Genomic DNA, 55,652 nt, shown 5'->3' with positions numbered 1-55,652 from the left:
TGTTCACTTTCCGCACGCCATTCGCGATGCCGCGCCGAATCTCCTCCACCGGCACGCCATACGTCGATGGAATCTCGCCACCGTACTCACGTATCACGTCGAGCCACTCCTGCGGCACCGATGACGACCCATGCATCACCAGATGCGTATCCGGAATGCGCGCATGTATCTCGGCGATGCGATCGATCGCGAGGATATCGCCCGTCGGCTCGCGGCTGAACTTGTATGCGCCATGCGACGTGCCGATCGCAATGGCAAGCGCATCGATGCCGGTTGCTTCGACGAAATCGCGCGCTTCATCGGGATCAGTCAACAAGCGCTCACGGCCGAGCGCGCCTTCCGCACCCACGCCGTCTTCCTCGCCCGCGCGACCCGTCTCGAGCGATCCCAGACAGCCCAGTTCGCCCTCCACCGATACGCCCACCGAATGCGCCGCATCCACGACGCGGCGGCTGACGTCCACGTTGTAGTCATAGTCGGCGGGCGTCTTCTGATCAGGCATGAGCGAGCCGTCCATCATCACCGACGTGAAGCCCGAGCGGATCGCCTGCTGACAGACGGCCGGGCTCGCGCCGTGATCCTGATGCAGCACGACAGGTATGTCCGGATGCGCCTCCACCGCAGCAAGCACGAGATGCCGCAGATACGGCTCCCCCGCATATTTGCGCGCGCCCGCCGATGCCTGCAGGATCACCGGACTCTTCGTTGCATCCGCGGCCTGCATGATCGCGTGGACCTGTTCCATGTTGTTGACGTTGAACGCGGGTACGCCATAGCCATGCTCCGCCGCGTGATCAAGCAGTTGCCTCATTGCGATGAAAGCCATCATCGTTCTCCCGGTTCACGCCGCGACACGGCGCGCTTGCTCGATGACAGCCGCCGTCGTCACGCCGAAATGCGCATACAGTTCCCCCGCCGGCGCGGATTCGCCGAAACGGTCGATGCCCACCACGCCGCCATGCAATCCGACGTATTGCCGCCAGAACGCCGTCACGCCCGCTTCGACCGCGACGCGCGGCACCCCTTCCGGCAACACGCGTTCGCACCATGCGTGACACTGCCGGTCGAACACGGTCGTGGACGGCATCGACACGACGCGCGCGAGAATGCCCTCGCGCTTCAGTGGTTCGATGGCCGCAAGCGCCAGCGCCACTTCCGATCCCGTCGCGATCAGCACCACGCGCCGCGCATCGCGCTCGCACGCGCCGGGCCAATCCGCGAGCACATAGCCACCGCGTTCGATCCCATCGATCTGCGCTTCATCGCGCGGCACGAAAGGCAGGTTCTGACGTGACAGCAACAAGCACGAAGGCCGGTCGCGCTCCACCGCGCTGACCCACGCCTGCGCGGTCTCGACGGCATCGCATGGACGCCACACGTCCAGCCCCGGAATCAGCCGCAACGTGGCGGCATGCTCGATCGGCTGATGCGTCGGGCCGTCTTCGCCAAGGCCGATCGAATCGTGCGTGAAAACGAACACCGTGCGCGTCTTCATCAAAGCGGCCATGCGCAGCGCGTTGCGCGCGTAGTCGGAGAACGTGAGGAACGTGCCGCCGAACGGCAAATAGCCTCGATGCAGCGCAACGCCGTTCATCATCGCACTCATGCCGAACTCGCGCACGCCGAAGCGGACATAGTTGCCCCGTTCCGGCGCCGCGGTGACGTCGATCGCATCCTTCCATCGCGTGAGATTCGAGCCGGTCAGATCCGCCGATCCGCCGAGCAATTCAGGCAGTGCGCGCGCAAGCTCTTCGATGGCGTTCTGCGACGCCTTGCGCGTCGCGATGGTCTGCCGCGCGCGGTCGGCGTCGCGCACGAGCGCATGCGCGGCATCGCGCCAGTTCGCCGGCAATGCACCACGCGTGCGCCGCTCGAATTCAGCGGCCTGCTCCGGATACACGCGACGATACGCATCCATGCGACGCTTCCAGTCCTGCTGCACAGCCGCGCCTTCGCTACGCGCATTCCATCGTTCGCGGATCGATGCGGGTATCTCGAAGGGCGCATGCGGCCAGTCGAGCGCGAGACGCGTCGCTTCGACTTCGTTGACGCCGAGCGGAGCGCCGTGGACGTCATGTGTGCCGGCCATCGACGGTGCGCCGTGACCGATCGTCGTCTTGCAGCAAATCAACGTGGGACGATCGGATAACCGCCCTTCGTCGAGCGCCGCCGAGACCGCTTGCACATCGTGGCCGTCGACTGGGGCGATCACGTGCCAGCCATAGGCCGCGAAGCGTTGCGGCGTGTCGTCGCTGAACCAGCCTTGCACGTGACCGTCGATGGAGATGCCGTTGTCATCGTAGAGTACGGTGAGCTTATCAAGCCGCAACGTTCCCGCGAGCGACGCGGCCTCGTGCGACACGCCTTCCATTAAACATCCATCGCCTACGAACACATACGTCCGATGATCTACGATCTCGTGCCCCGGCCGATTGAACTCGCGCGCAAGCAGCGTCTCCGCGAGCGCCATGCCGACCGCATTCGCGAAGCCTTGCCCCAGCGGACCGGTCGTTGTTTCGACGCCGGGGGTTACGCCGACTTCGGGATGCCCCGGCGTCTTGCTTCCCATTTGCCGGAAGCGCTGGAGTTCTTCGATCGGCAAGTCATAGCCGGTGAGATGCAGCAACGCGTAGAGCAGCATCGAGCCGTGACCATTCGACAGCACGAAGCGGTCGCGATCGGGCCAGTCCGGATCAGCGGGATTATGTTTCAGGTGGCGGCTCCACAACGCGACGGCAATCTCGGCCATGCCCATCGGCATGCCGGGATGACCCGAGTTCGCCTGCTGTACCGCGTCGACGGCGAGCATGCGCAGTGCGTTCGCCATGTGGCGCGTATCGGGAGATCGAAAAGTTCTGGGCAAAGCCTCGGCGACGGCATTCATGAATGCCTCCATATTTGCAGGGGAAAAGCGGCTCAGGCGCGCGCGCGGCGGTCGCGCAACTGAAGAATCATCGGCGTGAAGATGAGTTGCATCGCGAGTCCCATCTTGCCGCCCGGCACGACGATCACGTTCGGGCGCGACATGAACGAGTCGTGCAGCATCGTGAGCAGATACGGGAAGTCGATGCCTTTCGGCTTCGTGAAGCGGATCACGACGAAGCTCTCGTCGGGTTGCGGAATCTCGCGTGCGGTGAACGGGTTCGATGTATCCACCGTCGGCACGCGCTGAAAGTTCACGTGCGTGCGCGAGAACTGCGGGCAGATGTAGTTCACGTAGTCGGGCATGCGGCGCAGGATTGTATCGACGACCGCTTCGTGCGAATACCCGCGCATGGTCTGATCGCGATGCAGCTTCTGGATCCATTCGAGATTGATGATCGGCACGACGCCGACCAGCAGATCCGCATGGCGCGCAATATCGACCTTGTCGGTGACGGCTGCGCCGTGCAAGCCCTCATAGAACATCATGTCGGTATCGGACGCAATGTCTTCCCACGGCGTGAACGTGCCCGCGTCCTGCTTGAAATGCGCGGCTTCGGCATCGTCGTGTATGTAACGCCGATACTCACCGCGACCGCTTTCGCCATAGGTGCAGAAGAGGCGCTCCAGTTCTTCGAGCAGATTCGCTTCGGGCCCGAAGTGGCTGAAGTTGAGGATGCCATCGCGCTCGCTTTGCTTCATCGCTTCGCGCATGCCGAGGCGATCGTAACGATGAAAGGCATCGCCTTCGACGATCTGCGCATTGATGCGCTCGCGCCTGAATATATGCGTGAAACTCTTCATGACCGTGGTGGTGCCCGCGCCGCTCGAGCCCGTCACCGCGATGATCGGATGCTTGATTGACATGCGCCTGTCTCCCTAAGGTTTTATTCTGTGCACTTCACACCGGCGTCTCGGGAAGGAACAGCGACCGCTCGTTGAACAGCGGCGATGTGAATGGCTTGTCCTCACCACGGTCGTATTCACCGTGATAACGCTGAATGCGCGCCACTTCGTTGCGCGAGCCGAGAATGACCGGCACGCGCTGATGCAAAGCGCGCGGCGTGGTATCGAGAATGCGTTCGCGGCCCGTAATCGAAAGCCCGCCCGCCTGCTCGACGAGGAAGCTCATCGGGTTCGCTTCATACAGCAGCCGCAAGCGCCCTTCCATCTCCGGCGTTTTGAAGTCGCGCGGATACATGAACACGCCGCCACGCATCAGAATGCGATGCACCTCCGCGACCATCGAAGCGATCCATCGCATGTTGAAGTCCTGCGCGCGGCATCCGGTGCGGCCCTCCTTGCACTCCTTCACATAGCGGCGCACGGGCGGCTCCCAGAAGCGTTCGTTCGACACGTTGATGGCGAATTCGCACGAATCGTCGGGTATGCGGATATCGGAATGCGTCAGCACGAAGTTGCCGACATCGCGCTCCAGCGTGAAGCCATGCGTGCCGTTGCCGACCGATATGACGAGCATCGTCGCTGGCCCGTAGATCGCATAGCCGGCTGCGACCTGTTCGCTTCCCGGACGAAGGAAGTCCGCTTCGCTCGGCGCGTCATGCCGCGATGCGCTTCTTCTCGACACGGAAAAAATGGAGCCGACGACGCCGTTGATATCGATGTTCGAAGAGCCGTCCAGCGGATCGAATGCAAGCAGATACTCGCCACGCGGATAAGGCTCCGGGACCGCGTATACGCCCTCCATTTCCTCCGACACCATGCCAGCCAGCAAGCCGTCCCATTCGCAATGCTGCAGGAAGATATCGTTCGTCACGAGGTCGAGCTTCTTCTGTTCCTCGCCATGCGTGTTGACGCTTTGCGCCGAGCCATGCTGTCCGCCGAGCGCACCGCGCGTGAGCGCGGCGGCGATGGTCTTGATGGAAGCGGCCACGTCCACCAGCAAGGCCGAGAGTCCGGTGGCCGCATGCGGGCCAGGCTTGCGATCGAGTGTATCGATCAGGAATTTCGACAGCGTCGTGCGTCCGTCCTGCATGGTGCGCTCCTTTCAGGATGACGGTTCGTCGAACACGCGGCTTGCGCGTATATCGCATGGTTCGAGCTGCATCAGCGCGTCGGCGTCGGCGGGACCGCTGCCTCGTTCCGCCGCCGCAAAGAGACGATTCGCCTGACGCAGCCGCGCGCGGTCCAGCGCATTGCGCACCGAGCGGGCATTGGCGAAGTTCGGTTGACGAATGCGGCGCGCGAGGTACTCTTCGAAGACGCGGCGCGCATCGTCGTCAAATCTATAATGCATTTCGATGAGCATTTGTTCCGCTATCCTGAGCAATTCATGCGGCTCGTAATCCGGGAACACGATGTGATGCGCGATGCGCGAGCGAAAGCCCGGATTGCTCTGGAAGAACGTCTCCATGCGCGACTCGTATCCCGCCAGAATCACAACGAGATCGTCGCGCTGGTTCTCCATCGTCTGCAGCAGGATTTCAATGGCTTCCTGCCCATAATCACGCTCGTTCTCCGGCCGGTACAGGTAATACGCCTCGTCGATGAACAGTACGCCGCCCATCGCGCGCTTGAGCACTTCGCGCGTCTTGGGCGCGGTATGTCCAATGTACTGGCCGACGAGATCGTCGCGCGTCACCGAGACGAGCTGATTGCGGCGAATATAACCGAGCCTGTGCAGCACTTGCGCCATCCGCATTGCAACCGTGGTCTTGCCCGTGCCGGGATTGCCGGAGAAGCACATATGCAGTGTCGGCGCGCCGCTCGCGATGCCTAGCGTTTCCCGCGCCCGCTCCACGAGCAGATGCGCCGCGATCTCGCGAATGCGCGTCTTCACGGGAGCCAGGCCCACGAGATCGCGGTCCAGTTCCGCGAGCACTTCGCCGATGCGCGACTCGCGATACAGCGCCATCAGATCGGCGCGCGTTTGCGGCTCTTCCTCGATGATGTCGTCGGCCTGCATGAGCATTCTCCTTATCGATACCGCTCGCCCGAAGGACGATCCGTCGCGTAGGTGCGAATCGAATAGTGCTGCACGCGGTTACGGCCGTCCGTTCGTTCGAGACGGAAGCCATGTTCTTCGGGTGGCCGGTTGACAATGAACGAGAGCCGCATGGTCTCGAAGCCGCGCACCGAGTCGAAGGCATTCACCTTGATGTAGTGTTGGGGAAACGTCTTGCGGCATGCGTTCACTTCCATCATGACGCCGGCGGCATCGTGCAGATCGAACATCGGCAAGCCCCACATGTCCCAGTACGTATTGCGCGGATGCGGGTCGTCCGTGTATTCGACCGAACACGCCCAGCCCTGACTCAATGCATAGTCGATTTGCGCGGCGATCTCTTCATCGCTCAATGCAGGCAGAAATGAAAACGTTCCTTGTGTGATGTGCATGTCGGCTCCGTTGCTCGTCGTTGATCGTCAGGCCACCGAGGGCGTCACCGCGAAATCCGGCGTGTCCGTGGAGGCATAGTTGAAGGTCACGTCGCGCCAGGTATCGAGTGCGAGCTTGAGCGGCGTGCACCAGCGCGCAGCGGCTTCGAGAATGTCCATCCCTTCATGAACGATGTCGCGCCCTTCATTGCGCGCTTTCACCATCGCTTCGAGCGCGACGCGATTGGCCGTTGCGCCCGCCTGTATCCCTTGCGGATGCCCGATCGTGCCGCCGCCGAATTGCAGGATCGCATCGTCGCCGAAGAGGTCGAGCAACTGATGCATCTGCCCTGCGTGAATGCCGCCCGACGCCACCGGCATCACCTTGCGCAAGCCCGCCCACGGCTGATCGAAGAAGATGCCGCGCTGCAGGTCCACGTCGTTGCGCGGCTCGCGGCATACGTTGTAATAGCCCTGCACGGCAAGCGGATCGCCTTCGAGCTTGCCGACTGCCGTACCGGCGTGCGCGTGATCGACGCCCGCCATGCGCAGCCACTTCGCGATGACGCGAAACGAGATGCCGTGATTACGTTGCCGCGTGTAGGTGCCGTGTCCCGCGCGATGCAGATGCAGGATCATGTCGTTCTTGCGCGCCCAGCGCGACATCGACTGAATCGCCGTCCAGCCGATGACGAGGTCGATCATCACGATGCACGAGCCCAGTTCCCTGGCGAACTCTGCGCGCTCATACATGTCTTCCATCGTGCCGGCGGTCACGTTCAGATAGTGGCCCTTCACTTCGCCGGTTTCCGCTTGCGCGCGATGCACGCCTTCCATCGCGAACAGATAGCGGTCGCGCCAGTGCATGAACGCTTGCGAATTTATATTCTCGTCGTCCTTCAGAAAATCGAGGCCGCCCTTAAGCCCTTCATACACGACGCGGCCATAGTTCTTTCCTGACAGGCCGAGCTTGGGCTTGACTGTCGCGCCGAGCAGCGGCCTGCCGTACTTGTCGAGCCTTTCGCGCTCCACGATGATCCCCGTCGGCGGCCCCTGAAACGTCTTGAGATAGGCAACGGGGATGCGCATGTCTTCGAGCCTCAGCGCCTTGAGCGGCTTGAAGCCGAACACATTGCCGATGATCGATGCCGTGAGATTCGCCACCGATCCCTCCTCGAAGAGATCGAGTTCATAGGCGATATAGGCGAAGTATTGCGGCTCGTCGGCGCGTGCATTCGGCACCGGTTCGACGCGATACGCCTTTGCGCGATACATGTCGCATGCGGTGAGGCGGTCGGTCCATACGACAGTCCACGTCGCAGTCGACGATTCGCCCGCGACCGCCGCCGCCGCTTCCTCCGGCTCGACGCCTGCTTGCGGCGTGATGCGGAAGAGCGCGATGACGTCCGTGTCTTTCGGCGTGTAATCGGGCTGCCAGTAGCCCATCTCGCGATACTTCATCACGCCGGCCGCATAGCGTGATCGGGGATCGGCCGGATTGCGCGCCGCCTCGATGGCGGCCTTGCTGAAGTCGTTCATTCCGTTTCCTTCACGAGGGGAAGATGAGAACGACGTGTCCGAGACATCCGCGACCGTCGCGTTCGTGTTGCGCCTTGCTGTGAATGCAGAGTAGGCGCGCGGTCATCCCTTGTGAATTCACGAATTTCTTGCGCGGGTCTAAACGATCCCTTATCTAACGTCACGCGCACGGACGGGACACTTTGCTGCGTTTCCGTCACAGTGCGAGCGCGCCGGACGTATCGACTTCTTTGGCATGGGCCTTGCGTCGCATGCGTGGAGAATGCCTTCCGTGCGACGGGCGGCGTTGCTCCACTTACCTCGTCAAGGAGAAACAAGCCATGCAATGGACCACACCGAGCTTTACCGATATGCGTTTCGGCTTCGAAATCACGATGTATATCGCCACGCGCTGAAGCGGATAAGCCCGCACGAGGAAGCATCGCTTCAACTCTTCGTGCGGGTGCGAATCGATCATGATCTATGAGACCATCGTCACGACCGCGGACCGCGACGGGCTTCCGCATATCGCGCCGATGGGCGTGCGCTTCGAGGAAGAGCGCGCGATTCTCGCGCCGTTTCGCCCGTCGATTACGCTGGACAACATCATCGCGACGAACAGCGCCGTCATCAATCTGACGACCGACGTACGCATCTTCGCCGGGTGCGTGACGGGCTTTCAGCGCGACTGGCCGACGCTTGCAGCCACCACTGTACCGAGCGTGCGGCTGGCCGATCCACTCGCGCATATCGAGCTGCGTCTCGCCGATTTACACGACGATGACACGCGCCCCCTAGTGCGCATGGAGTGCGTGCATCGTGAAACGCATGCGCCGTTTCCCGGCTTCAATCGGGCGCAGGCGGCCATCGTCGAAGGCGCGATTCTCGTGAGCCGTCTCTTCATGTTGCCGCCCGAGAAAGTGGATAGCGAGATTGCGTATCTGCGCATCGCCATCGACAAGACAGCCGGCGACGCCGAACGCACCGCATGGAACTGGCTCTTGCAGGCGATCGAAGCGCATCGCGCGAACGCGCTTCATTCCTGACGCATCCCTCCGGAGTTTGACGATGACCGCATTGCTCGCAAGCGTCCGCTCGGCGGATGAGGCATTCGACGCGGCCAGCGCCGGCGCCGAACTGATCGATCTGAAGGAACCGCATGCGGGCGCGCTCGGCGGCGTCGCGTTGCAGGACATCGCGAACATCGTGCGTGCATTGCGCGCGCAATATGCGGTACGGCCGATCAGCGCGACGATCGGCGATCTGCCGAACGATGCGCTCGATGAAATGACGCGCCGCGTGCTCGACGTGGCGGCGACAGGCGTCGATTACGTGAAGGTCGGCGTCGTGCCCGGCCCGCGCGCGGCCGATTGCCTGCGTCATCTTGCGGGTCTGCCTGCGGCTGTCGTGCCGGTATTGCTATCCGATGAAGGCGTGGACTGCGAGCTTGCGGCGCTTGCTGCGCAACTCGGCTTCGTCGGCATGGTGTTCGATACCGCGAGCAAGAATGGCCGCACGCTGTTCGATTGCGTCGACGTCGCGGCCCTCGGACGTTGCATCGCAGAGGCGCGTTCGAGCGGCACGATGACGGCGCTCGCCGGTTCGCTCGGCTGGCCCGATCTGGACAGGATTCGCGCGCTTGCCCCGGATATTGCAGGCTTCAGAGGCGCACTATGCGATGAACGCGAGGGGCGCACCGGCCGGCTCGATCCATCGCGCGTGCGGAACTGGGCGCTCGCGCTGCACGGCCAGCCCATTGCCGCTCATGCCTGAAACGCAAGCAGCCTGTCCCTCATGCGCGATGCATCGCCCTTGCTGAACACTTCGACGAGATAATTTGCATCGCGCACATAAGCAGGAAAGCGCCTGTCGACGACGCCGCTCGCCGCGAGCATGTCGAGTGGCGCGTGGGCTTCAACATCGCATGATTTCACGAGCAAGAGGCGCTCGGCGTTGAGCGTCGTTGAGAGCCATGCGGCGAGGCTGTCGGACGTCGTGTCCCAGTTGGTCATCGAATCCGGCGTCGTTCGCATGAGGTCGGTCGGCACCCATACGGCCACGCGGCCATCGCGCAATGCACGGCGAATGCGATCTTCGTTCGATGCGAGCACGAGGTCGGGCACGATGCCTTGCATGAGGATCGCGTATTGGGCCATGGCGAGCAGACACATGTTGTGGGCCGCGAGGTCGTCAAAGCGCCATTCGCGCTGATATCGCCGCACCGCATCCGCGAAATCGCCGCCGCCCGGCACGATCACCACGCGCCCTCCGCCTACTTCCCATAGCCGCATCAGCCACTCGCGCAGCGCCGGATCGTGACTCAGGCTTCCCCCGATCTTGACCACCCACATGGTCTTTATCCTCGTTCGAGATTCGTTGTCGTCGCGATCAAGGGCGCCGATGCGAGCAACGCGACCGCCACGCTCGGCGCACACGTCGAAGCCCATTCCGCGCGCTCATCGTCCGTATCCGATACACCCGCAAGGCGCGCGAATTCGATGTATCCGCGCGCCTCCTGCCGCGCGAGCGCCTCCGCGAGAAAGCGTCCGCACCCGGCGCCGACGATCGGTGCGGAATTCAGTGAAGCATGCTGCGCACTCACGCGTGCAAGGCTCGCTTCCAGCGTGCGCAATTGCTCGTGCCGCCACGCGAATGCGAAGCGGCGCCATTCGTCGGGTTTCGCATCGCTTGCATCACGTCCGATCATTCTCGCGATGCGCGCGCGGCTCGCGGCTTCGGTCTTGGGTCCGTTGTCGGCGCTCGGATGCTGATCGTGCGCGTCCCACAACTCGCCGGTCAGACGATAGACATCCGCCGTCGTCGCGAACCATTCGTTCATCACGCCGGTGCTTTCGCCGCGAAACGCGATGCGATGTGCGACGCCGCACAGTGGCGTTCGCACGACGCCCTGATACACGAGCTCGCTGCTTGCGAGACGCTGCGCATCGTTCGTGCCGCGTGCGGCGACGCGGCCATCGATGATCGGAATGATGTCGGTGGTCGTGCTGCCGATATCGACGAGCACCGCATGAGGCACACGCGTCGCGATCCATTGAGCCGTTGCGAGCCAGTTCGCCGATGCGATCTTGCGCCAGCCATCGGCGCACGCGGATCGCGCGAGCCAGTTCGATTCGCCGCCATAGAACATCGTGCGCTGACCGAGCCGCTGCGCGAGCGTGCGTGCGAGCGTGCGCACGCCTTCGGCGCGATCCGCGAAGAGATCGACCATTTCGCCGGTCATGGTGACGGCGTGGCGCGCGGAGGCATCGGCTGCACTGGGCCAGCGTTCGAACGCATATCCGATGACTCGCTCGAGATGCGCAATGCCTTGCCATAGCGGACACGCCCATTGCGCGACATCGACGAGCGCGCCCTTGCTCGTCATCGAGACTTTGACGTGCGCGCCACCCACGTCCCAGCCGAATACCGGCGCGTCGCCGCTACGCGCGGTCACGACGACGCTCCCACTTCGCGCACGCGCGTGTCATGGTGTGCGAAGCCTGACACACGATGCGCCGCGAGCAATTGCGCCGCGAGATTGCGCTTCTTGCTGATTGCCGCGTAGGCCACGGTGAGGCGCGGATTGACTTCGATCACCACGGGCCCGCGCGCTTCGTTCCATACGACGTCGATGCCGGCGAAACCGCGCAGCCCCGGCAACGCGTGTGCGACACGCATCGCGAGACGTTCGAGGGCGTGGCCCTTCGCGCTATCGAGCGGGATGTAATCGGAATCGACGCCATCGAATTCGACGATGCGTTCATTACGATGCGATGGCGTGTCGCTGCTTATGCCGATGCGTTGCCGATTGATGGACACGAGTTGCGCGCCTGCCTCGTCGCAGATGAGCGAGAGGCTGAGCGGCTCGCCATCGATCCATTCCTGCAGCACGGGATTGCGCCCGGCGGCGGCGCGCGCTTCGTATTCCTTCAGCGCGGCGTCGAGGTCGCGGTAGACATACGTATCGAGACCGCCTGCGCCGTCGTCGGGCTTGACCACCCAGTTAGCTGCTTCGAGCGATGCGGCCTGCTCCGGCTCGAGCGCGGGCGTCGTTGCGATGCAATGAGCTGCGAGGCACGTGGCCGTTGCGCTCTTGCTCGATGCAACGCGTATGGTCTCCTTCGCGCAGCCGAGCCAGCGGGTTGCGCCGACCGCATCGTAGAGACGCAACAGCAGGCCGTCGCATTCGGGCGCGACGACGAGTGCGTAATCGTGCTCCCGCGCCATGCGTGACACGAACTGCGTGATGGATTCTCCTTCTTGCGCGCGTTGGTGCGAATAGCGATCATCGACGTGTTCGAAGCGTGAACTGGCGATGGTCACGTCGATGCCGGGCAATGCGCGCAGATCGGCTGCGATGGCATCGCGCATGACGCGGCCTTCGACGATCAGTGCACTCAGGTCCGCGAGGCTCGCCGGGCTGGCGATATCCGGGTCGATGCCGCCTCCGGTGAGGTACTCGAATACGAATAGTTTGATCAAAGGAAGGCGATCCATGCAGGTGATACCCGTTCTCGATCTGCTCGACGGTCATGTGGTGCATGCGGTGCGCGGCGAGCGTTCGCGCTACCGGCCGATTCGGTCTTCACTGTGTGCGACAAGCGAGCCGGTTGCGGTTGCTCGCGCATTGCTTCGCGCGACGGGGGCGCCGACGTTGTATGTGGCGGATCTCGGCGCGATTCTGGAGCGTGGCGCGCATGTCGATGCGCTCGCTGCGCTTTGCGATGCGCTTGGGCAGGGCGTTTCTATCTGGCTCGATGCGGGGTTCAGCGACTTTGCATCGGTGCGGGCGTTGTTCGGTGCTTGCGGTGCGGGGGCATCGCTCGTGCCGGTGTTCGGGACTGAGAGTCTGCGCGATGCGGGCGCAATTGCCGATGCCGCTGCGGCTGGGTATGAGCCGGTTCTTTCGCTCGATTATCACGGCGGGCGGGCGTTGGGTTCGCTTCATGGCGATAGCGCTTGTTGGCCGATGCGGGTCATCGTCATGACACTCGATCAGGTTGGCGCGCGCGCCGGGCCTGATCTGGATACGTTTGCTGCCGTGCGCGAGATGGCCGGTGAGCGTCTCTTGTTCGGCGCGGGCGGCGTGCGGGATCGCAGTGATCTTGCACGTGCATCTCGCGCTGGCGCGCACGGGTGGCTTGTCGGGTCGGCGGTTCATGAGCTTGCACTTGGGGTTTCGGCTTTGGCCTGACTCAATATCTATGCCATCGAGAGATTGATTCGCATCGCGGGCTCCCTAGGTCGGGTTTGCTGGGTCAGCAGGTGACAGTTTGTGGCGATTTGGGAGCATTTGGGGCTGCACTTGCTTTGCGTTGAGCTTGCTTTGTTTGAGCCTGCTTGCGTTGAACTTGTTTTCGTGTCGGTCTATTAGCTCGCCCCTCCCCGGGGCGGGGGTCACTTTCTTGGCTGTCGACCAGAGTTGGCGCTTCAGCGCCTTACTCTGGTCCCATGCAAAGAAAGTAACCAAAGAAAGCAGCTTTTTTCTGAACCGCACGATGCACAGACTTGTGCTCACTTCGTAGAACAGCAGTGGCACTCAGCTTGAAAGAGCCTTGAATCACCTTCCACGCCCGCTGACAACTAACGTCCTCCGAGCCCCTTGGCTCGTCAAAACCGACTGTATGAACATGCGCCACGCTACGGCTCAAGGCTGACCAAATTTGATTGAATGCCCTTACTGAAGCCTTTCTCGCTCGGGCTTCGCACTCCGTTGTGATTCAACCGATTTGCCGCGCGACGCTTGTGATGAGGCGGACTGCAACGTTGAGCGGCTCTCGATCGTGCAAGACTGTTCCCGCCTTTAGACCGTGTTTGCTGCGTGGCTTTTCGGCTGCGCCCTTTACATGTTCTTGATTTGAACGCTCGACAGCGTTGATAGCACGCAGCGCGTGGTGCCCAATGGTGTTGTCGAGCCAAGGGGCTCGGAGGACGTTAGTAGTCAGCGGGCGCGGAAGGTAATTCAAGGCTCTTTCAAGCTGAGTACCACTGCTGTTCTACGAAGTGACCACACAACTTAGTGCATCGTGCGGTTCAAAAAAGCTGCTTTCTTTGGTTACTTTCTTTGCAGCGGCAAAGAAAGTGACCCCCGCCCCGGGGAGGGGCACACTAATAGACCGCCACGAAAAAAAGAAGAGAAAACAACCAAACCCGAGCGCCAGCGAACCCCCCGTTCGGCATAGACCTTGCTAAAAGCTCGCCCACTATGTCCAGTTCACCTCCCCAAGCGCCAGCAATAAGAGCCTGTCCTTTCTGCCCGCTGCTATGCGAGGACATCGTGCTGACTGCGAGTCTGGAGGCATTGAACACGACCTGTCCGCGTCTAACGCGATCGCTCGCCACCTTCACGAGCAACGACGCAACAAAGAAACCCCAGATAAATGGCCAGGATACGGACCTGACCACAGCACTATCCGAAGCGGCAAAAATTCTGGAACAAGCCCGCCGTCCGCTCTTCAGCGGACTAGCAACCGACATCGCCGGCGCACGCGCGCTATACGACCTCGCGGCACACAGCGGCGCCATCCTCGATCATCTGCACGGCGACGTGCTCGCCGCCAGCACACTTGCGCTACAGGATCGCGGCGCATTCTTCACCACGCTCTCGGAGATACGCTCGCGCGCCGATCTGATCGTTGTCATCGCGTGCGAACCATCGCGGCACTATCCGCGCTTCTACGAGCGTGTGCTCAACCCCCAGACCGATATCGTCTTCGTCGGATGCAACACAGATCCAGCCGCAAGCACGAACGCCAAAGCGATACTGCTAAACACCGACCCCTTCGACATCCTCGCGCTCTGGTCCGCGCTGACGGAAGGCCGCAACGCCAATGCGCTCGGCGACGCGAGAACCGCGCAACAACTCGAAGCATTGCTCGAACGCATCCACACCGCGCACTACACCGCATTCGTCTACGAACCCGGCACGCTGCCCGCTCCACACGCAGCCCTCGCCATCGAAGCGATCAACCGCATCGTCAAGACGATCAATCGCACCACACGCGCAGGCGCGCTCGCGCTGACCGGCGACGACGGCGCACTCTCAGTCAATCAAACCGTCACGTGGCTATCGGGCTTTCCGCTGCGCACGCGCGTCGCGTATGGCGTGCCGCTCGAACATGATTCGCACCGCTACCGCACCGACGACCTATTGCGCCGCAAGGAGATCGACGCATTGCTATGGATATCGAGCTTCGGCCCCGAGCCACTGCCTTCGTCGCTACCCGACGACGTGCCCGCCATCATCCTCGGCCATCCCGCGACGACGCACGCCGCGCGCAACGCAACCACGGTCTTCATCCCGGTCGCGACACCCGGCATCGATAGCAACGGCCACCTTTTTCGCGTCGATGCCTCGGTCGTCGTGCCGCTCGTCCCTGCACGTGATACGGCTTTGCCAACCGTAGCCGCGATCGCCAGCGAACTAGTCCGCGCAAGGAGGCCGCAATGAGCCTCACGCGCATCAGAGGCGCCGCCGTCTACGATCCGGCGAACGGCATCGACGGCGTCCGGCGCGACATCATCATTCGCGATGGCCGCATCGTCGATCAGGCGCAGAGCGAAAGCATTCCGCCCGAACGCGACTTCGACGCGAGCGGCATGATCGTAATGGCCGGCGGCATCGACCTGCATTCGCATATCGGCGGCGGCAAGACCAATCTGTCGCGCCTGCTCCTGCCGGAAGATCATCGCAACGATGCACGCGCCGTCCCCGACAAGCCCGGCGAAGGCCGCTATATGCGTCTGCCCTCGTGCGGAACATGCGCGCCCGGAACGCTTGCCACCGGCTATCGTTATGCGGAAATGGGCTACACCGCCGCGTTCGAACCGGCGATGGTCGCATCCAACGCACGTCACACGCACCTCGAAATGGGCGATACGCCGATCATCGATCACGGCGCCTACGTGATGATGGGCAACGACGAACTCTTCCTGCAGATGCTTGCTGCAAAGGAAGACTTCGAGCGCATGCGCGATTACGTCGGCTGGACCATCGACGCGAACAAGGCGCTCGGCGTCAAGGTCGTGAATCCCGGCGGCATCTCCGCCTTCAAGTTCAATCAGCGTTCGCTCGATCTCGACGAAGCACACGTGCATTACGGCATCACGCCGCGCGACGTGCTAAGGACGTTGACGCGCGCATTGAGCGAACTGCGCGTGCCGCATCCGCTGCATGTGCACGCGAGCAATCTCGGTGTGCCGGGCAATGTGCAATCGACGATCGCGACAATGGACGCATCCGATGGCCTGCCCATCCATCTTACGCATATCCAGTTTCATAGCTATGGGACCGAAGGGCCGCTCAAGTTTTCATCGGGCGCACGCGCAATCGCGGAAGCGGTCAACGCACGCCCCAACGTAACGATCGATGTCGGCCAGATCATCTTCGGTCAGACGGTCTCCGCATCCGGCGACACGATGATGCAGTTCCGCAATGCACCGCTTGCGCGTCCTCGCAAATGGATACTGGGCGATATCGAATGCGACGGCGGATGCGGCGTCGTGCCATTTCGGTATCGCGAGCAGAGCTTCGTCAATGCGCTGCAGTGGATCATCGGGCTGGAGATCTTTCTGCTCGTCGATGATCCGTGGCGCGTATCGATGACCACCGATCATCCCAATGGCGGACCGTTCACGAGCTATCCGCATCTGATCCGCCTGTTGATGGACAAGCCGTTTCGCGACGAACAACTCGACAAGCTGAACGCCGATGCAAAAGCCGCGAGCGTGCTCAGTGAAATCACACGCGAACTCTCTCTTTATGAAATAGCGATCATCACCCGTGCCGGCCCCGCGCGTCTGCTTGGCCTCGCCGATCGCGGGCATCTGGGCGCGGGCGCGGCGGCGGATATCGCGGTGTATCGAGAAAACGCGGATCGCGAGCGCATGTTCACGTCGCCCGCATTCGTGTTCAAGGACGGCGAACTCATTGCGCGCGACGGAACCTTGCTGCAAACGCCGGCGGGCGGGATTCACTTCGTGACGCCCGACTATGACCGCGCAATCGAACAGCGCGTGCGCGACTACACGGACGCGAATCTGGCGGGAAGGTTCGAAAACATCGCGATCGGCGACGACGAAATGTGTACGGTCTGCAACGGCGGCAAGCTCTTGCCGGTCGCATGCGAACGGCGATGACCACCATGCGCATCAACGACACCGAGATCGACGACACCTTCGCAGAAGCCTTTCCGATGAAGGCGACGCGTCTGATCATTACCGCGCATACAGCGACGTGGGCGCGTCATGCGGCCAATTCGCTGACGGGCTTCGCCACGTCCGTCATCGATTGCGGATGCGAGGCGGGCATCGAACGCGACCTTGCTGGCAATGAAACGCCCGACGGAAGGCCAGGCATATCGGTGCTGATCTTCGCGGTGTCGTCGAAGGACTTGGCTAAGCAGGTTGCGCGTCGCGTCGGGCAATGCGTATTGACGTGCCCGACGACGGCCGTCTATGGCGGAATCGATCCGTCCACCAGCCGTGCGCCGCTCTCCGACAATGCACCGCTTGGCGCCGGCCTGCGCTTCTTCGGCGATGGCTTTCAGATATCGAAAGTGCTTGGCACGACGCGCTATTGGCGCGTGCCCGTCATGGACGGCGAATTCGTTTGCGAAGAATTCACTGCAACCGTCAAGGCAGTGGGCGGCGGCAACCTGTTGTTTCTTGCGCGCGACATCGACAGTGCATTGCATGCCGCAGAAGCCGCCGTTGCCGCAATGCACAAGCTGCCCAATGTCATTACGCCTTTTCCGGGCGGCGTCGTGCGTTCGGGGTCGAAGATCGGCTCGAAGTACAAAGGCGCGACGGCATCCACGAACGATGCGTTTTGTCCCACGCTCGTCGGCTTGTCGAAGCAAAGCGAACTCACTCCGGAAGTGGCGTGCGTGCTCGAAATCGTGATCGACGGTCTCACCGATGCCGACGTCGGCGCGGCAATGACAGCCGGAATCACCGCAGCGACGTCTATCGGACGCACAGGGGGAGTCTTGCGCATTTCAGCCGGAAACTATGGCGGCAAACTCGGGCCTTATCACTTCAAGTTGCATGAGTTATCCGCTGGCGTCACTGGAGCACGCGCATGAACGCCGTCACCCTGCGCGTAAAAAGTGCGCCTGGCTTTCGCGTGGATGGGTCCAAATTACTTCCTATAACGCTGGCACAGATGTCGTCTACGGAACGGGCAAGACTGCCGCTGCACGCAGACGGTGAAACGTGCGCGATCGGCGATCTCTTCGGCATCGCCGAGGCCGATGCAGCCGATGCCTCGCTTCGTATAGAAGGCGATGTGGCCTGGCTCGATCGCATCGGCGCGTCGCTTACAGAAGGCAAGCTCACAATTCACGGGAATGCGGGCGACTACGTCGGCATCGGCATGGCAGGCGGCGAATTGTCGATCGAAGGCAATGCGGGCCGGTTCACCGCATGCGAGATGCAAGGGGGACGCATGACCGTCCACGGCAACGTCGGCGACTTCGCGGCGGCCGCGCTGCCAGGCAACATGGAAGGCATGAGCGGCGGAACGCTCGTCGTCCACGGCGATGCTGGCGCGCGCCTTGCGGACCGCATGCGGCGCGGCACCGTGCTCATCGGCGGAAATGCCGGGGATTTCGCTGCTTCGCGCATCGTTGCAGGGACGGTCTGTGTCGCAGGACAAACGGGCGCACACCTGGGCTATGGTATGCGGCGCGGCACGGTCGTATTATTGAAGAATCCCTCATGCGTTCCACCCACCTTCACGGAAGGCGGACGCGGCTTCGATGTCTTCTGGCGACTGCTTGCGCGCATGCTCGCCAGAGAGATCGCGCCTTTCTCGACGCTCGCGCAAAACGCATTGCCGAAGCGCTATACCGGTGATCTTGCCGTAGACGGACGGGGGGAATTGCTGATCGCCAATTCATGAAACGACGATAACAATGGACCCTCTATCCGCCGCACCAATGCCCTTTCGCGAAGGAGGCATGCCATGACCGCAGTCGGCACCCGGCCCGCGACGCCCGGCCGGTCGACGGTGGCGAACGAGCGCTTCGCCCGGCCGCTGATTGCGCTGCACTGGATCATCGCCATCGCCATCATTGCGATGCTGTGCATCGGCTTCTATATGGTGGGCCTGCCACGCGGACTGGCGTTCAAGTCGACCGTCATCAACTTCCATAAGTCGCTCGGTTTGACGATTTTCCTGCTGGTGCTGATCCGCATCCTGGTACGCCTGGCCTATGGCCGGCCGCCTCTGCCGCCGATGGGAGCGTGGCAACGCGCCGCCGCGAGCACCACGCAGGGTCTTTTATACGCAGGCATGGTCGCGATGCCGCTGACCGGCTATCTCGGCTCGTCGTTCAACAAATACGGCACGCGCTTCTGGGGCGTGCTTCTGCCACAATGGGGATCGGACGATAAAGCAATGCGCGAATTGTTCTTCGGCATACATGGTTTCATTGCATGGATGCTGGCCGCGTTGATCGTCCTTCATTTTCTGGGCGCAATGAAGCATCAGGTCATCGATAAAGACGGGCTGTTAAGGAGAATGTGGCCATGACGTATTCGCGCAGGACCTGACGATGAAGATTCGCGTTTTGGGCTCATCGGCGGGCGGCGGCTTTCCGCAATGGAACTGCAACTGCCGCAATTGCGACGGCGTGCGCCGCGGCGTCATTGCCGCGCGTGCCAGAACGCAGTCGTCGATTGCGGTCAGTGACAACGGCGAGGACTGGCTGCTCGTCAACGCATCGCCGGACATACTCGCGCAGATCGCGGCGAACCCTGAGTTGCAGCCCGCACGCCGCGTGCGCGATACGGGCATCGCCGCGGTCATCACGATGGACGCGCAGATCGACCACGTCACCGGCCTGTTGATGCTGCGCGAGCGCGGCACGCCGCTGCCGCTCTATACGACCGACGCGGTATGGCAGGACCTGTCGACGGGCTTTCCGGTCACATCCATTCTTTCGCATTACTGCGGCGTCGAGCATCGCCGCATTGCGCTCGATGGCGCCGCGTTCAGCGTGCCCGAACTGCCGCGCGTCAGCATCGATGCGCTGCCGCTGTCGAGTAAGGCGCCGCCGTATTCGCCGCATCGCGAAGCGCCGGAAGTGGGCGACAACATCGGCCTCATGTTCACGAACAACGTCACGGGCAAGCGCGCGTTCTATGCGCCCGGCCTCGGCGCACTCGAACCGCATGTACTCGATGCGATGCGCACCGCTGACCTCTTGCTCGTCGACGGCACCGTGTGGACCGACGACGAAATGATCCGCCTCGGCCTGACGAAGAAAACCGGCGCGGACATGGGACATCTCGCGCAAAGCGGTCCCGGCGGCATGATCGAAGTGCTCGATTCGATCGGCCGCGCGGACGTGCGCAAGGTGCTCATTCATATCAACAACACGAACCCTATCCTGATCGAGGACGAACCCGAACGGCGCATGCTGTCGGAGCATGGCATCGAAGTGGCGCATGACGGCATGAGCTTCGAGCTATGACATCGCGGAGAATTATTGAATGACTGGCAACGCTTTCACGCCGATGCTGAACCCCACGACCGGCCCGCACTTCACCGCACTGAATGAAGCCGGCCCCGCGTGGACGCGCGAGCAGTTCGAAGAGCAACTGCGCGCGAAGGGCACGTCGTACCACATTCATCATCCGTTCAACGTGAAGATGAATAGCGGAGGATGCTCGCGTGAGCAGATACGCGGCTGGGTCGCGAACCGCTTCTACTATCAGATCAACATTCCGCTCAAAGACGCGGCGGTCATGTCCAACTGCCCGGATCGCGAGACGCGCCGCCGCTGGGTGCTCCGTATTCTCGATCACGACGGTTATGAAGAACAACCCGGCGGCATCGAAGCATGGGCGCGTCTCGGCGATGCAGTCGGGCTCTCGCGCGACGATCTCTGGTCGCTTCGTCTCGTGACGCCGGGCGTGCGCTTCGCCGTCGATGCCTACGTGAACTTCGCACGTCGCGCGCCGTGGCAGGAATCAGTGTGCTCGTCGCTGACGGAGATGTTCGCACCACAGATTCATAAGGACCGGCTTGCCACGTGGCCAGAGCATTACACATGGATCGAACAGGAAGGGCTCGCTTATTTTCGCTCGCGCGTGTCGCTTGCGCAGCGTGACGTCGAACATGGTCTCGAAGTGACGCTCTCGCATTTCACCACGCGCGAGCAACAGCAACGCGCACTCGATATCCTGCAATTCAAGCTGGATATTCTTTGGACCATGCTCGATTCAATCGAAAAGGCATTCCCGGCATGAGCGACATGAATCCGACTCAGCGCATAAACGAAGCCGTCGACGCTCCGGACGATGCCTTGCGTCCGAAGCTCAAGCGGCTCTTTCGCCTGCAATGGGAGCCTGCGCAAGACGCGCACGTGCTGCTTTACCCCGAAGGCATGGTGAAGCTCAATCAGAGCGCTGCGCAAATCCTGCTTCGCTGCGATGGCACGCGCGATATTCCCGCGCTCGTCGCCGATCTGGAACAGGCGTTCAACGCAGCCGATCTCGGCGACGATGTGCGCGCGTTCATCGCCGGCGCGCGTGCGCGTGGCTGGCTGGAGTGAAAAGGTGCAAGCATGACCGATCTTTCCGAACCCATCGCCAAGCCCGAACACGAAGGGACGCCCATTGCGCCGCCCTTGTGGCTGCTTGCTGAATTGACGTATCGCTGTCCGCTGCACTGCGTCTTCTGCTACAACCCGGTGAATTACACGGACCATTCGCGCGAACTGGATACGGCGCAATGGCTCGACGTGTTGCGTCAGGCGCGTGCATTAGGCGCAGCGCAACTGGGCTTTTCCGGTGGCGAACCGCTCTTGCGCGATGACCTCGAAACGCTCGTCGGTGAAGCCCGCAAGCTCGGCTTCTATACGAACCTCATCACGTCGGGCATCGGCCTGACGGACAAGCGCCTTGCCGCGCTCAAGGACGCGGGCCTCGATCACATTCAGCTTTCGTTTCAGGACTCCACGCAGGAGCTGAACGACTTTTTATCGAGCACGAAGACATTCGATTTGAAGAAACGCGTCGCCGGTCTCATCAAGGCGCATGACTTTCCGATGGTGCTCAATTGCGTGCTGCATCGCTATAACCTGCCGCATATCGGGCGCATCATCGACATGGCACTCACCATGGGCGCAGAGTATCTGGAACTCGCCAATACGCAGTACTACGGCTGGGCGCATGCGAACCGTGCGCAACTCATGCCGACCGCCGAGCAGTTGCAGGAAGCGGAAGCCGTGGTCGAACGGTATCGCAAGGAAATCGGCGACAAGTGCAAGATATTCTTCGTGGTGCCCGACTATTACGAGCGTCGCCCGAAGCGCTGCATGAACGGCTGGGGCTCGGTGTTTCTCGGCATCGCGCCGGACGGTGCCGCGCTGCCATGTCATACGGCGCGCTCGCTTCCGGGTCTCACGTTTCCCAACGTGATCGACACGCCACTCAAGGACATCTGGTACGAGAGCGATGCATTCAACCGCTTTCGCGGCTTTGGGTGGATGAAAGAGCCGTGCCGCAGTTGCGATGAGAAAACAATCGATCTCGGTGGATGCCGCTGTCAGGCTTATCTTCTGACGCAAGACCCGGCGAATGCGGACCCCGTTTGCGATAAGTCCGCGCATCATGAGCGAGTAATCGAAGTGGTGCGCGCGGCCTCGATGAGACAAGAGCCGCAGGAACAGCCCATCGTCTTTCGTAACGATGCGAATTCGCGGCGGCTCGCTTCGACGCATCGAACGGATGGATCGGAAGTCGGAGAAAAATAACCATGCATGCCGATATCTCCGTGCTGCTCGTAGACGATCACGCCGTGGTGCGCGAAGGCTACAAGCGTCTGCTCGAACTCAGCCCCGATGTCAGCGTCGCGGGCGAAGCGGCGGATGCCGCGCAGGCTTATCAGAAGTTCTGCGCGTTGCAGCCCGATGTCGTCGTCATGGACCTTGCACTGCCCGGCGCAAGCGGTATCGAAGCGATGCGTCGCATGCTCGCACGCGAGCCAAATGCACGCGTGCTGATCTTCAGCGTTCACGAGGAAGCGATTTTCGTGCGCCGTGCGCTCGATGCCGGCGCGCGCGGTTATGTCACGAAAGCCAGCGCGCCCGATGTGCTCGTCGAAGCGGTGCGCTCGGTTGCACGTCGCGTTTGCTATCTGAGCCCGGATATCTCGCAAGCGATCGCACTGCGCGCGACGATTCAGGAAGGACCGCCGGGACGACAGTTATCGGCGCGTGAGTTCGAAGTGCTCCGTTTGCTCGTGCAAGGTTATACGCTGCCGAGCATCGCGGAGAAACTCGGACTGAGCCAGAAGACCGTGGCCAATCATCAATCGGTGATACGGCAGAAATTCGGCGCCGATAACGGCGTCCAGCTCGCGCAGATCGCCAATCGCCTGGGACTTCATTTTTCCGATCTTACTGGCGCCCCCGACGCGCCTTCGTTCGGCTCGCTAGGCAACGGCCGCCCCGCCTGAACGGGTACGCGTGCGCAGACCAGAAAGCCCTGACCGGGACTGCTCGCAAGATGAAATTCGCCGCCCAGCGCCTCCACGCGTTCGCGCATGCCGACGAGCCCCAGGCCCTTGCGCGGCACTGACAGATCGACGCCCGGACCATCGTCCGCGATAGTCACGACGACCTCTCCTGAGCCTTTCTCCGTTTCCGGTGTGCGTACCAGATAGAGTTCGACCCGTGATGCACGCGCGAACTTGGACACGTTCGTCAGCCCTTCCTGCACGAGCCGATAAAGCGCTATGTTGAGCGCATCGCCGAGATGGTCGAAATCGCCCTCTACCGTCAACGTGAATTCCGCTTGCGGCAAGCGTTCGCGCCAGCCTTCGATGCAATGTTCCATGGCGGTCGGCAAGCCGAATTCATCGAGGCCGATGGGCCTTAGCTTGCGAGTCATGCCGCCGATTTCGCGGTACACGTGCGTCGCGCTTTGCATCAACGCTAAAGCAAGCCGATGAATTTCGTCCTCGCGTTCAGCGGACAAATCGCGAATACGTGCCGCATCGAGCGATATCGCGTTGAGGTACTGTCCCAGTTCGTCGTGCAGCTCGCGCGCTAAATGGCGACGTTCGGCTTCCTGCGCGGTAATGGCCTGATTCGCCAGCCGCCGGTTCTCAGCGAGCAGATGTTCCGCCTCCTGTTCGAGCGCATGGCTGCGGCGCACTTCGCGACGCGCGTCCTTGTAGCGCCGCCATGCGAACCACGCAAAGCCGAGCGCAAGCACGAACAAGGTTGCAGGAAGTTCATCGAGCTGAAAGCGCTCGGCGCTGCGCGTCCAGCGATAAGTGAATTCGCTGAAGTCGATCAGCGCGAAGCCTGCGCCCGCGACGATCGTCATCGCGAGCACGCATGCCAGATCGCGCGACGCCGTCGAAGGCTTGGCGCGTCTGGAAGCATCTTCAGCGAGAGAGGACAAGGATTCGGATGGCATCGCGGAATCCATTTTAAGCACGCCAGGCCCGCGCGATGGCGCGTGCAAATGACGTTTGGGAACCCTTCCCTGCACGATCGGGAAAAGCTCCCGGTGCGCGCACGGATTGTTGTGCGACTCTTTCTATCAAAGGCCGATCGTTTCAAGGAAGCGCACAAGAAAGAATAACCGGAGACGACAATGAGGAGCATGCCGCGCCGGTCCGCCATCGCGCATCGGTTCAAACCCCGAGCGGGACTGAAGCTCGTGTTCGGGAGCGCATTCGCGAGCATCACTGTCGGCGCATGGGCGCAAGCGGCCAGCGCGCCGCCGAATATGGAATTGCCGACTATCGTCGTGGTAGGAACCACACCGTTATTGGGCGTGGGCACGCCGCTCGAAAAGGTGCCGGCGAACGTGCAGACCATCAAGGGCAACGAGATCGAAGCGCAGCACTCCGCGACCGTCACCGACTAGCTGCAGCAAAACGTGGTGAGTGTCGACGTCAACGACGCGCAGGGCAATTCGTCTCAAACGGATATCAACTACCGGGGTTTCACTGCGTCGCCCTTGCTCGGCACGCCGCAGGGTCTTTCAGTGTTTCTCGATGGCGTTCGCATCAATGAGCCTTTCGGCGATGTCGTGAACTGGGATCTCATTCCGGAAGCCGCCATCAATACGATGCAACTCATTCCCGGCTCGAACCCGACCTTCGGCCTCAATACGCTCGGCGGCGCAATCGCCATCACGACCAAGAACGGCCGCACGAATCCCGGCGGGAACATCGATATCAGCGGTGGATCATGGGGCAAAAAGACTGCGCAGATCGAACAGGGCGGCGTGATCGGCAGTAACCTCGACTACTACTTCACGGCCAACATCGCGAATGACAACGGCTGGGCGGCACACAATTCGAGCCGCTTGCGTCAGGCGTTCGCGAAGCTACGTTACACGGACGCCGACACGACCATTTCTCTCTCGATGGGCGGCGCGGACAACACGCTCAACGGATCGCAGACCATTCCGCGCTCGTTTCTCGACAACTACAAGCAGGCTTATACGTTTCCCGACACGAATGAAAATCAGGTGGGCTATATCACGCTGTCGGGCGAGCACTACTTTTCGCCCAATGTGGAGTTGAGCGGCAATCTGTATTACCGGCACTATCGCAACCGCAACGTGAGCAGCAACGTCAACGACAATTACGGCGAAGTCGATGAGGACGGCACGATCGATCTCACGCAGGCGACCAACGATCAATCGGTGATCGTGACGGACAGTTATGGCGCGAGCCTGCAACTGACGCTGCTCAATAAGCTGTTCGGCATGGACAACCAGTTGATTCTGGGCGGAGCAGGCGACTTCGCCAATTCGCATTTCACTCAGTCGGCGCAGCCCGCGGAGTTCACCGATAGCCGCGCGACCATCGGCCTCGGCCCTTTCGTGCCGACGACGAACGCCAAGACGCGCAATGAAAACTGGGGCATTTACTTCGAGAATACGCTGTCCTTCACCGAGCAATGGTCGATGACGCTCGCGGGCCGCTATAACTGGGCCAAGGCGACCATCGGCGATGAAAGCGGCGTGCAGCCGCTCCTCGATGGACGGCACACGTTCTCGCGTTTCAATCCGGCAATTGGCTTCAACTGGAACCCGACGCCGTGGTTCACGGCGTATGCGACGTACAACGAAGGCATGCGCTCCCCGACCGCAATCGAGCTTGCATGCGCGGACCCGAACGCCCCGTGCTCGCTTCCGAACGATTTCATTTCGGATCCCGAACTAAAGCCGGTCATCTCGAAGACGTTCGAAATAGGTGCACGCGGACATATCGGCACATCGACGACCTGGAGCGCTGCGTTATACAGCACGACGCTCACGGACGACATCCAGTTCGTCAGCAGCGAAGGCGCAACGAGCACGCTCGGCTACTTTCAGAACGTCGGCAAGACACGCCGTCAGGGTTTCGAACTCGCGGGCCGCACGCGATGGGGACCGCTCGGGTTCGCCGCGAGCTACAGCTATGTGAACGCGACGTATCGTTCCACATGGAGGGAGAACAGCGCCAGTAATTCGAGCGCGGACGCCGACGGCAACATTACCTTGCATTCTGGAGACCGCATTCCCGGCATTCCCGCGAATACCGTGAAACTGCGTGTGGACTACAACCCGCTCTCGCGATGGAACATCGGCACGAATCTGACGTATCGCAGCAATATCTTTGCGCGCGGCGACGAGAACAATCAGGATGTGAACGGCAGCATCGCCGGCTATTTCCTGATCGATCTCGACACGACCTATAACGTCACGAAGCAATTGCAAGTCTATGCGACCGTCAAGAACCTGCTCAACAAGCGCTACGCGAACTTCGCGATTCTCGGCGAGAACTTCTTCAACGGGCCGAACCATACCTTCAACGGCGCGGATACCACCAATGAGCAATTTCTCGGCATTGGTGCGCCACGCGGCGTCTGGGTCGGCTTGCGCTATGCATGGAACTGAGTGCTGCTGCCAGCTCCAACTCAGCGCGGTTTGAACGGATAGATCTTTGCAGGTCGCCGTTGCCGCAAGTCCGCCAGGAATCTCTCGACGAAGCGGCCAAGTGCGTTGGCCTTGAGTTGCTCGAGCATCCGCATGGCATCGCTGGGCGATTCCGGTCCCATCACGAGCGCGCCCACGCCCAGCGCGCCAAGATGCACGACGAGCGCGCACGAGGAAAGCGAGCCGGCATCGAAGAGGCGAAGCGCGTCGGCGGCATCGTCGTCCAGTTCGATGCCTTCCTGGATGCACTGCTCGTAACGAAGCTCGCCGTGCTTGCCGACGTGTGCGGGCAGCCATCGGCAGTTGCCCGTGCTGCCCTGAGCCGCAATCAGAATGCGCCTGCTTACCGGAGTATCGGATATTGCGTCGAACGCCTCGGCTAATGTAAGCATGATTGTCCTCGCCGGAGAGCCTATCTGATACTAGCAGCCGCTCACAGCGAGGCGGAAGGTGGATTGAGCAACGATGCACGGTGCAAAGCGAAACGGCCGTGCGGCCAGCGCAATCAGCGGCCCGCTATCGATCCCGCGCTCGGCGGATACGTGACGATGCCCCATGCAAGCGGCAAGTCGCCGATCTGGCTGATGGTCTGGAAGTTCGACGCATCGAGCACATACACCGCATTGGAGCGGCCGCATGCCAGCAGCAGCCGCGATCCATCGGGGGTGAAGCTGAAATGCCAGCAGCGCTGGCCGACGGGTATGTCGCTCATGTGCGCGTAGGTCGCGCCGTCGAACACTTGCAGGATCTTGTCCCGCGATGCAACCACGATCAGGCGCTTCCCCGAAGGATCGAACGATACGCCATAGGGGCCGGTTTTCGTATCGACGGTCTTGACGACCTTCAGGTCCTTGCCGTCCAGCACGATGAACTTGTTCGCATTCTCCAGCGTGACGACGTATTGCTTTCCATCGGGCGATATCTTGATGCCGCGCGGACGCGAGCCCTTCTGCAGCTCGACGGTGCGCACCGGCTTGCCCGTGCGCGCACGGTAGACGGACACCGTGTCGTCGCCTTCGTTCGTGACGAGAATCAGCGTGCCGTCCCGCGAAAATTCGACGCCTTCCGTTTCATGGCCACTCTTGACCGAACGCGTGACCTTCAACGCTTTTATATCGACGATGGCAATTTCGGCGGGCGGCGAGTTCGCGTCGTCGTCGTCCTTCTCGGGCTCGCCGGGCTTGGGCGGCGCGCCGGATTCGCCCGGCTCATACGTCACATACGCATAACCGCCGTACACACGCACGAATTCCGGGTTCTTGCCGATCTTCACGCGCCGCGTGACCTTGCCGGACGCGGTATCGATTTCCGAAAGATCGCCCGTCGATTTGTTGGCGACATACAGGCGCGTGCCGTCCTGATTGAGGCTCAGGCCGCGCGGGCCGTCTTTGCCCACGTCGATGGTTCTGGCAAGCGAGAAATTCGCGAGATCGATCACGCCGACCCCGGCTGTTTCGCTGGTCACATAAGCGGTCTGAGCGGTGGCGTGCGCGCTGAATGCGGAGAGAAACAAAGCGGGTGCGAGAAACGACGCGCACGCCAGGCGCGCCGCCTTGATGGTGACTTGCATGAGCGTCTCCGGCTGAACGTTCTTTGTTCGTTCTATGGCGGGCCGTTTGAGGTGAGCCTGGCCCAACGACTAACTTAGCGCAGGAGACGCCGCGCACGCAATCGCATCGGGCGGGAGAAATTCCCGATTCCCTTCGCAAAGGATCAATGAAGCGCGGACGCATCGTTCGCGAGAAGATCGACCAGTGCCTTTGCGCCGCGTCGCCAGGACTGATCCGTATTGCCGCGAATATCGACTGAACGCTGAAAGAGCGTTGCGCCGCTGTGTGCGTCCTCTACCCGCAGATTCATGTTGAGTATCAGATTGCTGATCTTCTGCACCCAGCACACCCCGACCCGCGACGTGCCCAACTCACGCGCCACGCGCAGCTCACAGCCATTGCACGCGCTCATGTCCTGACCGCTCTGCAGCGAGGCGATGAGATCGCTCGCACGCGCGTTATCCGCGACTTCGAACAGAGCGCGTTGGTGTACGTCATCGCGCAAGGTGCTGCTGATCATCTGAAGCCGCTGGCTTTGAATCCGGTTGATGTCGGCGTCGTTGTAGGCGGCGTTGTCGTCGATGAGCGTGCAGTCGAGCAGTGCAATAGATTGCCGCGCCTCTTGCGCGAGAACGCAGCCGCTAAAAAGCACTGCGCTCGCGAAGACAAAACTCAATGCTCGAACAATGACGGTCATGGTCCAGTCCCGATTGATGCGCCAACACCACGGTGTTCATCTGTTCGCGCGACTCCAACATACCGCCGCCTGTCGACCCGATCAAGTGCGGCTGTTGCGCGCTGCGCATTGCCCACGCTCAAGCGGCGTAAATTGGCATAGGCCTTGCAAAACTCGTGGCGAGCATCGCGATGCTCGATCCACTTCAAGCTACCCGCCAGGAGCACCACCATGAAACGCACTCTCGCCATTGCGGACCTTCCGCCCGATACTCAGACCCGCGACGAAGCCACGCTCTCTCAGCAACAGATGCAGCGCATCACAGGCGGAAGGGCCGTGTCCGCCATCGTCGATGGCCGCGCGCCCGCAACCGTCGATGACTGGGGCATCAACATCGCCATCTTCGAAGGGCGCATCAGCGGACCGTATATCGTGTGATGCGGCTTGGCGGCTCGTGTCCATCGCGCGCGAGCCGCTCTTGGCAACCCGTCGTTCCCCGATGGATTCGCATGCCGAAGTGGAGTAACGTTGCAATGCGAGCCTGGCAACGACAGGGAGGCGATCATGTCCGGCGAACCCGCTTCACAATGGCAGGTCTTCGAATATGAGGGCTTCGACATACACGTGCTGCCGCAAATAAAACCGACGCCGGAGCACGCGCCTCCACGCGCGGCTGAGCGATATGTGTTCATCGGTCGTGTATGCCGCCATGGAACGAACGCCGATACGCCTGCGGAAGCCGTTTATTTCCACGCCGATGGCGATGATGAATACCGGACCGCGCAAGACGCAGTGGAAGAAGCGCGGCATATCGGCAAGAGCATCATCGACGGGACGCATCCGGATTTATCGGTGCTGTCGATCGTTTCGCATCGTCATCCAAAATGACAGCGGGAAGCATGCAACCTTCGGATCACGACGATGCGCGCGTCGAAAGTCTGAGCGCAATCACGCTCGCGACGCACGACATGCCACGTGCAGTGCGCTTCTATCAGGCGCTCGGTTTTCGCATCGTTCACGGCGGCGCCGATGAAGCGTTCACCTCTTTCGCGTTGGGCAGTTCCTTTCTCAACATCACCAGCGAAACGCACGGTCCCATTCAATGGTGGGGCCGCGTCATCATCTACGTTTCCGACGTGGATGCGTTCTATCGCAAGGCGCGCGCAAGCGGCATCGAGCCGCTGTTTGCGCCGCGCGATGCGCCCTGGAACGAGCGCTATTTTCATCTCACCGATCCCGACGGTCACGAACTCAGCTTCGCGCGTCCGCTATAACGCATTGGGCCGGGCATGCGTTTCGCTAGTGGCTCCTTGACGGTAACCGTACGCATCGGTCCGACGATATGACCGTTCGCGCACATACCCGCGCACGACACGTGTTGAACATACAGGCACATCAACGCCTTAATTAAAGCTTGGTCATGTGCTGTTGCTATTTCGCAAAAAGGCACGACGCTAGCGGATTCACGGCGTAGAGTTCAAGTGCTTTGTCACGAGTGTGGTGCGTTGCGGCAGGCGTCATTCATGCGGCTTAAAGCCTCGTGCGCTTCTAGCCGATATCCAGACATGAACGCCGCGTGCAGGAGACTTCAGATGAAAAGCATCAACGAACGATCCCTACGTTCTCAAGTGGAGAAATGGCTCGCGCCGGCAAGCGTGCCGGTGCATGTCACGAAGTTCAGCCGTACTCGCGCCGATCACACGCGGTACGTGTGCGTCGAAACATTGCAGGGCGCGGCGTCGAGAGCGTTATTCTTCTTTCGACACGGTGACGGACAGTGGTGCGTTTATCCGCCTGCGCCGCAGCGAGCGAACATCAGGCGAGAGCGGCTCGCTGCGTGACCCGAAGCCTCAAAGACGCATGTTGTTGAAGAACTGGAACCACATTGCGCCAAGCGGGTTCATTGCGCTGGCGCGTTGATCGGCAGTTTGAGCCGGCGCTTCCTTCGTCTCAGTCGCGGGCTCGGGCGCGGGTTCGCCCGTTGCCTTCGCTTCGCGCGACTCATGCAATGCAACGACGCTCTCCGCGATCTGCCGAGCCGTTGCTTCATCGCAATCCTGGCCGAGCAGCACGCCGAACACGACGTCACCGTTATGCCCTTCCGACGCAAAGCGCATCGCAAGCGATACACGTTTCGCATAGAGCGCCTCGCGCGCCGCTTCTTCCTCGCGTAGCTGCGCTTCACGGCGCTCCATTTCTTCCGCGAAGATACGGTCGTAGACCTCGCGTTGCGCGGGGTCCGACAAAATGGCGTAAGCCTCTTTTATCTCGTGAAACTTCGTATGGGCGGCCTCTTCATTGCCGACGTTGCGGTCAGGATGGCAACGCATCGCGGCCTTGCGATACGCCCGCTTGATCTCTTCCTCGGTGGCGTGCTCATCGACGCCCAGCGTTTCGTATAACGTTGCCATCAGCGTTCTTTAGCGTTCGTTGAAGGAAAGGGCACAGGCATCCTAGCACGCTAAAACGGGCCTTTTGTGTCTAGCGCCGCGTGATGGCGCGAATGCCTGATGCACCCATCAGATCGAAAATGGCGCGTGCGGGCCGCAGATAATGCGCGATGTGCAGCCGGATCACGATCACCGCGACGACGAAGAACCCGAGCGTCACCCACAGATATTCGCTGCGCCCCGCGACGACGCCATGGCGCGTATGCAGCAGCACGAAGACCAGCCAGGCGAACGCCGGCGCATGCAGGCTCCAGTGCCGCTGCGCAAAGTGCCATGCAAGCCGCCGCACGTCGCGTCTTGCGCTGCGATCGAGGCCGGCGAGTTCAGGGCGTCCGCGAAAAGCGAATGGCATGACGTAAGGGCTGCGTCATCGTAGAGAGAGGATGCATCCAGCATAGCGCGCAGACGGCAGTCCGAGGCATCGAGTAGACTGGCGCACATGCATGTCAATCGAATCGGAACCCGCACAGGAACCGCCGGGCCGCTGCGTTCGAGCGCATTTGCGAGCCACGCATCATGAAGGGCGGCAACTTTCGTATCACGGCAGCTGTCGTCGCCAGTGCGCTCTTTATGCAAAACATGGACGGGACCATCGTCGCGACCGCCATCCCTACCATGGCCCGCGATCTTCATGTCGATCCAGTTCATTGAGCAGCGCCATCACCGCGTATCTCGTCGCATTGACGGTGTTCATTCCGGCCAGCGGATGGGTGGCCGACCGCTTCGGCGCGCGGCGCGTATTCATGTGGGCGATCGCGACGTTCACATTGGCGTCGATCGCGTGCGCCGCCGCGATGAGTCTGCCGCAACTGCTTGCCGCGCGGGTCGCGCAAGGACTCGGCGGCGCGATGATGGTGCCCGTCGGCCGGCTCATTCTCTTTCGCGGCGTCAAGCGCGAGGAACTGCTGCAAGCGACCACGTGGCTGACGATGCCCGCGCTCGTCGGCCCGTTGCTCGGCCCGCCGCTCGGCGGCTTTCTCACGGATACGCTCTCGTGGCGCAGCATCTTCTGGGTCAATGTCCCGGTCGGCGTCATCGGCTTGTGGCTCACGTGGAGGCTGTTGCCGCCATCGCCGCCGGAAAGCCGCACGGCGCCCGATCTGCGCGGCATGCTGCTGTCGGGCGCATCGCTCAGTTTGTTCATGATCGGCATCGAGAGCGCCGGGCGAGACGTGTTGCCTGCGGGCGTGCCGTGGATCTGCGTCGCGGCCGGCTTGCTGCTTTTCCGGGCGACGATACTGCATTGCCGGAAGACGCCGAATCCGGCCATCGATTTCTCGTTGCTGTCGATCCCGACGTTTCACGCGGCCACCATCGCGGGCAGCCTGTTCCGGGCGGGTGCGGGCGCGCTGCCGTTTCTCGTGCCGCTGACGTTGCAGGCGGGCTTCGGCTACAGCGCATCGGCGAGCGGGCTCATCACGTTTGCGAGCGCACTGGGCTCGTTCTGCATGAGGCCGATGACCGCGCTCGCGCTGCGCCGATTCTCCGTGCGTACGGTGCTCTGCGCGGGCAGCGTCTGTTTCGCGGCGGTGCTCGTCGTTTGCTCGACGATGTCGCAAGCGTGGCCCGCGAGCGCCATCTTTCTGTTGCTGCTGGTCGGCGGCCTGGGCCGTTCGCTCAGTTTCGCGACGATGGGCGCGCTCGCCTTCGCCGACGTGCCGAAAGCACGCCTCGCCGCGGCGACCTCGTTTCAGGGAACCGCGCAGCAGTTGATGAAGGCGTTCGGCGTCACGGTCGCCGCCGGGACGATCCAGGCGACGATGCTCGTATCGGGCAGCACCCAGACCGAGCGGTGGCAGCTCGCGTGCGGATTTATCGCGACGGCGCTTCTCGTGCTCGCGTCCTTGCCGATGTTCGCGCGCCTGTCGCACGACGCCGGGGAAGGCATTTCGGCTCCGTCGGCCAAGCGCGCGGAGCGGACGTAGGCGCGTCTTTTCGAAGAAGTAACTTCTTCCACCTTGCAAAACTATTCCTCAGATCTAGGACAAGTCCATGATCTGCAAAGGGAATTTGTCAAGCTATAATGCGACTCCGCTGTTTCTTACCCAGTCCGATGCGCCGCACATCCCTTCTGATCGCCCTCTTGCTGACTTGCACCGAGGCCTCCTTCGCGCAGGAAAGCGCGCCCGCCGCCTCCGATGTCGTGGCGCAAAATGCCGTGCAGCAGGACACGCAAAGCGAAGAAGCGCATCACAAAGTCTCCGAAACCATCGCGCGCCGATTCGGCATCGCACGCGAAAAGGCGCAGGCCATCGCGACGGCGGTCATGTCGTCGGCTTCGAAGTATTCGCTTCCCCCGGCGCTTTTGCTCGCCATCATCTCGATCGAATCGCGTTTCAAGGAAACGGCCAGGGGCGCGAACAACGCCACGGGGCTGATGCAGGTCGTGCCGTCGGCGCACAAAAAACTCGTGCGCGATGTCGACCTGACGGAGCCGGAAGCCAACATCGAAGTCGGCTCGGCCATCTTGCATGGCTATTTAAAGTCGGCAAAAGGCGATGTCGATGCCGCGCTGAAGAATTACGGCGGATCGAGCGCCTATGCGCAGAAGGTCAGCCTTCGCGCGAAAACGTTTGAGCCGGTCACCGCGCCTGCTCAGTAACCCGTCATCTTCTAGTTGTTCTCTCGGCGCGCCGCCGCGTGGCGGATGCCGCTTAGCCCGTTCAGGCTCGCGACGATCGCACCCGCTTAGCACTCATTGATCATCGACACGGCGCGTCAATAGCCCTGTTGCTGGCCGCTGCCGTTCGACATACCGCCCGGGCTTGCGCTGCCCGTGCTGCCTGGACCGCTGCGTTGCATGGTGCCCTGCCCCATGCCGTTGTTCACGCCGTTGTTGCCCATGCCGCTCTTGGCGCCGGTTCCGGTGCCGGTCGTGCCGTCGCTCGTTCCGCCCATCCCGCTGCCGCCCATGCCGACGCCGCCGCCCTTGCCTGCCGCGCCCGTGCCCGCACCCGCCGATCCGTTGCCGCCCGCGCCCATGCCGCCCCCGACGCCCGCCGCACCCGCGCCGCCAGCGCTGCCTCCACCGCCCGCACCGCCGCCACCGCCGCCCGCTTGCGCATAGACGCCGCCCGACAGGCCCAGGACGAGCGCGGAGGCCACCAGTTTCATCGTGATTGCTTTCATTGCGAATCTCCCAAAGTTAGCGTGCCGGCTGCGCGTATCGTTTGCCGCAACCGCTCCTTGCTGGCGCAAGCAGCGTGCCGCGTTCGATCAGGCGTCAATAACCGTAGCCTGCGGGCGCGCATGGGACATAGGCCCGCCGATAACCGTCATAGCAGTAGCCTGCGGGCGGAGCCGGTTGCGCATACGGGGGTTGGGCATAGGCTGGTTGAGCGTACGCAGGTTGAGCGTAGGCCGGTTCTGCATAGGCCGGCTGTGCATACGACGGCTGCGCATTGGCGACCGACGTCACGAGCGCGCCCAGCACGGCGCCGCCGATCAACGCGCCGATGATCGCGCCGCCGTCGCCGCCGTGACCGCCGCCATGTCCGCCACCGTATCCGCCGCCGCGCCCGTGCGCCGAGGCCTGGCCCGCCACCGACAGACTACCGATCATCAACAAGACAAGTGCTCCGCGCTTCATGGTGTTTCTCCTGATCCCGTTGTCCGGGTTTGTGAGAAGCATCTTAAGCAGGCGCTAAGGAAATAACTGATGCAGTTGGTAACGGTGCATTTCAACGCTTACAAATTCGGAGGACGAACTAAACGGCGGCTGTTACGAACCCGGAAGAATTCGCATGTTGGTAACACTTGCATTCTTGAACTTTGCAACGGCTTCGCGCATGCACGAGGGCTGTTTCATTTGCTAGCGGCTGGTTACCGTTTGTCACCAAACAACAGTCAACGAACGACGATGGCTTCGCGTTTTCATCGTCACATGCCGCGCATTGGCATGCGTCGTTGAAAAACGCAGGATCTCAAGGAGTCGAACAATCATGAAGAAAATCGTCGCTGCTCTCGCATCCACGCTGCTCGTCACCACCGTATTCGCGCAGACCGCCACAACCGACGCTGACAAGGCGCAAGTGAAGGCCAATCACGAGAAGACCGAGGCCCAGGCCACGGCCAACAAGAAGAAGGCCGAGGCTCAACACGATGCCGCCAAGGCGCAGGCATCGGCGAACGAAGACAAGGCATCGGCGCAAGCCGACGCCAATAAGGAAGCCGCGAAGGTAGCGCGGGCGACCACGGCGGAGCAAGCCTCCGACGCGCGCGGTGATGCCACGAAGGCACAGGCGAAAGCCAACAAGAAGAAGCACGCTGCACAGGCCAAGGCCGATGACAAGAAGCACGACGCGGCGAAGGATGCCAACGTGGCGCAAGCCAAGGCCGACAAGGAAAAAGTCGAGGCGCAAAGCGACGCAAACAAGGCGGCCGCCGATGCGAAGGTCGACGCCGCGAAGAAGTAAGGGAAGCCGGCGAGAATTCGATCATCGCATTGCGCACGCGGACCGTCGAGTTGTCGATTCCTTCGGTCCCGTGCGTTGACCCATCGAGCGAGCCTTCGGGCTCGCTTTTTTCATCTCATCGACTTACCCGGTTCACTCGATACGTTCGATCTCCGCCGCGCCGACCTCATGCTCCGCGCTCGCATGATGCTCGCTCATCGGCGCTGCGCGACGCTGCGCGCGTTCATGCATCAGAAGCCTTCCGCTATGCACCGCGGTCAGCGCAACCGCCAGCCAGATAGGACCATACGTGCCAAGCTTGTCCGCCGAGAACGGCTCGCCGAGCAGTAACACCGCTACGCCTACTAGCAACACAGGTTCGACGTAACCGAGTATGCCGAACAGCGCGAGCGGCAAATAGCGGCTCGCACGGAGATACGATGCGAGCGCGATCGTGCTGAGTGCGCCGAGACCGGGCAGCAGCACCATCGAAAGAAGCGGCGCACCGGCGACCACGGCAAAGGAACCGCGTGCAGCCAGCGTGAGCAGCGCAAATGGCGCGATCAACATGATTTCGACGGCGAACGCGACGAGCGGATCGGCGTCGAGCCGACGCCGCAACACGAAATAAGGCGGATAGCCCAGCATGACGACGAGCGTCGGCCAGGCAAACGCCTGCGTGACGATCAACTCATGCGCTACGCCAATCGCCGCTGCCGCGACCCCCGCCCATTGCAGCGCATCGAGCCGCTCGTGGTAATGGAAGCGCCCGATCAGCACCATCACGAGCGGAAGCAGGAAGTAGCCGAGCGACACTTCGAGCGCGCGGCCATGCAGCGGCGCCCAGAGAAAGATCCACAGCTGCAAGCCGAGCAGCGTAGCCGAAACGGCGAATCCAGCAAGCAGGCGCACGTTTCCGGCAAGCTTCGCAACGAGCGCGCATAATTGCGGCCATCGATTGCGAACGGCCACCAGCAGCAGCGCGCCGGGCAACGTCCAGACCATGCGCCACGCGAAGATGTCGAGGCCATCGAGCGGGGCGAGCCACTTCGTATAAGCGGACATGAGCGCGAACAACGTGGAAGCGGCGACGGACAATGCAATGCCGCGGCCCATGACATGCTGATTCATCGAGATTTCGCGCTTCCGCGCCAGAATGCGTTGAGCGGCATTCTAAACGCAGCATCGGCGTGACCCGCGTCTAGCGTGTTTTTTGCTTCACCGCGAATCGATACCCTCCCGAAAGCGTCATTGCATCAGCAGCATCCGAGCGCTGTGCCCCGTTCCGAGCGGGCACGCGAAGAAAACGCCGCAACGATGGAGACGTCATGACTCAACCCGCCTTGTCGCCCCGTTTTTCCAGCGCCTTTGCAGAAGCCGTCCACGCCGGTCTTTCAAGGCGGCCGCAGAAGGAGCTGCCGTCGATGTATCTGTATGACGAAGTCGGCTCCGCCCTCTTCGAAGTCATCACCGCCTTGCCGGAATATGGCGTCACGCGCGCCGAAGAACGCGTGCTCAAGGCGCATGCGGCGGACATCGTGAATGCGCTGCCCGCCAACGTGAAGGTCGGGGAACTCGGCAGCGGCAGCGGACGCAAGACGCGGCGCATTCTGGAAGCGCTGTGCAAGAAGCAACCCACTGCGTATTACCCGATCGAGATATCGCGCACGGCGTTGCAGTTGTGTCATCGCGAGCTTGGGGATATCGAACGCGTGTCGATCGTCGGTTACGAGCGCGATTACCTCGCCGGCCTCGCCGAAGTGAGCGCGAAGCGAAACAAGGGCGAGCACTTGCTCGTGCTGTTTCTTGGCAGCACCATCGGCAATTTCGCGCGTCTTGCCGCGACGAAGTTTCTCCGCTCCATTCGCGGCATGCTCGAACCCGGCGACGCGCTTCTGCTCGGCACCGATCTCATCAAGCCGCTGCCGACGCTGATCGCCGCCTACGACGATCCCATCGGCGTGACGGCCGCGTTCAACCTGAATCTGCTCGCGCGGATCAATCGCGAACTGGGCGGAGATTTTCCGCTCGATGCCTTCGAGCACGTCGCGCGCTTCAATCCCGACGCGCGCAGCATCGAAATGCATCTGCGCGCGAAGCGTCCGTTATCGGTGCGCGTGCGCGACGCGGATCTGCACGTCGACTTCGAACAGGGCGAAACGATCTGGTCGGAAAGCAGCCACAAGTATGCGGCTGAGGAAGTCGCCCCGATCGCCGCCGATGCGGGCTTCGAATGCACGCATCAGTGGCGCGATGAAGAGTGGCACTTCGCGGAAAGTCTGCTGGTGGCGCGCTGAGCGTCAGTGCTGCTCGAAGCGTTCATAGCGCTTCTCGACGTAACGCTCTTCGCTGAAGAAGTCCGTGACGCGCGCATGCGGCGGCCCGCGGCGCAGCCATTCGAGCATCAGGTCGACCTGATTGGCCGCGCCCTGTATGACGGCTTCGACGGAGCCGTCATCGAGATTGGCGACCCAGCCGCGCACGCCGAGCGCGTGCGCGCGTCTGACCGTGTGATGACGAAAGCCCACGCCCTGCACCACGCCTTTCACACGCACATAATAAGTTTCGATTCTCGTATCCAGATCCGGACCCGGCATCGTGCATTCCCTCCATGTCCTCACATGGCCGCATTGTAGACACGACTGGGACTGCGCGTATGAGCCGGCTCAACTCAGCCTGAACGGTTGTGCCAGATCCGCGTGATCGCCCGCATGCGGACGCACGATGCGCGGCAGCGTCACTTCGAATGCCGTGCCCGCTTCTGCGGAAGAGCGCACCTTCACTTCGCCGCCGTGCATTTCCGCGATCTCGCGCGTGATGTAAAGCCCAAGCCCCAGACCGCTCGATTCGTTCTGACGCCGCCCCGAACGATAAGGCGCGAAGATGCCTGGCAGGATCTCCGCCGGAATCTCGCCGGCGTTCTGCACAACGATCTTCACGTCGTTCGCGCCGCCTTCGAGCCGCACTTGTATCGACGACCCTTCGAGCCCGTGTTGCAGAGCATTGCCGATCAGATTCGAAAACACCTGCGAAAGCAGATCGCCATCGCCTTGCAGGAGGGTATCGCCTTGACGCAGCACGAAGATGCGTCCCTTGCCGACGCGCGCCTCATATTCCTCGACGATATTCTTGGCGAGCGTCGCCAGTTCGACGGCGCGCGGCTGCAACGTCACGCGCCCGCCGCGCAGACGCGCGAGGTTGAGCAGCTGGTCGACCATGCGAACCATGCGCATGCCGCTCGACTTGATGCGCGTGCCGATGTTCGCGACGTTCTCGTCCTTCACGAAGCGCGACAGGTATTCCGCCGATGCGATCACCGCCGACAGCGGCGTGCGCAGATCGTGCCCCAGCACGGCCATCAGCATTTCGTTCGCGTCGAGCAATTGCTGCATGGTCGCGAGTTGCGTTGCGAGCTGCTGCTTTTGCCGTTCCATCTGGATGAACACATCGACCTTTGAATTGAGGATGCGCGAATCGAACGGCTTGTACAGGAAGTCCACCGCGCCCGCTTCGTAGCCGCGAAACGTGCGGCTCACGTCCTGCGCCGTCGCGGTGAGGAAGATGATCGGCACGTGCGCCGTGCGGGGGCTGCCGCGCATCAGTTCGGCAAGCTCGAAGCCATCCATGCCGGGCATGTTGACATCGAGAATGGCGAGCGCGACTTCGTGCTTGAGCAGCAGTTCGAGCGCGGCCGGCCCCGATTCGGCCTTCAGCACCGACAGATCCGGCCGCGCGAGCGATGCTTCGAGCGCCGTGATGTTGTTGCGGATGTCATCGACGATCAGCACGTGGATGGGTTGCGTCATCTGGTGACTCCTTGCTTGGGCCATGCCTTCGTTCATAGCGTTCATCTTTGCATCCGGCGTGTGCGTGTATGCGTGGCGAGGCGCGCCGCCATGTCGTCGAGCGTGAGCACCTCGTTGGCCGCGCCTTGTGCGATCGCGGCCTGCGGCATCGAAGGCGCCGATGCCGTGTCCGGGTCCTGCGCCCAGCATGCGCCGCCCGCATCGCGAATGGCGCGTGCGCCGCGCCCGCCGTCGTCGTTCGCACCCGACAGCACGATGCCGAGCAGCCGCTCGCCGTAGGCATGCGCCGCCGATTCGAACAGCACGTCCACCGAAGGACGCGAGAAGCGCACCGGCGGATCGACGGACAGCGCAATCGCGGGCGGCGCGCCGTCTTCGGCCTCGACCATCATGTGATAGCCGGGCGGCGCGAAGTAGATGACGCCGGGCGCGATCACGTCCTTGTCGAACGGCTCCTGCACGGGGATGCTGCACCGCTCGGCGAACAGTCCCGGCAACAAGCTCGGCTGTCCCTGCCGCACGTGCACGACGATCAGCACGGGCAGCGCGAATTCGCGCGGCAGCGCGGGCAGCAGCAGATTGAGTGCTTCGACGCCGCCCGCCGAAGCGCCGATCACGATGGCGTCGATGGTGCTCATCGCTATACCTTTTGATAGAGCCGCTCGCGCGGATTGAAGTCCGCGAAGCTATCGGCGTGCTTCGAGAAACGCAGGCTCTCCTTGCTGCCGAGCCCGAGAAAGCCGCGCCTCACGAGCGAATCGCTGAACAGACCGAGCGCACGATCCTGCAGTGCGCGATCGAAATAGATCAGCACATTGCGGCACGACACGAGATGCGCTTCGAGAAACACGCTGTCGGTCGCGAGGCTATGGTCCGCGAACACCACACGCGACTTGAGCGTCTGCGAAAACTTCGCCGCGCCGTAAGCCGCGTGATAGTAGTCGGAAAGCGAACGTTTGCCTCCAGCCGCGAGATATTTCTGGCTGAAGCCCGCCAGCCGTTCCACCGGATAGATGCCGCTTTCGGCCTGACGCAGCGCTTCGGCGTTGATATCGGTTGCATAGAACACGGTGCGGTCCGCGATCTTTTCCTCCGCGAACAGCACGGCGAGCGACCACAGCTCCTCGCCGCTGCTGCAGCCCGCGACCCACACCTTGATCGACGGATACGTCTGCAGGATGGGCACCACCTGCTCGCGGATCGCGCGGAAATACGAGGGATCGCGAAACATCTCGCTAACCTGCACCGTCAGGTATTGAAAGAGCCGCGCGAACAGCGCCGGCTCGCGGAGTATGCGCTCCTGCAATTGCGAAAGCGTCGTGCATTCGAGATCGTGCACCGCCTGCGCGAGCCTGCGCCGCAGCGAACTTACCGCGTAATGCCGGAAGTCGTGCTGATACCTCAGATAGATGGCTTCGAGAATGAGCTTCAGTTCGATGTCGAACGTGGCTTCTTCATCGTGCTTGCTGTCGTTCATTGCGTCGGTCGCTGCGTCCGTCGTTGAGTCATCGCTGCCGCAACCATACGCGGCACAAAGAAACGAGCTTATCCACATCGATGGGCTTCGATATGTAATCGTCCGCACCTGCCTCGAGACATTTTTCGCGATCGCTCTGCATCGCCTTTGCGGTCAGCGCGATGATCGGCAGGCGCGCATGTTCCGGCCGCTTGCGAATCTCGGTCATCGCGGTGAGGCCGTCCATCTCGGGCATCATCACGTCCATCAGCACGAGATCGATGTCGTCGTGACGCGCCAGCGCTTCGAGCGCCTCGCGTCCGTTGCGCGCGATTTCGAGCTTCGCGCCGAGCGGCTCGATCACGCGCGACAACGCGAAGATGTTGCGCACGTCGTCTTCGGCGAGCAGGATGGTGCGGCCTTCGAACACGTCGTCGCGCTGACGCGCCGCGCGCAACATGCGCTGCTGTTCCGGCGGCAACGCGCTTTCGACGCTATGAAGGAAAAGCGTCACTTCGTCGAGCAGGCGTTCCGGCGATTTCGCGCCCTTGATGATGATCGATTTGGAATAACGGCGCAGGCGCTGTTCTTCTTCCTGCGAAATCTGCCGCCCCGTGTAGACGATCACCGGCGGCGACGAAAACTCGCTGCTCGTCGATACTTTCTCGAGCAGTTCATAGCCCGAGCCATCGGGCAGCGCGAGGTCCATGACGACGCAATCGAAGTTCGCGCGCTGCAATTCTTCGACGGCCTGCGCGATCGACCCCGCTTCGACGATGCCGACCGTCTCGCTCGCCAGCAACGCGTGAATGCTCTGGCGCAACACGAGATCGTCCTCGACCACGAGCACGCGCCGCATGCCTTGCGACGACCGCGCTTCGAGCTTGCGGATGGCCTGCGCCAGTTCGTCCCGCGCGCTCGGCTTGAGCGTGTAGCCGATTGCGCCGAGATGCAGCGCGACGTCGGCGTGATCGGTCGCGGAGACGATATGGATCGGGATGTGGCGCGTGAGCGGATCGTGCTTCAGCCATTCGAGCACCGTGAGACCCGACTGATCCGGCAAGCCGACATCAAGCAGAATGCCGTTCGGCTGCAGGGAGCGCGCCAGTTCGACGCCTTGCGTCGCGTTGGCGGCATGCACGCAGTCGAAGTCCAGTTCGTGCGCGAGATCGTAGAGAATACCCGCGAAGCGCCGATCGTCTTCGATGACGAGAATCACGCGGTCCGGCCGCTGCCGGTTCGCGCGGTCATCGGCGATGCCGAGATGCTCGGGCTTCGGCGCTTGCAGATCGGGCTGCGATGGCGGCTGCACGGGCGCGGAAATCGGCGCGGGCGGCGGCGGCTTCACCGCGGCGGGTTCCGGCTCGCTCATGTGGCCGATCGTATCCAGCTTCGCGGTGACGGTGCCTTCCCGCGCGGCGATTGGCAGCGTCACCGAGAATATGCTGCCACGGCCCACTTCGCTCGATACGCCGACCGAGCCGCCCAAAAGACGCGTGAACTCGCGCGAAATCGACAGCCCCAGACCGCTGCCGCCGTATTTGCGGCTCGTGGTGCCGTCGGCCTGCTGGAACGCCTGGAAGATCAGGTCCTGTTTGTCGCGCGGAATGCCGATGCCCGTATCGCGCACCTCGAAGCGCACCGCGTCGTCGCCGGCCCGCTGCACCGCGACCGTCACGCTGCCGCGCTCGGCGAACTTGAACGCGTTCGCGAGCAGATTGCGCAGCACCTGCAAGAGCCGCTGGCTGTCCGTGACGAAGTACTGCGGGACGTCGTCGGCCACTTCCGTGATGAACGACAGGCCCTTCGTCTCCGCGACCGGCGTGAACGATTGCCGAAGCGCCCGCAGCAGCGATTCGACGGCGGCCGGGGCGAACTGCACGTCCATCTGGCCGGCTTCCACCTTCGACAGATCGAGGATGTCGTTGATGAGCGAAAGCAGATCGCTGTTGGACGAATGAATCGTCGCGGCGTAGCGCACCTGTTCGTCGGTGAGATTGCCCTGCCGGTTGTCCTCCAGCAGCTTTGCGAGGATCAGCGAGCTATTGAGGGGCGTGCGCAACTCGTGCGACATGTTCGCGAGGAACTCCGACTTGTACTGACTCGCGCGCTCCATTTCGAGCGCATTCGCGGTCAGTTCCTGCTGCGCGTGCAGCAGTTCGGTCTTCTGGCGCTCGAGATGCTGCGCGTGTTCTTCGAGTTGCACGTTGGTCTGTTCGAGTTCCGCCTGCTGCTGCTCGAGCCGCGCCTGCGAATCCTGCAGCGCGCGGCCGCGCTCTTCCAGTTCCTCGTTCGAGACGCGCAGTTCTTCCTGCTGCACCTGAAGCTCTTCGCTTTGCCGCTGCGTTTCTTCGAGCAGTTCGACGAGCCGCGTGCGATAGCGCGCCGATCGCATGGCCATGCCCATCGCTTCGGACGCCATCTCGAGCAGCGTGCGGGCATCGTCGAAACGCCCTTCGTTGCCGACGAAACCGATTTCGAGCGCGCCCGCGACGTCGCCATCGGCGAAAAGCGGCGCAATGACCACGCGCGATGCCGCCGCCGAGCCGAGCGCCGAGCCGGCCTTGAGATAATGCGCGGAGGCGTCGCCGACTGCGAGCAGGCGCTTGTCCTGCACGGCCTGGCCGACGAGTCCTTCGCCGAGTGCAATCCGGCGGGGCGCGCCGTCCTCATCGGGAAGCGCCCAGGCCGCGATGCGTTGCAGCGAGTCGCCTTCGAGCAAATAAACGACGCCGACCTTCGCGTTCACATACGGGATTATCGAACGCAGGATGCTGACGCCGATCGAAGCCGGAGACTGCTCTCCGCGCAACTGCAAGCCCATCTGCATGGTGCCCTGCTGGAGCCAGGCGGTGCGTTGTATGGCAAGCCGCGATTTGATATATAGATGCGCCACCACGGCCAGCACGAGCAGCACGAAGATGCCCATCGCGCGATTGATCTGGAGCACTTCGTGCGAGGTGGGCGCGTCGCCGGTGGCGAACATGTAGCCGAGAATCATCAGCACGGACGCGACGCCTGCCGTGACGAGCGGCACGCCGGGGCGGTCCACCCACATGCAGAGCACGACGGGCAGCACATAGAACACCCAGATCGCGGAGCGCATCGGCGTGAGAACGTCGACGGCGAACACGGCCGCGAGCGAAAGCGTGATGGCGATATAGATCCACAGAGCGTGGTTGCGATTGTCTTGAGGCATCGTTGACCGGTAGTGACGTTTTTCGGGGCCGCGCGCCCCGCAGCAGGCACGGACCTTAGCACGAGCCGCAACGCCTTGTCACATGGGCTTGAGCGGGCGATTAAAACGGCGATTGTCGCGCGGAACTAGTTCCGAAAGCCGCGCGTCACGCGCATCGAAGAGGTAACAATGACTGATTTTTCCGGCTCACGCGTGCTCGTCACCGGCGCTTCTGGCTTCGTCGGCTCCGCGGTTGCGCGGCTCGCCATCGAACGCGGTTTCGACGTGCGCGTGCTGGTGCGCGCGACGAGTCCGCGCAAGAACGTGGAATCGCTCGATGCGGAAATCGTCGTCGGCGACATGCGCGACGAAGCGTCGATGCGCGCGGCGCTTCAAGGCGTGCGCTATCTGTTCCACGTCGCCGCCGACTATCGCATCTGGGCGCCCGATCCGAGCGAAATCGAGCGCGCGAACCTGCAAGGCACGGAAGCCACGATGCGCGCGGCGCTCGCGGCGGGCGTCGAGCGGATCGTGTACACGAGCAGCGTGGCGACGCTCAAGGTGACGAGCTCGGGCGCGATCGTCGACGAGACGAAGCCTTCTGATGCCGCGAGCACGATCGGCGCGTACAAGCGCAGCAAGGTGCTGGCCGAGCGCGCGGTCGAGCGCATGGTGGCGAACGATGGCCTGCCCGCCGTGATCGTCAATCCGTCGACGCCGATCGGTCCGCGCGACGTGCGGCCGACGCCGACCGGGCGCATCATCGTGGAAGCGGCGACGGGCAAGATTCCCGCGTTCGTGGATACCGGGCTCAACCTCGTGCATGTCGACGATGTCGCGCATGGCCACTTGCTCGCGCTGGAGCGCGGCGTCATCGGCGAGCGATACATTCTCGGCGGCGAGAACCTGCCCTTGCAGCAGATGCTCGCGGATATCGCCGGCCTCGTGGGCCGCAAGCCGCCGACGATCCGCCTGCCGCGCGGGCCGCTTTATCCGCTCGCGATCGGCGCGGAACTGTATGCCAAGGTCAGCGGCAAGGAGCCGTTCGTCACCGTCGACGGGCTGAAGATGTCGAAGAACAAGATGTATTTCACGTCGGCGAAGGCGGAGCGCGAACTGGGGTATCGGGCGAGGCCGTATCGGGAAGGCTTGCGGGATGCGCTGGAGTGGTTTCGGGGTAACGGGTATTTGGGGGCATGAAAAGGCCAACTCTTCTATAAGACTTAAAAAATATTAAGTCACTGATCCGTAAGGAAAAAGCACCGTTTTCCACCCGACGCCGCACGTCCTTTCACACGCTTGGCGCCTGAAATAAGGCAAAATAGCGGATTGATGCCGGGGTGTAGCCGACCGGCGGTTTTCTTTCAACCCGTTTCTGGATGTCGAGACTAGCGATGAGTAACCAGCAACCCACCATCATCTACACCCTGACCGACGAAGCTCCGCTGCTCGCCACCAGCGCCTTTCTGCCGATCATCCGCACCTTCACGACGCAGGCCGGCGTCAACGTCGCGACCAGCGACATCTCCCTCGCGGGCCGCATCCTCGGCGAATTTCCCGAGTTTCTGAGCGAAGAACAGCGCGTTCCGGACAACCTCGCCGAACTCGGCCGCCTCACGCAGTTGCCCGACACCAACATCATCAAGCTGCCGAACATCAGCGCGTCGGTGCCGCAGCTCGTCGCCGCCATCAAGGAACTGCAGGGCAAGGGCTACAAGGTGCCCAACTTTCCTGAAGAGCCGAAGAACGACGAAGAAAAGGCCATCGCCCAGCGCTACTCGAAGTGCCTCGGCAGCGCGGTGAATCCGGTCCTGCGCGAAGGCAATTCGGACCGCCGCGCGCCGCTCGCCGTCAAGAACTACGCGAAGAAGCATCCGCACAGCATGGGCGAATGGAGCATGGCTTCGCGCACGCACGTCGCGCACATGAAGCATGGCGACTTCTATCACGGCGAAAAGTCCATCACGAACGACCGCGCGCGCGAGGTGCGCATGGAACTCGTCACGAAGAGCGGCGAGACCATCGTGCTGAAGCCGAAGGTCAAGCTGCAGGACGGCGAGATCGTCGACAGCATGTTCATGAGCAAGAAGGCGCTCGTCGCGTTCTACGAAGACCAGATGGAAGACGCGCGCAAGACCGGCGTCATGTTGTCGCTGCACGTGAAGGCGACCATGATGAAGGTGTCGCACCCCATCGTGTTCGGCCACGCCGTCAAGGTGTTCTACAAGGAAGCGTTCGCCAAGCACGCGAAGCTCTTCGAAGAACTCGGCGTGAACGTGAACAACGGCCTCGTCGATCTGTACTCGAAGATCGAAGCGCTGCCGGATTCCCAGCGCGATGAAGTCATCCGCGACATGCACGCGTGCCACGAACATCGCCCGGCGCTGGCGATGGTGGATTCCGCCAAGGGCATCTCGAACCTGCACGCACCGAACGACGTCATCGTCGATGCCTCCATGCCCGCGATGATCCGCGCCGGCGGCAAGATGTGGGGCGCCGATGGCCGCCCGCAAGACACGAAGTGCCTGATTCCGGAAAGCACGTTCGCGCGCATCTATCAGGAAATCATCAACTTCTGCAAGACCAACGGCGCGTTCGATCCGCGCACCATGGGCACGGTGCCGAACGTCGGCCTGATGGCGCAGAAGGCCGAAGAATACGGCTCGCACGACAAGACCTTCGAGATTCCGCAGGACGGCACGGCGCGCATCGTCGACAACGCGACGAACGAAGTCATCGAATCGCTCACGCAGCAAGTCGAGCAAGGCGACATCTGGCGCATGTGCCTGGTGAAAGACGCACCGATCCGCGACTGGGTCAAGCTCGCGGTCACGCGCGTGCGCAACTCGGGCATGCCGGCGGTGTTCTGGCTCGATCCGTATCGTCCGCACGAGAACGAGCTCATCAAGAAGGTCGAAACGTACCTGAAGGATCACGACACCGAAGGGCTCGACATCCAGATCATGTCGCAAGTCCGCGCAATGCGTTACACGCTCGAACGCGTGATTCGCGGTCTCGACACCATCTCGGTCACCGGCAACATTCTGCGCGACTACCTGACCGACCTGTTCCCGATCATGGAACTCGGCACGAGCGCGAAGATGCTGTCCATCGTTCCGCTGATGGCGGGCGGCGGCCTGTACGAAACCGGCGCGGGCGGCTCGGCGCCGAAGCACGTTCAGCAGCTCGTGCAGGAAAACCACCTGCGCTGGGACTCGCTCGGCGAATTCCTCGCGCTGGCGGTATCGCTGGAAGAACTCGGCATCAAGAGCAACAACGCGAAAGCCAAGCTCGTCGCGAAGGCGCTCGATGCCGCCACCGGCAAGCTGCTCGACAACAACAAGGGCCCGTCGCCGAAGGCTGGCCAGCTCGATAACCGCGGCAGCCAGTTCTATCTCGCGATGTACTGGGCGCAGGAACTCGCGGGTCAATCGGAAGACCGCGAAATCGCCGAGTTCTTCGCGCCGCTCGCGAAGGGCCTTGCCGAGAACGAGCAGAAGATCGTCGAGGAACTGACCGTCGTGCAGGGCAGCGAAGCGGACATCGGCGGCTACTACAAGCCGGAAGATGCGAAGCTCGAAGCGGTGATGCGTCCGAGCAAGACGTTCAACGCCGTGCTGTCGCAAGCGCAGGCGAAGTAAGGCTGTATCGGCGCGGGCCGTCCGGCTCGCGCTTTCCGCGCGGCGTCGTTCCATTCGTTTCGTTGGTCTGGAGCGGCGCCGCCGCGCTTTCCCCTCCGCTTTGTTCCGGCAGTACGCAGACGCATTCGCGTCGTCTGCATCGCGTTTCTCATGCATTTGGTTACAACGTGTGCCGGCTCGCGCGCAAGCGAGCGGTTAAAATCGTTGCCTCCGCTGCCAGCTTCGCAAGACATACACACGCATGAACCTACATGACCAGCTCGGCGCGCTGGAGTCGAGCCTCGATGCGCTCCTCCGGGCCGCCGCCCATCCCGCTGCCGTTGCGCCTGCTGTCGTATCAACCGGCGAAACCGCGAACGATGCCCCCGCGCCGCTGCCCTTTCACGCCCACGATGGCGAGCAGGTCGGCGTTCCGGCGGAGCCCCGCGCGCTGAATACAGCGAACGAAGCTAAAGCAGAGCCCGAAGCAGAGGCAATGGCAGAGCCAGCGGCGGAGGCGCAGCCCGGCACGCCGCCCACGCTCACCGTGTCGCGGCCCGACCGCGATGCGATTCAGATGAGCATCGGCGGCCAGTCCGTGTTGTTGAATCCGGAGGGCGTGTCGGAACTGATTCAGGAGCTGTCGAACGTGCGGGCGTCGATGTCGGCTGAGCAGCCGATGGGCGTCGCGCCCGGCTGGCGCTTCGCAGCGACGAAGAATCCGGTGATGGCGGTGCAAAAGCAAGCCAATGGCGACCGCCTGCTTCTGATGCGTCACACGGGTCACGGCTGGGTGCCGTTCACCTTCTCGCCGGATATGGTCGTCGAGTTATATGCGATGCTGACCAAGCGCTGAGCCGGCCGGCATCGTTCACGGATTTTCCTGCGTCGGCGCCTGAACGCGCGCCTTCCACTGCCCGCCCTTTCCGCTCCAGTAACGCACAGCCGAGCCAATCGTCGCCGATACGTAGAACAGCGCGACGAGCGGCAGCAGCGGCGCCCACAGCAAGGATCGCCGGTAGTAGCGCAGCATCGGTCCATAGGCGACACACATCATCGCCCAGGCGGCGCATGCGGGCCACGCGCGCGCGCCGCACGCCAGCGACAGCACCGGCGGCGCGAGATAGATCACCGCCATCCCGAGCACCGTGCCCGCCAGCAGCAGCGGCGAGTAGCGCAACTGCGTGAACGCCGTGCGAGCGATCATGTTCCAGATTTCGCGCCAGTCGTCATAAGGACGCAGCGATTCGCTGCTCTGCGCGAGATCGAGACGGATCGGGCGCGCATCGGCCTTGCCCGCGCGATGCTTGATGCGCTGCGCGAGACTGCAATCGTCGATCAGTTCGCGGCGAATCGATTCGATACCGCCCGCTTCCACCAGCGCCGAGCGGCGCACGAGCATGCAGCCGCCTGCCGCGCCCGCCGTCATTTTTCGGGTGTCGTTGACCCACGCGAACGGATACAGTTTCGCGAAGAAGAAAACGAACGCGGGAATCAGCGCCTTTTCCCACAGCGAATCGCAACGCAGGCGGACCATCAGCGAGACCAGATCGCGATCTTCGAGAATCGTGCGCGCGACGAGTTGCGTGGCGGCATCGGCCGGATGGTAGATGTCGGCGTCGGTGAGCAGCAGGAACTCGGCCGGCAAGCCGAGCTTGTCGATTGCCTCGATGCCCTGCGACTGCGCCCACACCTTGCCCGACCAACCCGGCGGCAGCGGCTTGCCGGTCAGCACGGTCAGGCGGTCTTCCAGGCCCAGATCGCGGGCGGCGCCGAACGCGGCGGCGGCGGTGCCGTCGGTGCTGTGATCGTCGACGACGATCACGTGGAACGCGCCCGCATAGTCCTGTTTGAGCAGCGAGCCGACCGCGCGGCCGATGACATCCGCCTCGTTGCGCGCCGGCACGACGGCGACCAGCGCGGGCCACGCGCCGCGTCGCGCGATCTCGGCGTTGCCGACCGCGTGAACGGTCGACGGCGACAACGCGGGCGCGGGCTGCGCGCGCCAGAAGCCGCCGCGAGCAAAGAGCAGCACGATCCAGATGAGCAGGGACAACCAGGCGATCAGTAGCATGAAGAGACTTGGGCGGCGAGTTGCGACGGTTGCGACGAATGAGGGCGACAAGCCCGGCGGCATCGCGCGGGCGAATGCAGTTGCATGAACGGGCGATGCGCTTTGCGGACCGTCGTTCGAAAGAAAGCGGATGAAGCGGCATGCACGGCTTTCGGGCGTCCGCTAGTGTAATGACTTCCGCCGATCGCCGTATTTCACTCGGGCTACAGCGTCTTGCAAGGCGCGCGGCTGCAAGCGTTAAAAAAGGGAACGCGTTAGAATACGCGGTCAACTTCGGCGAGCAGACAAACTTACCGGACGTTAGATTCCGGTTGCTTTTCGGGCCGTCACGCGCGGGTTGCGTGAAGCGTCCCGATAGCGAAAGCACAAGCGGCCCGCCCGATTACCCGAAACCCGCGCCAGTCGGAGTTCGTTCGAATATGCGTATCATCCTTGCTCAACCCCGCGGCTTTTGTGCGGGCGTGGTCCGTGCGATCGAAATCGTCGATCGGGCGCTCGAACGGCACGGCGCGCCCGTGTACGTGCGTCACGAGATCGTACATAACAGGCACGTCGTCGATAACCTGCGAGGCAAGGGCGCGCGTTTCGTCGAGGAACTCGACGAAGTGCCGCACGGCGCGGTCGCAATTTTCAGCGCGCACGGCGTCGCGCAAAGCGTCGAGCACGATGCCGACGCCCGCGGCCTCGACGTGCTCGACGCCACCTGCCCGCTCGTCACCAAGGTGCACGTGCAGGGGCGGCAATACGTGTCGCAGGGCCGCACGCTGATTCTGATCGGCCATGCGGGACATCCCGAAGTGGAAGGCACGATCGGCCAGATTCCGGCCAAGGTCGTGCTCGTACAGAGCGAAGCCGAAGTGCAAGACATGGCGCTGCCCGCCGATACACCCGTCGCCTACGTCACTCAGACGACGCTTTCCGTGGACGACACGCGCGGCATCATCGATGCCCTGCAGCGCCGCTTCACCGATATCGTCGGCCCCGACACGCGGGACATCTGCTACGCCACGCAGAATCGGCAAGCCGCTGTGCGCGAGCTGTCGACGCAAGTGGACGTGTTGCTCGTGGTCGGCGCCACCAACAGTTCCAATTCGAACCGCCTGCGCGAAATCGGCGCCGAGAGCGGCGTGCCGAGCTATCTCGTCGCGGACGGTTCCGAGATCAAGGCCGAATGGTTTGCGCATGCGCAGACGGTCGGCATCACGGCCGGCGCTTCGGCGCCTGAAGAAATGGTCGAACATGTGATCCAAGCCCTGCGCGCGATCGGCCACGTCGAAGTTACGACGATGAACGGCCGCGAGGAAAAGGTCGAATTCAAACTCCCCGCGAAGCTATTGCAGCCGCTTGCCGCATTGTCGGCAACGACGGCGACGGCGATTCGCGAAGAATAAAGGAGAGGACGTCAGTGTCTATTCCGATGCTTCAAAAGGCCCGCGTAGGCGCCTATATCTTCAAGCAGCACCTGACGCGCAACAAGCGCTATCCGCTCGCGCTGATGCTCGAGCCGCTGTTCCGCTGCAATCTGGCGTGTAATGGCTGCGGCAAGATCGACTATCCGGACCCGATCCTGAACCAGCGGCTGTCGCTCGAAGAATGCCTCGGCGCGGTCGACGAGTGCGGCGCGCCGGTGGTGTCGATCGCCGGTGGCGAGCCGTTGCTGCACAAGGAAATGCCGCAGATCGTGAAGGGCATCATCGAGCGCAAGAAGTTCGTGTATCTCTGCACGAACGCGCTGCTAATGGAAAAGAAGATGGACGACTATCAGCCGAGCCCGTACTTCGTCTGGTCCGTCCACCTCGACGGCGATCAGGCGATGCACGACCATTCCGTGTCACAGGACGGCGTGTACGACAAGGCGACGAAAGCGATTCGCGAGGCGAAGCGCCGTGGGTTTCGCGTGAACATCAACTGCACGCTGTTCAACGATGCGAACCCGGAACGCGTCGCGAATTTCTTCGATACGCTCGGCCCGATGGGCGTGGATGGCATCACCGTGTCGCCGGGCTACGCTTACGAGCGCGCGCCGGATCAGCAACACTTCCTGAACCGCGACAAGACGAAGACGCTGTTCCGCGAAATTTTCAAGCGCGGCAACAACGGCAAGAACTGGTCGTTCAGCCAGTCGGCCATGTTCCTCGACTTCCTCGCGGGCAACCAGACGTATCAATGCACGCCGTGGGGCAACCCGGCGCGCACGGTGTTCGGCTGGCAGCGTCCCTGCTATCTGCTCGGCGAAGGCTACGCGAAGACCTTCACGGAGCTGATGGAAACGACCGACTGGGACAAGTACGGCACCGGTAACTACGAGAAGTGCGCAGACTGCATGGTGCATAGCGGCTTCGAGGCGACCGCGGTGATGGACACCGTTGCGCATCCGCTGAAGGCGCTGGGTGTATCGCTGCGCGGGCCGCGCACCGAAGGCGCGTACGCGAAGGAACTGCCGATCGACAAGCAACGCCCGGCTGAGTACGTGTTCTCGAAGCACGTCGAGATCAAGCTGGAGGAGATCGGCCGCGCGCAGAAGAACGGCAAGGGTGCAAAGCAGGCGGCTGCTGCGCATTGAGGCTTGCTTTGGTTTAGAGATGAGCGAAGGGCGGATGGCTTGCGAGGCATCCGCCCTTTCTACTGGCGGCTACCAGATCGTCTTGACGTGCTCATAACTTCGAATCTGCTCGTCCTTCGTCACCAGCGGAGCCGATAGGGAACGCGCCGTTGCGACGATCATCCGGTCCGCCGGGTCCTGATGGAAGTTGCCCGGAAGATCAGCCGATGCCAGGGCGATGTGACGATCGATGGGCACGAACTGCACGCCTTCGATCCTGCTAACCTTATCCAGCCAGGCCGAACGCAAAAAGAAAGCGCGCCGACTCATCACCGTCGCGCTTCTCAGAATTGCCAGACAAGTTAGGTCAACAACACTTCCCCGCCCCCGACCCATACCGCGCTTCCTGACGCTCGCGGAAGAACTCCGCATACGTCATCACCGGCTGGTCGGGATGCGTGTTCTGCATATGCGTGACGTACGCGTCGTAGTCGGGCATGCCGACCATCAGGCGCATCGCCTGGCCCAAGTATCGTCCCGCTTGCCGAAGATCGCTGAACATTGCCGCCTCCTGTGCCTCGCAGTATCAGTGGCCCGAGCGCACGGCCGCCGCGCCGCCCGTCGGCATCGGCTCGAACGGGGTCTCGCGCACCGTCGGACGCGCCTCGCGACGCGCACGGAGCACCGACAACACACCATACACCGCAATGCTCAGCACCACGAAGATGAACAGCCCGGCGAGCGCCGCATCGATGTAGTCGTTCACGATGATGCGCTGCATCTCCGCCAGCGACTTCGCCGGCGCCATCACCTTGCCCGCGTCGGCGGCATCGCGCAGCTTCGTCGCGTGCGCAAGGAAGCCGACCTTCGGATTCGCATCGAAAATCTTCTGCCAGCCGGCCGTCAACGTGCAGATCAGCAGCCACACCGTCGGCACGACCGTGACCCACGCGAAACGCTCGCGCTTCATCTTGAACAGCACCACGGTTCCGAGCATCAGCGCGATACCCGCGAGCATCTGGTTCGAGATGCCAAAAAGCGGCCACAGCGTGTTGATGCCGCCGAACGGATCGACCACGCCCTGATACAGGAAGTAGCCCCAGGCCGCGACGCACAGCCCGGTCGCGACGAGATTCGCCGGCAGCGACTCCGTGCGGCGCAACGCCGGATGGAACGTGCCCAGCAAATCCTGCAGCATGAAGCGGCCGGCGCGCGTGCCTGCATCGACGGCGGTCAGGATGAACAGCGCCTCGAAGAGAATCGCGAAGTGATACCAGAAAGCCATCATCGCCGGGCCGCCGATCACCTGATGGAGAATCTGCGCCATGCCGACAGCCAGCGTCGGCGCACCGCCCGCACGCGCGACGATGGTCGTCTCGCCGACCGCCTTCGCCGTCGACGTCAGCATGTCGGGCGTCAGCGCGAAGCCCCACGAAGTGACCGTCTGCGCGACCGCTTCAGGCGTCGTGCCGAGCAGCGCTGCCGGGCTGTTCATCGCGAAGTAGACGCCCGGCTCGATCACGCATGCCGCGACCAGCGCCATGATCGCGACGAACGATTCCATCAGCATCGCGCCATAGCCGATCAGGCGCATGTTGACTTCGTTGTCGATCATCTTGGGCGTCGTGCCCGACGAAATCAGCGCATGGAAGCCCGACACCGCGCCGCACGCGATCGTGATGAAAAGGAACGGGAACAGGTTGCCCGCCCAGACCGGGCCACTGCCATCGACGAACTTCGTCAGCGCAGGCATCTTGAGTTCCGGCGCGACGATCAGAATGCCGATCGCGAGGCCGAGAATCGTGCCGATCTTGAGGAACGTCGAGAGATAGTCGCGCGGCGCGAGCAGCAGCCACACCGGCAGCACCGACGCCACGAAGCCGTAGCCGATCAAAATCCACGTGAGCTGCACGCCCGTGAACGTGAAGATCGGCGCGAGCGTCGCCGATTCGGCGACATGCTGGCCGTAGACGATCGCCAGCATCAGCCCGACGAAGCCGATGATCGACACTTCGCCGATGCGCCCCGGCCGCAGGAAGCGCGTGTAGACGCCCATGAAGATCGCGATCGGGATGGTCGCCGCCACGGTGAACGTGCCCCACGGCGAGCCCGTCAGCGCCTTGACGACGATCAGCGCCAGCACCGCGAGAATGATCACCATGATGAGGAACGCGCCGAACAGCGCGATCACGCCGGGCACCGTGCCCAGTTCCATCTTGATGAGATCGCCGAGCGAGCGGCCGTCGCGGCGCGTCGAGATGAACAGGATGATGAAATCCTGCACCGCGCCCGCGAACACCACACCCGCGAGAATCCACAGCATGCCGGGCGTGTAGCCCATCTGCGCGGCCAGCACGGGACCGACGAGCGGACCCGCGCCAGCAATCGCCGCGAAATGGTGGCCGAACAACACGTATTTGTTGGTCGGGACGTAGTCGAGGCCGTCGTTGTGACGAACGGCGGGCGTCATGCGCAAGCCGTCGAGTTTCAGCACGGTGCCCGCAATGAAGCGCGAGTAGAAACGATATGCGATCAGATAAACGCAGACCGCCGCGACGACGATCCATAGTGCGCTGATTCGCTCGCCGTGCGCGAGCGCGATGGTGCCGAATGCGAACGCGCCCAGCAGCGCGAGCGCGATCCAGACCAGGAATCCGGAAGCCCGATTCATGGTGTCTCCTGTCTTTTAGTTGCCCTTCGATGTCCGCGCGCGCGGCATGAGCCGTCGGACGCTTCGGGCGTGTAGTATTCGCCTTCGTCCGGGCGCTTACAACCGGACAACTACGTATGCCGCCTACGTAAGATTACGTAGAAGCACCCAGCGTTCCAGCTTCATGAACCTCAAAGCGAAGATTTTTCTGCTGGCGATCGTGCCGTTCGTCGTGGCGATCGGCGGCATCGAGTATGGCGTGCGTCATCAGGCGACGACGCTTGCGCACGCGCAGCACGCGACGCTGCAGTCGGCGTACATGTCGAGCAAGGAAATCGAGCTTCGGCACTATGTCGAACTTGCGCGCAGCGCCATCGCGCCTTACTACGACGCCCCCGCCGCCGGCTCACTTACCGACGAAGAACGCCGCCGCCTTGCGCTCGACGCGCTGCATCGGCTGGATTTCGGGCCGGACGGCTACTTTTTCGTCTACACGATGCAGGGCACCTCGCTGATGCACCCG

Annotated in this window: 55 protein-coding genes and 2 pseudogenes (2 of these 57 running past the window's edge); 29 read left to right on the top strand and 28 right to left on the bottom strand. The window is 62.5% G+C overall.

Features of this window, described 5'->3' with window-relative positions:
• The 7 genes in view from fba to AB6804_RS14325 are tightly spaced (at most 34 nt apart) and all read right to left on the bottom strand, a layout consistent with a single transcriptional unit that may run on beyond the window.
• A protein-coding gene (gene fba / locus AB6804_RS14355; protein ID WP_370887049.1) for a class II fructose-bisphosphate aldolase crosses the window boundary here: on the bottom strand, window positions 1-826 show its 5' portion. The gene continues 212 nt to the left of window position 1, outside the view; only the first 826 of its 1,038 coding nucleotides appear in the window; the start codon lies at window positions 824-826; its stop codon lies beyond the left edge, outside the window.
• A gap of 15 nt (window positions 827-841) precedes the next feature.
• Window positions 842-2,884, bottom strand: a complete 2,043-nt coding sequence (gene tkt, locus AB6804_RS14350) for a transketolase (RefSeq protein WP_370886985.1) — start codon at window positions 2,882-2,884, stop codon at window positions 842-844.
• 32 nt (window positions 2,885-2,916) lie between these two features.
• A complete protein-coding gene (locus AB6804_RS14345) occupies window positions 2,917-3,789 on the bottom strand; it encodes a phosphoribulokinase (RefSeq protein ID WP_035962972.1) in 873 nt (290 codons plus the stop codon).
• A gap of 34 nt (window positions 3,790-3,823) precedes the next feature.
• Window positions 3,824-4,918: a class 1 fructose-bisphosphatase gene (locus tag AB6804_RS14340; protein ID WP_370886984.1), complete on the bottom strand. Its 1,095-nt coding sequence runs from the start codon at window positions 4,916-4,918 to the stop codon at window positions 3,824-3,826.
• Window positions 4,919-4,930: 12 nt separating this feature from the next.
• On the bottom strand, window positions 4,931-5,848 hold the full coding sequence (gene cbbX / locus AB6804_RS14335; protein ID WP_370886983.1) for a CbbX protein: 918 nt from the start codon (window positions 5,846-5,848) through the stop codon (window positions 4,931-4,933).
• 11 nt (window positions 5,849-5,859) lie between these two features.
• Window positions 5,860-6,279: a ribulose bisphosphate carboxylase small subunit gene (locus AB6804_RS14330; protein ID WP_370886982.1), complete on the bottom strand. Its 420-nt coding sequence runs from the start codon at window positions 6,277-6,279 to the stop codon at window positions 5,860-5,862.
• A gap of 27 nt (window positions 6,280-6,306) precedes the next feature.
• Window positions 6,307-7,797, bottom strand: a complete 1,491-nt coding sequence (locus tag AB6804_RS14325) for a form I ribulose bisphosphate carboxylase large subunit (protein ID WP_035962966.1) — start codon at window positions 7,795-7,797, stop codon at window positions 6,307-6,309.
• A gap of 320 nt (window positions 7,798-8,117) precedes the next feature.
• Between AB6804_RS14325 and pqqA the strand changes: the two genes are divergently transcribed.
• The 3 genes from pqqA to AB6804_RS14310 are packed head-to-tail and all read left to right on the top strand — an operon-like array spanning window position 8,118 to window position 9,549.
• Window positions 8,118-8,192: a pyrroloquinoline quinone precursor peptide PqqA gene (gene pqqA, locus AB6804_RS14320; RefSeq protein ID WP_008354335.1), complete on the top strand. Its 75-nt coding sequence runs from the start codon at window positions 8,118-8,120 to the stop codon at window positions 8,190-8,192.
• A 60-nt stretch (window positions 8,193-8,252) separates the two neighbouring features.
• Window positions 8,253-8,822: a DUF447 domain-containing protein gene (locus tag AB6804_RS14315; RefSeq protein WP_370886981.1), complete on the top strand. Its 570-nt coding sequence runs from the start codon at window positions 8,253-8,255 to the stop codon at window positions 8,820-8,822.
• Window positions 8,823-8,844: 22 nt separating this feature from the next.
• Window positions 8,845-9,549 carry a (5-formylfuran-3-yl)methyl phosphate synthase gene (locus AB6804_RS14310; RefSeq protein ID WP_370886980.1) on the top strand — a complete coding sequence of 235 codons (705 nt, stop codon included), beginning with the start codon at window positions 8,845-8,847 and terminating at the stop codon, window positions 9,547-9,549.
• Here the strand turns inward: AB6804_RS14310 and AB6804_RS14305 are convergent.
• From AB6804_RS14305 to AB6804_RS14295, 3 genes are read right to left on the bottom strand one after another with little or no spacing between them, the layout of a single operon-like run.
• Window positions 9,540-10,127, bottom strand: a complete 588-nt coding sequence (locus AB6804_RS14305) for an aspartate kinase (RefSeq protein ID WP_035962961.1) — start codon at window positions 10,125-10,127, stop codon at window positions 9,540-9,542. The two genes, AB6804_RS14310 and AB6804_RS14305, sit on opposite strands and share 10 nt — an antisense overlap.
• Window positions 10,128-10,132: 5 nt before the next feature.
• Window positions 10,133-11,230 carry a hydantoinase/oxoprolinase family protein gene (locus AB6804_RS14300; RefSeq protein ID WP_370886979.1) on the bottom strand — a complete coding sequence of 366 codons (1,098 nt, stop codon included), beginning with the start codon at window positions 11,228-11,230 and terminating at the stop codon, window positions 10,133-10,135.
• Window positions 11,227-12,258: an ATP-grasp domain-containing protein gene (locus AB6804_RS14295; RefSeq protein ID WP_370886978.1), complete on the bottom strand. Its 1,032-nt coding sequence runs from the start codon at window positions 12,256-12,258 to the stop codon at window positions 11,227-11,229. Before AB6804_RS14295 ends, AB6804_RS14300 begins: the two co-directional genes overlap by 4 nt.
• A 13-nt stretch (window positions 12,259-12,271) precedes the next feature.
• Here AB6804_RS14295 and AB6804_RS14290 point away from each other — a divergent pair, with 13 nt between their 5' ends.
• From AB6804_RS14290 to AB6804_RS14240, 11 genes are all read left to right on the top strand, one after another.
• The gene (locus AB6804_RS14290) at window positions 12,272-12,970 is read left to right on the top strand and encodes a HisA/HisF-related TIM barrel protein (RefSeq protein ID WP_370886977.1); all 699 of its coding nucleotides are present in this window, start codon (window positions 12,272-12,274) and stop codon (window positions 12,968-12,970) included.
• A 1,011-nt stretch (window positions 12,971-13,981) separates the two neighbouring features.
• The gene (locus AB6804_RS14285; RefSeq protein WP_370886976.1) at window positions 13,982-15,226 is read left to right on the top strand and encodes a formylmethanofuran dehydrogenase; all 1,245 of its coding nucleotides are present in this window, start codon (window positions 13,982-13,984) and stop codon (window positions 15,224-15,226) included.
• Window positions 15,223-16,914, top strand: coding sequence for a formylmethanofuran dehydrogenase subunit A (locus AB6804_RS14280; protein WP_370886975.1), 1,692 nt, complete (start codon window positions 15,223-15,225; stop codon window positions 16,912-16,914). The genes AB6804_RS14285 and AB6804_RS14280 overlap by 4 nt, the downstream gene beginning before the upstream one ends.
• Before the next feature lie 5 nt (window positions 16,915-16,919).
• Window positions 16,920-17,861: a formylmethanofuran--tetrahydromethanopterin N-formyltransferase gene (fhcD, locus tag AB6804_RS14275; RefSeq protein WP_370887048.1), complete on the top strand. Its 942-nt coding sequence runs from the start codon at window positions 16,920-16,922 to the stop codon at window positions 17,859-17,861.
• On the top strand, window positions 17,858-18,679 hold the full coding sequence (locus tag AB6804_RS14270; protein WP_370886974.1) for a formylmethanofuran dehydrogenase subunit C: 822 nt from the start codon (window positions 17,858-17,860) through the stop codon (window positions 18,677-18,679). Before fhcD ends, AB6804_RS14270 begins: the two co-directional genes overlap by 4 nt.
• Before the next feature lie 63 nt (window positions 18,680-18,742).
• Window positions 18,743-19,312 (top strand): cytochrome b, encoded by a 570-nt coding sequence (locus tag AB6804_RS14265; protein WP_370886973.1) that lies wholly within the window; start codon window positions 18,743-18,745, stop codon window positions 19,310-19,312.
• A gap of 22 nt (window positions 19,313-19,334) precedes the next feature.
• A complete protein-coding gene (pqqB, locus tag AB6804_RS14260) occupies window positions 19,335-20,255 on the top strand; it encodes a pyrroloquinoline quinone biosynthesis protein PqqB (RefSeq protein ID WP_370886972.1) in 921 nt (306 codons plus the stop codon).
• A 43-nt stretch (window positions 20,256-20,298) separates the two neighbouring features.
• Entirely contained in the window at window positions 20,299-21,033 is a 735-nt protein-coding gene (gene pqqC, locus AB6804_RS14255; RefSeq protein WP_370887047.1) for a pyrroloquinoline-quinone synthase PqqC, read from the top strand.
• A 5-nt stretch (window positions 21,034-21,038) separates the two neighbouring features.
• Window positions 21,039-21,338 carry a pyrroloquinoline quinone biosynthesis peptide chaperone PqqD gene (pqqD, locus tag AB6804_RS14250; RefSeq protein WP_370887046.1) on the top strand — a complete coding sequence of 100 codons (300 nt, stop codon included), beginning with the start codon at window positions 21,039-21,041 and terminating at the stop codon, window positions 21,336-21,338.
• A gap of 12 nt (window positions 21,339-21,350) precedes the next feature.
• A complete protein-coding gene (pqqE, locus tag AB6804_RS14245) occupies window positions 21,351-22,541 on the top strand; it encodes a pyrroloquinoline quinone biosynthesis protein PqqE (protein WP_370886971.1) in 1,191 nt (396 codons plus the stop codon).
• A 2-nt stretch (window positions 22,542-22,543) separates the two neighbouring features.
• Complete coding sequence (locus AB6804_RS14240; protein WP_370886970.1) at window positions 22,544-23,245, top strand: response regulator; 702 nt, start codon at window positions 22,544-22,546, stop codon at window positions 23,243-23,245.
• Here AB6804_RS14240 and AB6804_RS14235 read toward each other — a convergent pair.
• On the bottom strand, window positions 23,173-24,213 hold the full coding sequence (locus tag AB6804_RS14235) for an ATP-binding protein (RefSeq protein ID WP_370886969.1): 1,041 nt from the start codon (window positions 24,211-24,213) through the stop codon (window positions 23,173-23,175). The two genes, AB6804_RS14240 and AB6804_RS14235, sit on opposite strands and share 73 nt — an antisense overlap.
• 180 nt (window positions 24,214-24,393) lie before the next feature.
• Between AB6804_RS14235 and AB6804_RS14230 the strand changes: the two are divergent.
• Window positions 24,394-26,694, top strand: a pseudogene (locus AB6804_RS14230) (TonB-dependent receptor).
• Window positions 26,695-26,714: 20 nt separating this feature from the next.
• Here AB6804_RS14230 and AB6804_RS14225 read toward each other — a convergent pair.
• The 3 genes from AB6804_RS14225 to AB6804_RS14215 form a co-directional block, all read right to left on the bottom strand.
• Window positions 26,715-27,125 carry a hypothetical protein gene (locus AB6804_RS14225; protein WP_370886968.1) on the bottom strand — a complete coding sequence of 137 codons (411 nt, stop codon included), beginning with the start codon at window positions 27,123-27,125 and terminating at the stop codon, window positions 26,715-26,717.
• A gap of 113 nt (window positions 27,126-27,238) precedes the next feature.
• The gene (locus AB6804_RS14220) at window positions 27,239-28,303 is read right to left on the bottom strand and encodes a beta-propeller fold lactonase family protein (RefSeq protein ID WP_370886967.1); all 1,065 of its coding nucleotides are present in this window, start codon (window positions 28,301-28,303) and stop codon (window positions 27,239-27,241) included.
• Window positions 28,304-28,446: 143 nt separating this feature from the next.
• Complete coding sequence (locus AB6804_RS14215; RefSeq protein ID WP_370886966.1) at window positions 28,447-28,980, bottom strand: DUF3280 domain-containing protein; 534 nt, start codon at window positions 28,978-28,980, stop codon at window positions 28,447-28,449.
• Between the two features lie 210 nt (window positions 28,981-29,190).
• Between AB6804_RS14215 and AB6804_RS14210 the strand changes: the two genes are divergently transcribed.
• The 4 genes from AB6804_RS14210 (at window position 29,191) to AB6804_RS14195 (ending at window position 30,800) form a co-directional block, all read left to right on the top strand.
• A complete protein-coding gene (locus AB6804_RS14210) occupies window positions 29,191-29,397 on the top strand; it encodes a hypothetical protein (protein WP_370886965.1) in 207 nt (68 codons plus the stop codon).
• Window positions 29,398-29,523: 126 nt separating this feature from the next.
• Window positions 29,524-29,847 carry a hypothetical protein gene (locus AB6804_RS14205; protein WP_370886964.1) on the top strand — a complete coding sequence of 108 codons (324 nt, stop codon included), beginning with the start codon at window positions 29,524-29,526 and terminating at the stop codon, window positions 29,845-29,847.
• Between the two features lie 11 nt (window positions 29,848-29,858).
• Window positions 29,859-30,233: a VOC family protein gene (locus tag AB6804_RS14200; RefSeq protein WP_370886963.1), complete on the top strand. Its 375-nt coding sequence runs from the start codon at window positions 29,859-29,861 to the stop codon at window positions 30,231-30,233.
• A 318-nt stretch (window positions 30,234-30,551) separates the two neighbouring features.
• A complete protein-coding gene (locus AB6804_RS14195) occupies window positions 30,552-30,800 on the top strand; it encodes a hypothetical protein (RefSeq protein WP_370886962.1) in 249 nt (82 codons plus the stop codon).
• A gap of 9 nt (window positions 30,801-30,809) precedes the next feature.
• Here AB6804_RS14195 and AB6804_RS14190 read toward each other — a convergent pair whose 3' ends face one another.
• Together AB6804_RS14190 and AB6804_RS14185 are read right to left on the bottom strand one after the other, a co-directional pair.
• Entirely contained in the window at window positions 30,810-31,370 is a 561-nt protein-coding gene (locus tag AB6804_RS14190; protein ID WP_370886961.1) for a J domain-containing protein, read from the bottom strand.
• 70 nt (window positions 31,371-31,440) lie between these two features.
• Window positions 31,441-31,761 (bottom strand): hypothetical protein, encoded by a 321-nt coding sequence (locus AB6804_RS14185; protein WP_370886960.1) that lies wholly within the window; start codon window positions 31,759-31,761, stop codon window positions 31,441-31,443.
• 164 nt (window positions 31,762-31,925) lie between these two features.
• Here AB6804_RS14185 and AB6804_RS14180 point away from each other — a divergent pair.
• Window positions 31,926-33,334: pseudogene (locus AB6804_RS14180) on the top strand (MFS transporter).
• 233 nt (window positions 33,335-33,567) lie between these two features.
• Complete coding sequence (locus AB6804_RS14175) at window positions 33,568-34,011, top strand: transglycosylase SLT domain-containing protein (protein WP_370887045.1); 444 nt, start codon at window positions 33,568-33,570, stop codon at window positions 34,009-34,011.
• A 116-nt stretch (window positions 34,012-34,127) separates the two neighbouring features.
• On the opposite strand, the gene AB6804_RS14170 is transcribed toward AB6804_RS14175, so the two are convergent.
• Entirely contained in the window at window positions 34,128-34,538 is a 411-nt protein-coding gene (locus tag AB6804_RS14170; RefSeq protein ID WP_370886959.1) for a hypothetical protein, read from the bottom strand.
• Window positions 34,539-34,632: 94 nt separating this feature from the next.
• The gene (locus AB6804_RS14165; RefSeq protein WP_370886958.1) at window positions 34,633-34,998 is read right to left on the bottom strand and encodes a hypothetical protein; all 366 of its coding nucleotides are present in this window, start codon (window positions 34,996-34,998) and stop codon (window positions 34,633-34,635) included.
• Window positions 34,999-35,350: 352 nt separating this feature from the next.
• Here AB6804_RS14165 and AB6804_RS14160 point away from each other — a divergent pair, with 352 nt between their 5' ends.
• On the top strand, window positions 35,351-35,824 hold the full coding sequence (locus AB6804_RS14160; protein WP_035962924.1) for a hypothetical protein: 474 nt from the start codon (window positions 35,351-35,353) through the stop codon (window positions 35,822-35,824).
• Between the two features lie 132 nt (window positions 35,825-35,956).
• Here AB6804_RS14160 and rarD read toward each other — a convergent pair whose 3' ends face one another.
• Entirely contained in the window at window positions 35,957-36,934 is a 978-nt protein-coding gene (gene rarD, locus AB6804_RS14155) for an EamA family transporter RarD (protein ID WP_370886957.1), read from the bottom strand.
• A 197-nt stretch (window positions 36,935-37,131) separates the two neighbouring features.
• Between rarD and egtD the strand changes: the two genes are divergently transcribed.
• Window positions 37,132-38,100, top strand: coding sequence for an L-histidine N(alpha)-methyltransferase (gene egtD, locus AB6804_RS14150; RefSeq protein ID WP_370886956.1), 969 nt, complete (start codon window positions 37,132-37,134; stop codon window positions 38,098-38,100).
• Window positions 38,101-38,103: 3 nt separating this feature from the next.
• Here egtD and AB6804_RS14145 read toward each other — a convergent pair whose 3' ends face one another.
• The 5 genes from AB6804_RS14145 to AB6804_RS14125 form a co-directional block, all read right to left on the bottom strand.
• On the bottom strand, window positions 38,104-38,400 hold the full coding sequence (locus tag AB6804_RS14145) for an acylphosphatase (protein ID WP_035962921.1): 297 nt from the start codon (window positions 38,398-38,400) through the stop codon (window positions 38,104-38,106).
• Between the two features lie 69 nt (window positions 38,401-38,469).
• On the bottom strand, window positions 38,470-39,609 hold the full coding sequence (locus tag AB6804_RS14140; protein ID WP_370886955.1) for a response regulator: 1,140 nt from the start codon (window positions 39,607-39,609) through the stop codon (window positions 38,470-38,472).
• A 41-nt stretch (window positions 39,610-39,650) separates the two neighbouring features.
• Window positions 39,651-40,247: a chemotaxis protein CheB gene (locus AB6804_RS14135; RefSeq protein ID WP_370886954.1), complete on the bottom strand. Its 597-nt coding sequence runs from the start codon at window positions 40,245-40,247 to the stop codon at window positions 39,651-39,653.
• Between the two features lie 2 nt (window positions 40,248-40,249).
• Window positions 40,250-41,086, bottom strand: a complete 837-nt coding sequence (locus AB6804_RS14130) for a protein-glutamate O-methyltransferase CheR (protein WP_370886953.1) — start codon at window positions 41,084-41,086, stop codon at window positions 40,250-40,252.
• Window positions 41,087-41,114: 28 nt separating this feature from the next.
• Entirely contained in the window at window positions 41,115-44,264 is a 3,150-nt protein-coding gene (locus tag AB6804_RS14125) for a response regulator (protein WP_370886952.1), read from the bottom strand.
• Between the two features lie 168 nt (window positions 44,265-44,432).
• Between AB6804_RS14125 and hpnA the strand changes: the two genes are divergently transcribed.
• The 3 genes from hpnA (at window position 44,433) to AB6804_RS14110 (ending at window position 48,719) form a co-directional block, all read left to right on the top strand.
• Window positions 44,433-45,443: a hopanoid-associated sugar epimerase gene (hpnA, locus tag AB6804_RS14120; protein WP_370886951.1), complete on the top strand. Its 1,011-nt coding sequence runs from the start codon at window positions 44,433-44,435 to the stop codon at window positions 45,441-45,443.
• A gap of 194 nt (window positions 45,444-45,637) precedes the next feature.
• Window positions 45,638-47,884, top strand: coding sequence for an NADP-dependent isocitrate dehydrogenase (locus AB6804_RS14115; RefSeq protein ID WP_370886950.1), 2,247 nt, complete (start codon window positions 45,638-45,640; stop codon window positions 47,882-47,884).
• A 241-nt stretch (window positions 47,885-48,125) separates the two neighbouring features.
• On the top strand, window positions 48,126-48,719 hold the full coding sequence (locus tag AB6804_RS14110) for a hypothetical protein (RefSeq protein WP_370886949.1): 594 nt from the start codon (window positions 48,126-48,128) through the stop codon (window positions 48,717-48,719).
• A gap of 15 nt (window positions 48,720-48,734) precedes the next feature.
• Here the strand turns inward: AB6804_RS14110 and AB6804_RS14105 are convergent, their stop codons facing one another.
• A complete protein-coding gene (locus AB6804_RS14105; RefSeq protein ID WP_370886948.1) occupies window positions 48,735-49,937 on the bottom strand; it encodes a glycosyltransferase in 1,203 nt (400 codons plus the stop codon).
• Window positions 49,938-50,356: 419 nt separating this feature from the next.
• On the opposite strand from AB6804_RS14105, the gene ispH reads away from it, so the two are divergent.
• Window positions 50,357-51,328 carry a 4-hydroxy-3-methylbut-2-enyl diphosphate reductase gene (ispH, locus tag AB6804_RS14100; RefSeq protein ID WP_035962908.1) on the top strand — a complete coding sequence of 324 codons (972 nt, stop codon included), beginning with the start codon at window positions 50,357-50,359 and terminating at the stop codon, window positions 51,326-51,328.
• Between the two features lie 14 nt (window positions 51,329-51,342).
• A complete protein-coding gene (gene hpnH / locus AB6804_RS14095; RefSeq protein WP_370886947.1) occupies window positions 51,343-52,500 on the top strand; it encodes an adenosyl-hopene transferase HpnH in 1,158 nt (385 codons plus the stop codon).
• 69 nt (window positions 52,501-52,569) lie between these two features.
• Here the strand turns inward: hpnH and AB6804_RS14090 are convergent, their stop codons facing one another.
• From AB6804_RS14090 to AB6804_RS14080, 3 genes are read right to left on the bottom strand one after another with little or no spacing between them, the layout of a single operon-like run.
• Window positions 52,570-52,809, bottom strand: coding sequence for a type II toxin-antitoxin system VapC family toxin (locus AB6804_RS14090; RefSeq protein ID WP_370886946.1), 240 nt, complete (start codon window positions 52,807-52,809; stop codon window positions 52,570-52,572).
• Between the two features lie 37 nt (window positions 52,810-52,846).
• Window positions 52,847-53,041 carry a YbdD/YjiX family protein gene (locus AB6804_RS14085; RefSeq protein ID WP_035962904.1) on the bottom strand — a complete coding sequence of 65 codons (195 nt, stop codon included), beginning with the start codon at window positions 53,039-53,041 and terminating at the stop codon, window positions 52,847-52,849.
• A 24-nt stretch (window positions 53,042-53,065) separates the two neighbouring features.
• The gene (locus tag AB6804_RS14080; RefSeq protein ID WP_370886945.1) at window positions 53,066-55,150 is read right to left on the bottom strand and encodes a carbon starvation CstA family protein; all 2,085 of its coding nucleotides are present in this window, start codon (window positions 55,148-55,150) and stop codon (window positions 53,066-53,068) included.
• 163 nt (window positions 55,151-55,313) lie between these two features.
• Between AB6804_RS14080 and AB6804_RS14075 the strand changes: the two genes are divergently transcribed.
• A protein-coding gene (locus AB6804_RS14075; protein WP_370886944.1) for a cache domain-containing protein crosses the window boundary here: on the top strand, window positions 55,314-55,652 show its start. The gene runs 1,089 nt beyond the window's last position; the window shows 339 of its 1,428 coding nt (coding positions 1-339); it begins with the start codon at window positions 55,314-55,316; its stop codon lies off the right edge, out of view.

This window comes from Caballeronia sp. RCC_10 (assembly GCF_041360715.1).
GTDB lineage: Bacteria > Pseudomonadota > Gammaproteobacteria > Burkholderiales > Burkholderiaceae > Caballeronia > Caballeronia grimmiae.
This window is presented reverse-complemented; position numbering and strand designations above follow the sequence as displayed.

What these genes read in the sequence shown, in the direction of transcription:
- tkt (WP_370886985.1), bottom strand. Translation starts at nt 2,884, where the DNA reads ATGAATGCCGTCGCCGAGGCTTTGCCCAGAACTTTTCGATCTCCCGAT.
- AB6804_RS14345 (WP_035962972.1), bottom strand. Translation starts at nt 3,789, where the DNA reads ATGTCAATCAAGCATCCGATCATCGCGGTGACGGGCTCGAGCGGCGCG.
- AB6804_RS14340 (WP_370886984.1), bottom strand. Translation starts at nt 4,918, where the DNA reads ATGCAGGACGGACGCACGACGCTGTCGAAATTCCTGATCGATACACTC.
- cbbX (WP_370886983.1), bottom strand. Translation starts at nt 5,848, where the DNA reads ATGCAGGCCGACGACATCATCGAGGAAGAGCCGCAAACGCGCGCCGAT.
- AB6804_RS14330 (WP_370886982.1), bottom strand. Translation starts at nt 6,279, where the DNA reads ATGCACATCACACAAGGAACGTTTTCATTTCTGCCTGCATTGAGCGAT.
- AB6804_RS14325 (WP_035962966.1), bottom strand. Translation starts at nt 7,797, where the DNA reads ATGAACGACTTCAGCAAGGCCGCCATCGAGGCGGCGCGCAATCCGGCC.
- AB6804_RS14315 (WP_370886981.1), top strand. Translation starts at nt 8,253, where the DNA reads ATGATCTATGAGACCATCGTCACGACCGCGGACCGCGACGGGCTTCCG.
- AB6804_RS14310 (WP_370886980.1), top strand. Translation starts at nt 8,845, where the DNA reads ATGACCGCATTGCTCGCAAGCGTCCGCTCGGCGGATGAGGCATTCGAC.
- AB6804_RS14305 (WP_035962961.1), bottom strand. Translation starts at nt 10,127, where the DNA reads ATGTGGGTGGTCAAGATCGGGGGAAGCCTGAGTCACGATCCGGCGCTG.
- AB6804_RS14290 (WP_370886977.1), top strand. Translation starts at nt 12,272, where the DNA reads ATGCAGGTGATACCCGTTCTCGATCTGCTCGACGGTCATGTGGTGCAT.
- AB6804_RS14285 (WP_370886976.1), top strand. Translation starts at nt 13,982, where the DNA reads ATGTCCAGTTCACCTCCCCAAGCGCCAGCAATAAGAGCCTGTCCTTTC.
- AB6804_RS14280 (WP_370886975.1), top strand. Translation starts at nt 15,223, where the DNA reads ATGAGCCTCACGCGCATCAGAGGCGCCGCCGTCTACGATCCGGCGAAC.
- fhcD (WP_370887048.1), top strand. Translation starts at nt 16,920, where the DNA reads ATGCGCATCAACGACACCGAGATCGACGACACCTTCGCAGAAGCCTTT.
- AB6804_RS14270 (WP_370886974.1), top strand. Translation starts at nt 17,858, where the DNA reads ATGAACGCCGTCACCCTGCGCGTAAAAAGTGCGCCTGGCTTTCGCGTG.
- AB6804_RS14265 (WP_370886973.1), top strand. Translation starts at nt 18,743, where the DNA reads ATGACCGCAGTCGGCACCCGGCCCGCGACGCCCGGCCGGTCGACGGTG.
- pqqB (WP_370886972.1), top strand. Translation starts at nt 19,335, where the DNA reads ATGAAGATTCGCGTTTTGGGCTCATCGGCGGGCGGCGGCTTTCCGCAA.
- pqqC (WP_370887047.1), top strand. Translation starts at nt 20,299, where the DNA reads ATGCTGAACCCCACGACCGGCCCGCACTTCACCGCACTGAATGAAGCC.
- pqqD (WP_370887046.1), top strand. Translation starts at nt 21,039, where the DNA reads ATGAATCCGACTCAGCGCATAAACGAAGCCGTCGACGCTCCGGACGAT.
- pqqE (WP_370886971.1), top strand. Translation starts at nt 21,351, where the DNA reads ATGACCGATCTTTCCGAACCCATCGCCAAGCCCGAACACGAAGGGACG.
- AB6804_RS14240 (WP_370886970.1), top strand. Translation starts at nt 22,544, where the DNA reads ATGCATGCCGATATCTCCGTGCTGCTCGTAGACGATCACGCCGTGGTG.
- AB6804_RS14235 (WP_370886969.1), bottom strand. Translation starts at nt 24,213, where the DNA reads ATGCCATCCGAATCCTTGTCCTCTCTCGCTGAAGATGCTTCCAGACGC.
- AB6804_RS14225 (WP_370886968.1), bottom strand. Translation starts at nt 27,125, where the DNA reads ATGCTTACATTAGCCGAGGCGTTCGACGCAATATCCGATACTCCGGTA.
- AB6804_RS14220 (WP_370886967.1), bottom strand. Translation starts at nt 28,303, where the DNA reads ATGCAAGTCACCATCAAGGCGGCGCGCCTGGCGTGCGCGTCGTTTCTC.
- AB6804_RS14215 (WP_370886966.1), bottom strand. Translation starts at nt 28,980, where the DNA reads ATGACCGTCATTGTTCGAGCATTGAGTTTTGTCTTCGCGAGCGCAGTG.
- AB6804_RS14210 (WP_370886965.1), top strand. Translation starts at nt 29,191, where the DNA reads ATGAAACGCACTCTCGCCATTGCGGACCTTCCGCCCGATACTCAGACC.
- AB6804_RS14205 (WP_370886964.1), top strand. Translation starts at nt 29,524, where the DNA reads ATGTCCGGCGAACCCGCTTCACAATGGCAGGTCTTCGAATATGAGGGC.
- AB6804_RS14200 (WP_370886963.1), top strand. Translation starts at nt 29,859, where the DNA reads ATGCAACCTTCGGATCACGACGATGCGCGCGTCGAAAGTCTGAGCGCA.
- AB6804_RS14195 (WP_370886962.1), top strand. Translation starts at nt 30,552, where the DNA reads ATGAAAAGCATCAACGAACGATCCCTACGTTCTCAAGTGGAGAAATGG.
- AB6804_RS14190 (WP_370886961.1), bottom strand. Translation starts at nt 31,370, where the DNA reads ATGGCAACGTTATACGAAACGCTGGGCGTCGATGAGCACGCCACCGAG.
- AB6804_RS14185 (WP_370886960.1), bottom strand. Translation starts at nt 31,761, where the DNA reads ATGCCATTCGCTTTTCGCGGACGCCCTGAACTCGCCGGCCTCGATCGC.
- AB6804_RS14170 (WP_370886959.1), bottom strand. Translation starts at nt 34,538, where the DNA reads ATGAAAGCAATCACGATGAAACTGGTGGCCTCCGCGCTCGTCCTGGGC.
- AB6804_RS14165 (WP_370886958.1), bottom strand. Translation starts at nt 34,998, where the DNA reads ATGAAGCGCGGAGCACTTGTCTTGTTGATGATCGGTAGTCTGTCGGTG.
- AB6804_RS14160 (WP_035962924.1), top strand. Translation starts at nt 35,351, where the DNA reads ATGAAGAAAATCGTCGCTGCTCTCGCATCCACGCTGCTCGTCACCACC.
- rarD (WP_370886957.1), bottom strand. Translation starts at nt 36,934, where the DNA reads ATGAATCAGCATGTCATGGGCCGCGGCATTGCATTGTCCGTCGCCGCT.
- egtD (WP_370886956.1), top strand. Translation starts at nt 37,132, where the DNA reads ATGACTCAACCCGCCTTGTCGCCCCGTTTTTCCAGCGCCTTTGCAGAA.
- AB6804_RS14145 (WP_035962921.1), bottom strand. Translation starts at nt 38,400, where the DNA reads ATGCCGGGTCCGGATCTGGATACGAGAATCGAAACTTATTATGTGCGT.
- AB6804_RS14140 (WP_370886955.1), bottom strand. Translation starts at nt 39,609, where the DNA reads ATGACGCAACCCATCCACGTGCTGATCGTCGATGACATCCGCAACAAC.
- AB6804_RS14135 (WP_370886954.1), bottom strand. Translation starts at nt 40,247, where the DNA reads ATGAGCACCATCGACGCCATCGTGATCGGCGCTTCGGCGGGCGGCGTC.
- AB6804_RS14130 (WP_370886953.1), bottom strand. Translation starts at nt 41,086, where the DNA reads ATGAACGACAGCAAGCACGATGAAGAAGCCACGTTCGACATCGAACTG.
- AB6804_RS14125 (WP_370886952.1), bottom strand. Translation starts at nt 44,264, where the DNA reads ATGCCTCAAGACAATCGCAACCACGCTCTGTGGATCTATATCGCCATC.
- hpnA (WP_370886951.1), top strand. Translation starts at nt 44,433, where the DNA reads ATGACTGATTTTTCCGGCTCACGCGTGCTCGTCACCGGCGCTTCTGGC.
- AB6804_RS14115 (WP_370886950.1), top strand. Translation starts at nt 45,638, where the DNA reads ATGAGTAACCAGCAACCCACCATCATCTACACCCTGACCGACGAAGCT.
- AB6804_RS14110 (WP_370886949.1), top strand. Translation starts at nt 48,126, where the DNA reads ATGAACCTACATGACCAGCTCGGCGCGCTGGAGTCGAGCCTCGATGCG.
- AB6804_RS14105 (WP_370886948.1), bottom strand. Translation starts at nt 49,937, where the DNA reads ATGCTACTGATCGCCTGGTTGTCCCTGCTCATCTGGATCGTGCTGCTC.
- ispH (WP_035962908.1), top strand. Translation starts at nt 50,357, where the DNA reads ATGCGTATCATCCTTGCTCAACCCCGCGGCTTTTGTGCGGGCGTGGTC.
- AB6804_RS14090 (WP_370886946.1), bottom strand. Translation starts at nt 52,809, where the DNA reads ATGAGTCGGCGCGCTTTCTTTTTGCGTTCGGCCTGGCTGGATAAGGTT.
- AB6804_RS14085 (WP_035962904.1), bottom strand. Translation starts at nt 53,041, where the DNA reads ATGTTCAGCGATCTTCGGCAAGCGGGACGATACTTGGGCCAGGCGATG.
- AB6804_RS14080 (WP_370886945.1), bottom strand. Translation starts at nt 55,150, where the DNA reads ATGAATCGGGCTTCCGGATTCCTGGTCTGGATCGCGCTCGCGCTGCTG.